Source organism: Streptomyces sp. NPDC047917, assembly GCF_043204345.1.
Classification (GTDB): Bacteria; Actinomycetota; Actinomycetes; order Streptomycetales; family Streptomycetaceae; genus Streptomyces; species Streptomyces sanglieri.
Genome location: NZ_JBIDCA010000015.1, coordinates 56535 through 114205 on the forward strand (window position 1 = coordinate 56535; position 57671 = coordinate 114205).

Here is a 57671-nt window from a genome sequence, read left to right on the forward strand (position 1 = left end):
GCTGGTGTACTCGTGCACGGAGGTGATGGGCATCCGCATCGCGCCGGGCAGGCGGTAGGCGCCGCTCTCGTAGAAGTCGAAGCCGATCAGATCGAGCCGGCTGCTGACGTCGAGGTGGTCCAGGAGCCAGAGCATGTTGAAGCCGGTGGTGGGGATGGCCGGCCAGACGTCGGCGCCGACGCGGCCGATGTCGCGCAGCGGCCAGCGCAGCGATTCGTCGCCCAGGTACTGCTGGGCGCCGGGGACGAGGCGGTTGCGCAGGGAGTGCTTCCAGTCGCCGGCGACCCCGCCGAAGACCAGCCGGGTGTGCACCTTCTGGTCCCAGTTGAACCCGTGCTTGTGGATGGTGGCGTGGATGTCGGTGCGCCGTCCGGTGGCCGCCGGGTCGATCCGGTACGAGTTGAACCGTACGACCAGGTCGTAGCCGTCGATCTCGGCACCCATCGAACTGGAGCCGACACGCTGGGAGTTGGCGATCAGGCAGATCGACTTTCCCGCGATCCGGTTGCGGAACTCGCCGACCGTGGTCCACTCGACCCCGCCGAAGGTGGGGTCCGCGACCGGGCCGCGCATCCGGCTCCGGCGCTGCTCGGCGTAGAGGCCGACGGTCCCGGTGAGACCGGCCACGGCGGCGGGGTCCGTCCCGGCCGCCTCCATGGCGAGGGCGAGGTACTGGGAGGTGGCCTCCTGGAGTTCGGTGACCGGGGCCCCGGTGCGCTCCTGGGCGAGCAGGGCGCCGACCAGCAGGGGCTCGGCGCGGACCCAGTCGCCGCGCGCCTGGAGGGCCAGGCCCTCGGCCCAGGACTCGGTGACGGGGCGGGCCGCGTGCTCGACGGCGGCCGGGCAGTCGTGCTCCAGCCTGCGCAGCAGCTCGTCCTGGTGCCGTGCGCCCGCGCGCAGCCCGACGACCTTGGCCGCGATGCCGAAGCCGTCGTCCTCGGTGAACGAGAGATAGCGTTCGTACGCCTCGATGGCCGCGGCCTCCGCGCCCATCGCCTCCAGCGTCCTGGCGCGCAGCCGCCAGCCGGCCCGGGAGCCCTTGCGCTGGGTGAGCACGGTGTCCCCGATGAGCACCGCGAGCTTCAGCTCGTCCTCGTACCCGCAGTCCAGCGCCTTGTTGCCGACCGCGAGCAGCGGGTCGAGCAGTTCGTCGGCGAGGGTTGCGGCGGGGTTCCCGCCCGCCTTGCCGGACCGCCGCATCAGCGGGAGCGAGGGTGCGGCGGCGGTGGACTGCGCGGGCCGCGTCGCGGCGTGCACGGCCAGCAGGTGCCGCAGCGCCTCCGCGAGTGCCGCACGCCGCCGGTCGAGCCCCGCCACCAGTTTGGTGCTGTGCGCGGCACAGGCCCGCAGGCACACGTCCACGTCGGTCGGGGTGACGGAGGCGAGCGGCGACGCGGCGCTCCCGGGCGGAGCCGAGTCGCGTTGCCGTGGCCAGCGGGTGCGGGCTTCTCTCATGGCGCTCCAAGCGTCTGTGCCCGTGGGGGAAGGGGGCGTGTCCGGGCGTGCGGTCACCGGGACGCGCCGGGGCCCCGCCCCCGTCGCGGGGCGGATGCCCGGCGCGTGCGTTCGGTTCCGCGACACGTTAAGAAACCTGAACGGCCGCCGGATGAACTCGCCCTTTCGGTACGGGAAACTGCGCACCGACCCCGCTGGTACGGGCCTTTCAGCGCACCCCGTACCGCGCCTCGATGCCCGCGACGATCAGCCGCAGCCCGTCCTCGAAGCGTTCGTCGTAGTTGGCGAAGATCTCGGCGCCGGCCGCGGCGGCGAGCGGGTACGCGGCCATGCGGGCGGCCCGCTCGTCGATGTCGAAGCCCTCGCGCCGTTCGTCCGGCATCGGCCGGACGCCCTGCTCCTCGGTGACGAAGCCCATGGTGTACGAGTAGGCGGTGGTGCCGGCCCGGACGGCCTGCCACAGCTCGAAACCGGCGTCGACCATCGTCCGCAGATGGATTTCGAGGCCGCCGGCGTGGTCGGTGCCGGTGAATTTGGCCCCGCTGTAGACCTTCGCCCCGTCGCGGTAGCGCAGCAGGGCGGTGCGCAGCGCGCTGTTGTACGCGACGAGCTGGTCCTGCCAGCGCTCCGGGCCCGGTTCCGGCAGGTCCTCGGCGAGCATCCGGCGGTACATCACCGTGGCCATCTCGTCGAGCAGCGCCTGCTTGTCCTTGAAGTGCCAGTAGAGCGCGGGCGCCTTGACGTCCAGCTCCCTGGCGATGGCGCGCAGGGTGAGGCCGTCGAGGCCCGCCTCGTTCAGCAGCCGCAGCCCGGTGTCGGCCACTCGTGCCCGGTCGATCTTCGTCGTACCCACCTTGACAATTTAACAGCGTTAAGCACACACTCCCAATCATGGAACTTAACAGCGTTAAGGAAATCGGCGCACCGGTCGCCGCACCGGCCGCCACTTCGGTCGATACACCGGTCACCGCACAGGTCGAGGTGCTGATCGTCGGCGCCGGTCCCTGCGGCCTGGCCCTCGCCTGCGATCTGGCCCGCCGCGGCGTGCGCGCCCTGGTCGTCGAGCAGGCGCCCGCGCTCTTTCCCGGCTCGCGCGGCAAGGGCATCCAGCCGCGCACCCGGGAGGTGCTGGACGACCTCGGGGTCGGCGACGCGGTGCGCGAGCACGGCGGCCCGGCCCCGGTCGGGATGGTCTGGCAGGACGGGAAGCGGCAGCGGGAGTACGACATGTTCCGCCGCGCCGCGCCCACGGACGCCGAGCCGTACGGGGAGCCGTGGCTGATGCCGCAGTGGCGCACCCAGGAGATCCTGCTGGCCCGGCTGCGCGAGCTGGGCGGCGACGTCGCCTTCTCCACCGCGCTGACCGGGCTCGGCCAGGACGCGGACGGCGTCACGGCCCTCCTGTCCGGCGGGCCGGTCCGGGCCTCCTTCCTGGTCGCGGCGGACGGCGGCCGCAGTACGGTCCGGCGCGAGCTGGGGATCGCCATGGCGGGCGAGACCGTGGACCCGGCGCCGATGCTGGTCGCCGACGTCCGGGTGGCCGAGAGCGCGCTGGACCGGCTCAACTGGCATGCGACACAAGGGGATCAGGGCTTCCTCACGCTCTGCCCGCTGCCCGGCACGGCGGACTTCCAGCTGGCCGCCCAGTTCAGGCAGGGCGAGCCCGACACGTCCCCGGAGGGGGTGCGGGCGCTGGTCGCCGCGCGTACGCATCTGGCGGCCGGGGACATCACCGAGGTCCGCTGGGCCTCCGACTTCCGGCCGCGCGCCGCGCTGGCCGACCGGTTCCGCGTCGGCCGGGTCTTCCTGGCCGGCGACGCCGCGCACGTCCACTCCCCCGCGGGCGGCCAGGGCCTGAACACCAGCGTCCAGGACGCGTACAACCTGGGCTGGAAGCTCGGCCAGGTGCTGCGGCACGGTGCGCCCGTCTCCCTGCTCGACAGCTACGAGCAGGAGCGCCGCCCGATCGCCGCCGAGATGCTCGGTCTGTCCACCCGGATCCACCGGGGCGAGCAGGAGCGCGGCGCGGCGACCCAGCAGCTCGGCCTCGGCTACCGCGAGGGCCCGCTGTCGGTGGGCAGAGCCGGAGCCCTGCACTCCGGCGACCGTGCCCCGGACGGCCCGGCGGACGGGGGCCGCCGCCTCTTCGACCTCTTCCGCGGCCCGCACTTCACTCTGCTGGCGGCGGGCACGGACACCGGTCTCCCGGCGTTCGACGGCGAACAGCTGCGGGTGCACCGCACGGACGCCTGCGAGGCGTACGGCAAGGGCCTGTTCCTGGTCCGCCCCGACGGCTACATCGGCTGGGCGGGCGAGGACGCGTCGGGCCTTGCGCGGTATCTGGCCCCGCTGGGGGTCCCCGAGGTCACACGCTGCTGAGCGAGAGCTTCGCCGCGAACCCCAGGAAGAGCAGACCGGCCGCCGAAGTGGCGCCCGCCGACAGCCGCTTGCGGCGGCGGAACGCGGCGGACAGCCGGGTGCCGCCGAATATCAGCATCGACAGATAGAGGAAGCTGGCGATCTGCAGCAGGGTGCCCAGCACCAGGAAGGACAGTGCCGGATAGGCGTAGTGCGGGTCGACGAACTGCACGAAGAACGAGATCAGGAAGAGGATCGCCTTCGGGTTGAAGAGGCTGACCACCAGCGCCCGCCGGTACGGCCGCTCCATCGCGGCCGCGGGCCCGGCGTCCTCCTCGGTCAGCTCGGCCAACCGCCGGTGCCGCTCGCGCCACATGGTCACCGCGGCCCGCAGCATGCCGATCGCCAGCCAGGTCAGATAGCCCGCACCGGCGAACTTGACGACGGTGAAGAGCACCGGCGTCGTCTGCAGCAGTGACGAGGCCCCGAGCGCGGACAGCGTCATCAGCACGGTGTCGCCGGTCCACACCCCGGCCGCCGCCACATACCCGGTCCGCACCCCGCGCCGGGCGGCGACGGAGAGCACGTACAGCGAATTCGGCCCCGGCAGCAGGACGATCAGCACCAGGCCGGCGAGATAGGTCGGAAGATCGGTGACACCCAGCATGAAACGGAGTGTCGCACGCGGGTACGACACTCCGTCCAGGGGGTTTCGGGAAGGCGCGGGATCAGTCCTCGTCGCCGTCGAGAAGGCGGTCGACGGAGAGCTTCATCTCGACGCCGACCACGTCCGGCACGGTGAACGAGGTCCCGCGCTTGTGGTGCGCCTTGTTCTTGTACTCGCCGCCCCGGGGGTCGGTGCAGAGCAGCACCTGGTCGTGCTTGCGGTCGGCCACCACGTAGACCGGAATGCCCGCCTGGGCGTAGTCCTCGACCTTGGGGCCGAGGTCGTCCGCCCAGTTGGTCGAGGTCACCTCCACGACCATGCGGAAGACGTGGGCGGCGTAGCAGTTCTTCATGGCGTGATGGTCCCGGAAGTCCGCCTCGACGACCGACAGGTCGGGAATCGCGTAGTCCTCGGGACCGGTGGGCAGCCACAGCCCGACGCCCTGGACGAGTCTGAGCCCCACGGTGCGCGCCCGCGCACCGAACTCCTCGCTCAGCCAGGACAGAGCCAGAGCATGCGTTCCGTCCGCCGGTGGTGTCACAGTGAGCCTCCCCTGGAGAATCTCCACGCGATGCCCAGGCAGCGAGCGTGCGAGCTGGTCGGCTGCCTCGCCGAGCGTCAGCTCCGGCTGTTCCTGCACGTGCACCTGCTCCTCGTGCTGTATTACGGCCACGGCATCCTCCTTTCGGGGACCACTTTTCATGAGCTTATCCAGGGTCTCGGACATTCAGCGAGAGATCACCCGCACGGGTACCCGCCCCCTCAGAACGCGTCCGAAGGCACGTACCGCCCCCACACCTCGCGCAGCGCGTCGCAGACCTCGCCCACCGTCGCCCGCGCCCCGAGCGCGTCCTTCATCGGGTACAGGACGTTCTCCGTGCCCTCGGCCGCCTTCCGCAGCCGGGCCAGGGCGGCGTCCACCGCGCCCTGGTCGCGGTCGGCGCGGAGCTTCGCCAGGCGGGCCGCCTGCTCGGCCTCGATCGCCGGGTCGACGCGGAGCGGCTCGTACGGCTCCTCCTCGTCGAGCCGGAAGCGGTTCACGCCGACCACTACGCGCTCCGCGCTGTCGGTCTCCAGGGCGACGCGGTACGCGGAGCGCTCGATCTCACTCTTCTGGAAGCCGCGCTCGATCGCGCTGACGGCGCCGCCCATGTCCTCGACCTTGGCCATCAGCTCCAGGGCCGCGGCCTCGACGGCGTCGGTCATCGACTCGACGACGTACGACCCGGCGAACGGGTCCACGGTGGCCGTGACGTCCGTCTCGTACGCCAGGACCTGCTGGGTGCGCAGGGCCAGGCGGGCCGACTTGTCGGTGGGGAGGGCGATCGCCTCGTCGAAGGAGTTGGTGTGCAGCGACTGCGTGCCGCCGAGGACCGCGGCCAGGCCCTGGACGGCGACGCGCACCAGATTGACCTCGGGCTGCTGGGCGGTGAGCTGGACGCCCGCGGTCTGGGTGTGGAAGCGCAGCATCAGCGACTTGGGGTTCTCGGCGCCGAACTCCTCCTTCATCACCCGCGCCCAGATCCGGCGGGCGGCGCGGAACTTGGCGACCTCTTCGAGGATCGTGGTGCGGGCGACGAAGAAGAAGGAGAGCCGGGGCGCGAAGTCGTCGACGTCCATGCCGGCCGCGACGGCGGTACGTACGTACTCGATGCCGTCGGCGAGGGTGAAGGCGATCTCCTGCGCGGGCGAGGCCCCGGCCTCGGCCATGTGGTAGCCGGAGATCGAGATGGTGTTCCACTTCGGGATCTCGGCCCGGCAGTACTTGAAGATGTCCGCGATCAGCCGCAGCGAGGGGCCGGGCGGGAAGATGTAGGTGCCGCGCGCGATGTACTCCTTGAGCACATCGTTCTGGATGGTGCCGGTGAGCTTCTGGGCCGGGACGCCCTGCTCCTCGCCGACCAGTTGGTACAGCAGCAGGAGCAGCGCGGCCGGGGCGTTGATCGTCATGGACGTGGAGACCCGGTCCAGCGGGATCCCGTCGAACAGGACGCGCATGTCGTCGATCGAGTCGATCGCGACCCCGACCTTGCCGACCTCGCCGGACGCGATCGGCGCGTCCGAGTCGTGGCCCATCTGGGTGGGCAGGTCGAAGGCGACGGACAGGCCCGTCGTCCCGTTGGCGATCAGCTGCTTGTAGCGGGCGTTGGATTCCGTGGCCGTACCGAAACCCGCGTACTGGCGCATCGTCCACGGACGGCCGGTATACATCGTGGGGTAGACACCGCGCGTGAAGGGGTAGGCACCCGGCTCTCCCAGCTTTTCGCCGGGGCTCCAGCCGTCGAGTGCGTCCGGTCCGTAGACCGGTTCGATGGGCAGTCCCGACTCCGACTCGCGCGTCATCTGCTGTGCCTCCCGCTGAAGCTGCCCAGTAAAGCTACTTACCGGTAACCGGATTCCCGCGACGGACTGTAGCGGTGGGCGCGAGACCGTTGGAGAGGGACGGGCTGGGACCTTGCTCACAGCCCCGCCCGGGGTCTCGTCGCCGCTCTCCCCATCATGCGCGGGCTTTGGCAACCGGGCAGAGCGGGAATCCGTCCAAGGGGACACCGGACACACCGGACACACAGGGGGCCGAGATGATGGGCAGCACCACCACAAGCACCGCACGGAACGCGAAACGGGCTCGGGCGGGGGCCGCGGTGCTCGCCGTTCTCACCGTCGCCGCCGCGACGGCCGGCTGCAAGGCGCAGGCCGCCGGCGGCGCGCCCGCGGCCCCTTCGGCGCCGCCGCCGGCCGCCACCGACGACAACAAGCCCACCGCACCGCCGTCCTCGCCCACCGCCTCGCCGTCACCGACGGCGCCGACGGCCACGGCGTCGCCCATGCCGAAGAAGCCCGACCCGCAGGGCACGACGCTGATGGCGAGCGGTTCCCAGGGCAAGCAGGTACGCGAACTCCAGGCCCGGCTGCGGCAGATCGGCCACTTCGACCGGAGCCCCACCGGCTACTACGGCAGCGTCACGGTCGCCGCGGTCCAGTCCTTCCAGGGCAAGCGGGGCCTGACCCGTACGGGCAAGGCGGACACCCTCACCTGGCAGAAGCTGCTCGGGATGACGCGTGAGCCGACCGCCACCGAGCTGGACCCGCCGACCACCCGGCCGGTCACCAAGCCGGACAAGCGCTGCATGACCGGCCGGGTGCTCTGCATCAGCAAGAACAGCCGGACGCTGTCCTGGATGATCGACGGCCGGGTCGTGTCGTCGATGGACGTCCGCTTCGGCTCCCAGTACACACCGACGCGCGAGGGCACCTTCTCGGTCTACTGGAAGTCCCGCCATCACGTGTCGTCGATCTACCACACGGCCATGCCGTACGCGATGTTCTTCAGCGGCGGCCAGGCGGTGCACTACTCGTCGGACTTCGCGGCCCGCGGCTACAACGGCGCCTCGCACGGCTGCGTCAACGTCCGGGACGAAGGGAAGATCGCCTCGCTCTTCGCCCAGGTGAAGAACGGTGACAAGGTCGTCGTCTACGGATAGGGCGAGCGTCCGGAGAGGGAGAAGCGGGGGGAGAAGCGAGGGGAGAAGCGAGGGAGAAGAGGCGCGGACGGGACCGGGGGAACGTGTCCCGCCCGCGCCATGTGCGCCGAGCCGTAGGTACGGGGGGAACCCCGGCTCTGTGCGCGGCCGATGACCAGTCGGCTCACTCTGTACTGCGCCGCGGCCTCGAAAAACGTCACACCTGGTGGCGGAGGGCCGAAAAAAGCCTGTCGCGGACGGCTTCGTTCAGCTCCGCGAACCGGCGCCGAGGCCGGAACCGAAGCCGGCGCCGAGGCCGGAACCGGTGCCGGAACCGGTGCCGGAGGTCCGGGCCGAGGGTGTCAGGGAGGCCGGGGCCGGCGGGATGCGCACGCCTTCGGCGAACCGGACCGAGGAGGGTGTGCCGGCGGCGGAGCCGCTGTTGTTCCCGGACGGGCCGTTCTCGCCCTGCTCGTCGTCGTCGCCCCGGTCGTTCCTGCCCTGCTCGGACCCCTCGATCACGCGGTCGCAGAACCGGTCCAGGTTCCGGGCACCGTTGGCCAGGGCTTCGAGCTTCTGCCTGCGCTTCTCGCTCAGTTTGCCGTCGCGGTAGTCGCGGCAGGCCTGCCGTGCCTTGGCGTACCAGTCGCCGGAGGCCTCGTTCCAGGGCTTCCCGGTCTGCTTGCCGCTGCGGGTGCCGCCCGGAGAACCGGTCGCGGCGCCACCGGGCTTCCGCTTGTCACCGCCGCCGGGCTCCGTCGTCCTGCCGGATCCGCCGTGGTCCCGGTCCCCCGCCGGGGCTGAAGGGCTGACCGGAGGCTTGGAGGCGTCCGCCTTCGGGGAGGCGGACGGCGGCGGCTGCGCGGTCTCGTCCGTGGTGAGCCCCGAGCCGAGCTCCTCGGGCGTCGCCTCGGCCGAGACGGAGGCCGCGGGCAGCGGAGTGCTTCCGCCGAACGGTCCGGGCAGCATTCCGGTTCCCGCCGCCACGGCCACCCCGCCGAGCGCGCAGCCCGCGAGGGAGGCGACCAGGCCGAAGCGGACGGGCCGGCTCCAGCGCACGGAGCGGCTGCGTCCGGTTGCCGCGGACGCGGTGGTGTACGGGACGGAGCCGCCCGCGGCGGCCCCGATACGGACCGGGCCGAGCACCTCGGCACCGGCGGACCGGCCCTCCGCGGCGCCCCTCGGCCGCGCGTTCGCCCGCGTCGCACGCGCGGAGCGGCGGGCCGTGCGGAAGGCGGTGAGCGCCGCGGCCTCGCCGGGCAGTTCGGCGGTGGCCGGACGGGTGGCGCGTGCGGCGGCGTCCAGCGCGGCCACGAGCCTCTCGGCGTCCGTACACGACCGGCCGCCGACGGGATCGACCGGCTCGCCGCGGAGCAATCTCTCCGCGGCGTCCTTGTCAAGCCATTCGTACCGCTCGTCGGCCATCACATGTCCTTCTGCGTCCACGGACGCGAATGCGTCACACCGGCCGGCGCCGCCAGACCGTTGCGGGCGGGGCGCTGGGCGGGCACCGCGTCGAGTTCCGACGTCCGGGGAGCCGTGCTCCGGTGCGGGGCGGACGGGTCCGCCGGATCTCCTTCGGGGGCGCCGTCCGCGCCGCCGTTCCCGTCGTCGTCGCCTTCGCCGTCGCCGTCGGTACGCAACAGCTCGGCCAGCCGTTTCAGGCCCCGGTGCGCCGCGGTGCGCACCGCTCCCGGACGCTTGCCCAGCGTCTGTGCGGCACCCTTCGCGTCCAGGCCCACGACCACCCGCAGCACCACGGCCTCGGCCTGGTCCTGCGGCAGCTGGGCGATGAGCGACATCGTGCGGCCGGTGGCCAGGGCCTCCATCGCCTCGTCCGCGGTGTCCGACTCGGCCGGCCGCTCGGACAGCTCCGACTCGTCGCCGCCGATCGCGGGGCGCCTGCCGCGCATCCGCAGATGGTCCAGCGCACGGTTGCGGGCTATGCGCGCCGCCCAGCCGCGGAAGCGGTCGGCGTCGCCGCTGAACCGGTCGAGGTCGCGCGCTATCTGCAACCAGGACTCGGACGCCACGTCCTCGGCGTCCGGCTCCCCCACCAGTGTCCTTATGTAGCCCAGCAGCCGCGGCTGCACAGCGCGGTACACAGTACGGAAGGCGTCCTCGTCCCCGTCCTGTGCCGCGAGTACCGCGGCAGTGAGCTCCGCGTCGTCCCCCAGCACTCCCTCAACCTGCCCTGCTGTCCCGAATCGCAGCTGGTCATCACTGCCGCGCCACCCTGCGCGACTCAGCACGCTACGTCCTCGGCGGGGCCCGCGTCCATGACTTGTACAACCCGCAACATTCCTCGGACACCGTGCGGTGTGACAGAAAACGCACCGACGGCGCTGAGAGGAGTACGGGGTCGTCCTACGGCCCCGCGGAAGACGACCGGGGCCTCTCCTGTGGGGGGTGGCGGCCCCGGTCGTCGCCCCGACGCCCGCCCCTCCGGCCAGGCGCTTCGCCGTGAACAGACCAACCGCGTGACCACTCGCGTGACCACTCGCGTGACCAATCCACGTGACCAACGCGACAACCGGTTCACCCGGATTTCGCCGACGGGACATCGCGCGCCCCGGAAAACGGCGCCGGACCTCGGCACCCACGCCCACCGCGTTCTCATCCACCTCCGCGCCCGCCACCGCGCCGCGATCACCCGCGCCCCCGCGGATCAAACGGGCGATCGTGGCCCGGAAATATCAGCGGCCTGGTGTGAAGCCCGTGACGGACGGGCAAGGCTTGACGGGATTGGCAGGTGCATGCGCAGCCACTGAACTCCGCGAGGGGAACGGGGCGTTGGGAGACCGACCCGGCGCATGAGGCTGAGGCGGCGGGCGATCGGGTGCCCACTCCCCCTCGTGGTTCCGAAAGGGTGCGCATGAAGCATTTCCGGCTGCTCGTTCTCGGCAACGGCGTTTCCGCGTACGGCAGTTATCTGAACATGGTCGCGCTGAACGTCTTCGTCTACGACGTCACCGGGAGCGCCCTGGCCGCGGGGCTCTTCATGGCGGTACGGCTGGGGACGAGTGTGGGGGCGGGGTTCGTCAGCGGGCGCCTCGTCTCGGCGTGCGACCGCAAGCGGCTGATCATCGGCGCCGACCTCGGCCAGGCACTGGCGCTGCTGGTGCTGCTCCTGGCGCCGGAGGCCGGCCGGGTCTCCCTGCTGTACTGCCTGGCCGTGGTCACCGGGGGCTGCTCGACGCTCTCGCAGGTCGCCCTGCGCAGCAGCATCCCGGAGATCGTGGGGGCCGAGCACCGGACCCGCGCCAACAGCCTGCTGGTCACCGGCCGCTCCCTCGCCATGATCGCGGGCTTCGCCTCGGCGGGTGTGGTGGTGGCGCAGCTGGGATACACGGCGGCGTTCGTCCTGGACGCGGGCACGTTCCTGGTCTCCGCGTCGGTTCTGCTGGTGCTGCCGATCCGCACGAGGGCCCGGTCCGAGGGGGCGGCGGGGTCCGACGGGGGCTCGCAGGGCGCCGGTCACCGTTCCGTCCGGCTGCTGTGGGCCGGGGCGCCGGTGCTGATGGCGATGATCGCCGTGCGGGCCGTCGACGGGCTGGGGTCCTCCTCGCACAATGTCGCGCTGCCCGTCTACTCCAGCCTGCTGGACCCCGACCATCCGGCCACCTTCATCAGCCAGTTCTGGGCCACCTGGGCGGTCGGCACCATCATCGCCCAGCAGGTGCTGGCCCGGCACAACCGCCGGACCGGACACACCCTGGGCGAGCGGGCCTTCGCGGTCGGCGCCTGTGTCATGTCGGGGGCGTTCATCATCGTGTTCAGCGGGCTGCCCACCGTACCGACGCTCGCCACCGCGCTCCTCGCCGGAGCGGCGGACGGAGTCACCGAAGTCGTCTACGTGTCACGGCTCCAGCTGGTCCCGGACGAGCAGCGCGGACGCCTCTTCGGGCTCTCCGCCTCGGCCGAGAACGCCGGGTTCGGGCTGGGGATGCTGATCAGCGGATCGCTGCTGGAGTCCTTCTCCCCGTTCCAGGTGGTCGCCTCCCTGCACGGCCTCGCCATCGTCCTGTGCCTCGCCCTGCTGACGCTGCTCGTGCTGCGCCGTTCCCCGGCCCGAGCCGGGCGATTACGTGAGACCGGCGACGCCCCCGTTCCTGAAGGGCGCGGCTGATGGGCGGGGGTGGGCAGGACCCGCGCATCGCCGTGGTCGGGATGGCCTTCCGGCTGCCGGGGGCCGACACCCCGGAGGACCTGTGGCGCATCATCCGTAACGGCGAGGACCGCTTCACCCGCTTCACGGCGGACGAACTGAAGGCCGCGGGAGTCCCCGGGGAGCTGTACCGGCGCGACGACTTCGTCGGGGCCTCGGCCGTCCTGGACGACATCGCCGGATTCGATGCCCGGCACTTCGGGATGAGCGCCCGCGAGGCCCGTCTGACCGACCCCCAGCACCGGCTGTTCCTGGAGTGCGCGCAGCACGCCCTGGAGAACGCCGGCTACCCCGACGAGCGGGACGGCGGGCGGATCGGGGTCTACGCCAGCACCGGCTACCACCTGTACAGCATGCAGTCCTATCTGCTCAACAACGTCCTGCCGAACGAGGACATCGCCGACTGGCTGGCCGGCATGCAGGTCCTGGTGGGCAACTACACCGACTTCAACGCGACCCGGGTCGCCCACCGGCTCGGTCTCACCGGCCCCGCCGTCAACGTGCAGACCGCCTGCTCCAGTTCGCTGGTGGGTGTCCACCTGGCCGCCCAGTCCCTGCTGCTGGACGAATGCGACATCGCGCTGGCCGGCGCCGGCGCCGTCCACGTCCCGCAGGTGCTCGGCTACCACTACGTCAAGGGCTCGATCCTCTCCAGGAGCGGCCGGCTGCGGGCGTTCGACGCGGCCGCGAACGGGACCGTCGGCGGCACCGGTGTCGTGGCCGTCGTACTGAAGCGGCTGGCCCGCGCGCTCGCGGACGGCGACACCGTGCACGGCGTCATCCGCGGCTGGGGCATCTGCAACGACGGCGCCGACAAGCAGGCGTTCGCGGCGCCCAGTGCGCGGGGCCAGCAGCGGGCCGTACGCCGGGCGCTGGACCACGCGGGCGTCGGGGCGGACACCATCGGGTATCTGGAGACCCACGGCACCGGCACCCTCAAGGGCGATCCCATCGAGCTGGAGGGGGCGGGCGCGGCGTACCGGCAGGACACGGACCGGACCGGATACTGCGCTCTCGGAGCCGTCAAGGCGAATATCGGGCATCTCGACGTGGCGTCCGGACTGGCCGGTCTCGTCAAGGCCCTGCTGGTGCTCAAGCACGGTGTGATCCCGCCGATCGCGGGCTTCGCCGACCCCAATCCGCTGCTCGGGCTGGACGACAGCCCGTTCTACGCGCCCCGCGCCCCGCACCCGTGGCCCGACAACGGCACCCCCCGGCGGGCGGGTGTCACCTCGCTCGGGGTCGGCGGCACCAACGTCCACCTGATCCTCGAAGAAGCCCCCGAGCCCGAGCCGCGTTCCGCCACCGCCGCCCCGCCGGACGTGCTTCTGGTCTCCGCGACGAGCCGGGAGGCCCTCGCCGACAACGTACGGTCCCTGCGCGACGTGCTCCGCAGGCGGACCGCCCTGCCCCTGGCGGATCTCGTCACGACCGCCGCGCTCGGGCGCTCGCACGGCCGGCACCGGATCGCGGTGCGGGCCGGCACACCGTCCGCGCTGGCCGATGCCCTGGACGCCTGGCTCCGCGCCCCCGCACCGCTCGCTGCCGCCGCGGGCCCCGTGCCGCCGGGGGACGCCTCCACCCGGGTGGTGTTCCAGTTCACCGGTCAGGGTTCGCTGCGCCCCGGGGCGGCGGCGGCCCTGTACGGACGGTTTCCCGTCGTGCGGGAGGTCCTCGACGCCTGCGAGGCGTGGCACCGCGGTCTCACCGGTGAACCGTTGCTGGCCGGACTCCTTACCGAGGGGGCGGGCACGCCCGGGGCCCTCTGGCCGACCGCGACCGCGCAGCCGGCCCTGTTCGCCCTCCAGTGCGCCCTGGTCCGGCTGTGGGACGAGGCGGGCATCGGGCCCCGGGCGGTGACCGGCCACAGCGTCGGTGAGTACGCGGCACTCTTCGCGGCCGGGGCACTGTCGCTCCAGGACGGCCTGGAACTCAGCACGCACCGGGGCCGGTTGATGCGGAATCACTGCGCGCCGGGTGCCATGGTGGCGGTGGCGCTGGAGCGCGAGTCCGCCGCGGAGCTCGCCGCCTCGCACCCGGGCCTGGAGCTCGCCGTGACCAACGGGGAACGCTCCCACGTGCTGGCAGGTCCCGTCGCGGTGGTGGACCGGATGTGCGCCGCGCTCGATGTCCGGGGCACCCCGTACGAGCGCCTCGCGGTGGACCGGGCCTTCCACACCGCTGCCACGGAGCCGATGCTCGACGCGTTCGCGGTGGTGCTGGCGAAGACTCCCTTCGCACCGGTACGGACCCGTTTCATCAGCTCTCTCGACGGCCGGACCCGGGAGCCCGGCTGGGTGCCGGACCCGGAGCACCTGGTCCGCCATGCCCGCGAGCCGGTGCGCTACGACGCCTCGCTGCGTGCCGTCGCCGGTGAACGGCCCGACGTACTCCTGGAGATCGGACCGCACACCACGCTCAGCAGCCTGGCCCGCCGCTCCCTGCCTGCGGTGCGGGCGGTTCCCTCCCTGCACCGGAGCACCGGACTCACGGCGCTCTTCGGCGCTGCGGCGGATCTGCACTGCGCGGGAGCGGAGGTCCGCTGGGAGACGTTCCTGGCCGGCACCGGAGGGCGGCGCGTCCCGCTGCCCGGCTACCGATTCCAGCACCGACACCACTGGGTCGGGGCCCCGCCCCCGTCCCGCGGACCCATTTCCCCGGCGAGAGAGGAACGCACCATGACGACAGAAGCGACGGAGACCGGACCGCTGCTGGACAGCATCCTCGGTTTCCTCTCCGGAGCCTTCGGAGAGGACCTCACCTCGGTCCCGGCCGACACCCCGTTCTTCGATCTCGGTGCGGACTCGCTCCTCATGATCAATGTGCTCCGGGAGATCGAACAGGAGCACCACGTCAAGATCACGATGCGAGAGCTGTTCGACGAGACGGGAACGCCCCGGCTGCTCGCCGAACTCGTCGCCGCGCGGCTGCCCGGGCAGCCCGGTCGGCCGAGCCGGTCCGGGCAGCCCGGCACCGTCCCCCGGCCGGCCGCCGCACCCGCGACCGCCCGGCCGGCGACGGGCGGCGCACCGCCGGTCCACGCCGCGTCGGCCGACGGCGCGCCGCCGGTCACCCACGCCGTCCCGCACGACGTCCCCCACCCCCATGCCGTCCCCCACCCCGTACCGCACGACGCCGTCGCGGACGCCGGGCTCGTCACCCGGCAGGAGCTGCAGGAGCTGGCCCTGCGGGTCCAGCAGCTGTCACAGATCCAGCTCCAGATGCTCACCCAGCTCTCCCAGTTGCTCACGCTCCAGAGCAACTCGACGGCGGCCATGCCGAACGACGAGGTGGTCCGGTGAACGAGCAGCAGAGCCTCACGGCCGCCCTGGACCGGGACCTGGCCGCCATGGACCGACTCGCGCGGCGCATCACCGAACAGATCGACGCCGCACCGGCCACGACCGGCAACGCGCAGCAGCCCCGGGCGCACGGGCCGCGCGTGGTGATCGCCCCCGACGCCGGCATGGTCCACTCCGCCTCGCCCCGCACGCAGCAGGAGCATCTCGACGACCTCGTACGCCGGTACACGGCACGTACGGCGGCCTCCAGACGGCTCGCCCAGCGCCACCGCCGCAGACTCGCCGACAGCAGAGCGGTCGTCGGGTTCCGCAGATCGACCAAGGAGATGCTCTATCCGGTGGCGGCCCGTCGCGCGCAGGGCGCGCGGATCGAGGACATCGACGGCAACAGCTACACCGACATCACCATGGGCTTCGGGGTGCTCCTCTTCGGCCACGAGCCGGACTTCGTCCGGGAGGCCGTGCGCGAACACCTCTCCCGGGGCATCCGGCTCGGCCCCCGCAGCGTCGAGACGGGCGCGGCCGCCGAGCTGCTGTGCGAGCTGACCGGGATGGAACGGGTGGCCTTCGCCAACTCCGGTACGGAGGCCAACGCGGCGGCGATCCGGCTCGCCCGTGCCGCCACCGGCCGCGACCGGATCGTCACCTTCCAGGGCTCCTACCACGGCCATGCCGACCAGGTGCTGGGCCGGCAGGCGGGCCACGGCGCCCAGGAGGGGACCGTGCCCGTCTCCCGGGGCATCCCGCAGAGTGCCGTCGCCGAACTGACCGTCCTCGAATACGGCAGCGAGAAGGCCCTTCGGGCGATCGAACGGGACGCGGAGCGGATCGCGGTGGTCATCGTCGAACCGGTGCAGAGCAGGCATCCCTCGCTCCAGCCGGCCGCGTTCGTCCGTGAGCTGCGCGAGCTGACCGCGCGTCACGGCATCGTGCTGATGTTCGACGAGATGCTGACCGGGTTCCGGCCCGCGCTCCGTGGCGCGCAGGAGCTCTACGGCGTCGCCCCGGATCTCGCCACCTACGGCAAGCTCCTCGGCGGCGGATTCCCCATCGGCGCGATCGCCGGGCGCTCCGACATCATGGACGGGGTCGACGGCGGTCACTGGACCTACGGGGACGACAGCGGTCCGACCGCCGACACCACCTTCTTCGGCGGCACCTACCTTCAGCATCCCGTGTCGATGACCGCGGCGCACGCCGTGCTCACTCATCTGAAGGAGCACGGTCCGCACCTTCAGGAACGGCTCAACGCCCGGACGAGCGAACTGGCCACCGGACTCAACGAGTTCTTCGACGCCGAGGAATTCCCCCTGCGGATGCGCTGGTTCGGCTCGCAGTTCCGCTTCGAGCACCGCGCCGACATGGAGCTCCTCTACTACCACCTGATGCTGCGCGGCGTGCACGTGTGGGAGTGGCGCAACTTCTTCCTCTCCACGGCCCACACCGACGGTGACATCGAGCATGTGGCCGATGCCGTGCGGGGGTCGCTGAGGGACCTGCGGAAGGCTGGTTTCTTCCGCACCGGCACGGCCCCGGCCCGGCGACCCGCTCCCGGCCGGGCAGCCGTCGAACCGGCGGCGGTCCTCCCCGTCCCGTCGGCCGAAGCCGTGACCGAAACCGTGCCCGAAGCCGCGGCCCACGAGGTCGCCGAACCGGTCGCCGGTTCCGTCGCCGAGCCGGTGGCCGAACCGGTCGCCGGTCAGGTGGCCGAAGCCGTGACCGACGCGCCGCCTCGTCCCGTGACCGATGCGCCGCCCGCTCCCGTGGCCGCCCCGGTTTCCGCGGCGCCCACTGCGCCGCGCCGCGCGGACTTCAGCCTCTACTTCTTCGGCGACTACCCGGACGACGGCCCCGGCCCGGAGGAGGGCCGCTACGAACTGCTCATGGAGGCGGCCCGGTTCGCCGACCGTCACGGGTTCGAGGCGCTGTGGATGCCCGAACGGCACTTCAACTCGTTCGGGGGCCTCTTCCCGAACCCCGCCGTCCTGGCCGCGGCGCTGTCCCGGGAGACCCGGCGCATCCGCATCAACGCCGGTTCGGTCGTGCTCCCGCTGCACGACCCGATCCGGGTGGCGGAGGAATGGTCCATGGCGGACAATCTCTCCGGCGGACGCGTCGGCCTCGGAGTCGCGAGCGGGTGGAACGCCAACGACTTCGTCTTCTTCCCCGAGCGCTTCGGGCCGCACAAGCAGGAGATGTACGACCGGCTGGAACAGGTACGGAGCCTCTGGCGGGGCGAGTCGCTGCGCCGCGCCACCGGGGACGGCGAACGGGATGTCCGGCTCTTCCCGCGCCCCGTCCAGACGATGCCACCGCTCTACACGGCGGTGGTCGCCAACCCGGAGTCGTACGAACGCGCCGCCGCGCACGACCTGGGCATCGTGACCAATCTGATGACCCAGGACGTCGACCAGCTCAGGGACAACATCGCCCGCTACCGCCGGACCCGGGCGCTGCACGGCCTCGACCCGGACGCCGGACGGGTCGCCGTCCTGATGCACACCTACCTCTCCGAGGACCACGACACCGCCCGCGCCGAGGCCTTCGCACCGATGGCCCGCTACATGCGGGCCTCCCTGTCCCTGTTCAGCGGCGTCACCAACAGCCTCGGTGTCACCACCGACCTGAGATCGCTCAGCGAGGACGATCTGGACGTGGTCTTCCGGCGCGCCTACGGCCGCTACTGCGACCAGCGGGCCCTGATAGGCGACGTGGACACCGTCCTGCCGGTGGCCGAGGCGGTGGCCGACGCGGGCGCGGACGAGATCGTCGCGCTGGTCGACTTCGGCGTCTCCGCGGACCAGCTGCGCGCCGGTCTCCCCCGGCTGGACGCCCTGCGCCGCCGGCACCGGGAGCGGCGGACACCCGCCCCGGGCGCGCCCCTGTCCCCGGGCCAGGAGCGGATCTGGTTCCTGGAACGCCTGCTCCCGGGACGCACCGCCTACAACGAGGTGAAGGCGATCCGCCTGCGCGGTGCGCTCGACACCGAGGCGCTGCACACCGCGCTGCGCCGGCTCGTCGCCCGCCACGAAGGGCTGCGCACCGTCTTCCGGCAGGCCGGCGATTCGGCGGTCCAGCTGGTGCGGGAGGCCGCCGGGCCCGACTTCGACGTGGTGGACGGCACGCTCCGGGCCGAGGCCGCCGCGCGGGAGGCGCTGGCGACGGAGAGCTCGCGCCGCTTCGACCTGGAGAACGGTCCGCTGTTCGTCAGCCGGCTCGTGCGTACCGCGGCCGACGAGCACGTACTGGTCCTGTCCTTCCACCACATCGTGGTGGACGCTGCCTCGGCGACCGTCCTGTGCCGGGACCTCGCCGCCTTCTACCGGGCGGCGCGCGACGGCACCGAGGCCGGTCTGCCGGCGCTGACCTGGAGCTACGCCCAGTACGCACGGGAACAGCGCGCGACGGCGGACGGCCCCGGCACCGCGCGGGACCTGGCCCACTGGCGGCGCGTGCTCGGCGGCGACCTCCCGGTCCTCGAACTGCCCACCGACCGCCCCCGGCCGGCCGAGATGACCTCCGAGGGCCGGGCCGTCTTCCACTCCCTGGGCCCCGGACTGTCCGAACAGGTCAGGCAGCTGAGCCGCGGCCACCGCGCCACCCTGTTCATGACCCTGGTGGCCGGCTGGGCGGCGATGCTGCGACGGGTCACGGGGCAGGAGGACCTCGTCATCGGCGTCCCGGTCTCGGACCGGCCGCAGCGGGCCGAGGAGCTGATCGGCTTCTTCGTCAACACCCTCGCCCTGCGGGTCGACCTCACCGGCGATCCCGGGTTCGCGACGCTGCTGGACCGGGTGCGTACCGTCGCGCTCGACGCCTACGACCACGCGGGGACACCGTTCGAGAAGGTGGTGCGCGTACTCGCGCCGCCCCGCAGGACGGACCGCACGCCGGTGTTCCAGGTGTGTGCCGAGTTCCAGTCGGCGGAGCCGTTCCGTCTCGACCTCCCCGGCGTCGAGGCGGTCGCGCTGGACGCGGGCCCCGACAAGGCGCTGACCGATCTGACGGTCTACTTCACCGACGGGCCGGAGGGTGTCCGCTGTCATCTGGAGTACAACGCGGAGCTGTTCGAGCCGGGCACCGTCGACATGTTCTTCACGGTCTTCCGCGACCTTCTGGCCGCCGCCGTCGACAAGCCCGGCACACCGCTGTCCCTGCTCGCGCGTCCGCCGGTCGAGGGTGACGAGGTGCCGGAGAGCTGGGAACACGGCCCGGTCCGGCCGGTCGCGGACACCACCGTGCACGACTGGGTCGCCCGGCAGGTGGCGGCGCACCCCGCGCGGACCGCGGTCGAGGGCGAGGACGCCGTACTGACCTACCGGGAGCTGGACGAGCGGGCCGGCCGACTCGCCGCCGTGCTCGCGGAACACCGGTCGGACGAGGACCGGGAACCCCTGGTGGCGGTGTGGCTGCCACGCTCCGCGGAGCTCGTCGTGGCGCTGCTCGCCGTGCTGCGGGCCGGTTGCGCGTATGTGCCGCTCGACCCGTCGCTCGGTGCCGTCCGCGCCGCGCAGGTGATCGCCGAGAGCGGCGCCCGCACGGTGATCGGCGACGCGGACGGAGCGGGAGACCTGCGGCTGCCCGGATCGGTGACCGTGCTCGCACCGGACGCCGCCCCGGCGGGAGACCCCGGGCCGGGCACCCGGTCGGCGACCCGCACCAGGGGTCCGTCCCCCTCCTCCGCGTGCTCCGTCATCTACACCTCGGGCAGCACCGGCACGCCCAAGGGTGTCGTGCTCACGCACCGCGGCCTGGTGGATCTCTGCCAGTGGCACCACGAACGCTTCGCGTTCACCGGCGACGACCGGAGCGCCGTCGTGTGCAGCCAGAGCTTCGACGCGTCCCTCCTGGAGATCTGGCCGGCGCTGACGGCGGGCGGCACGATCGTCGTGGCCGGTGAGCCGGTCCGCCGCGATCCGCTCGCCCTGGCCCGGTGGTACGCGGACCGGGGCATCGCCTTCAGCGTCCTGCCGACCGCTCTGGGCGAAGAGGTGCTGCGCCTGCCGGTGGCCGATCAGCCTCCGCTGCGCCATCTGCTGCTGGGCGGCGAGGCGCTCCGGAGCCGTCCCCGGCCCGAGGCCCCCTACGAGACGGTGAACATCTACGGCCCGACCGAGACGACCGTGCTGTGCGTCGCCGACACAGTGTCGCCCGGGGCCGACGGGCCCGTCCCGGACGATGACGAGGACGTGATCGCGATCGGGCGTCCGGCCGACAACGTGACGCTGCGCGTGGTGGATGCCTCGGACAAGCCGGTGCCCATCGGCGCGGTGGGGGAACTCCTCGTCGGTGGTCCGGGGGTGGCCGCGGGCTATCTGCACCGGCCGGACCTCACCGGGGAGAGGTTCACGGCCGAGCCGGAGGGCGGGACGGAGGCCGGGGCGGAGGGCCAGGCGGAGGCCGAGCCGAAGGGCCGGGCGGAGGCCGAGCCGAAGGGCCGGGCGGAGGCCGGGGCGGAGGGCCGGTCGGAGGGCCGCCACTACCGCACGGGTGATCTGGTCCGCTGGACGACGGACGGACGGCTCGTGTTCGTGGGCCGTGGCGACGACCAGGTGAAGATCCGTGGATTCCGGGTCGAGCCGGAGGAGGTGGCGCAGGTACTGGGCCGTCTCGACGGTGTCCGCCGGGCGGCCGTCGTCGGCCTGCGCCGTGCGAACGGCGAGGCCTTCCTGGCCGCCTACGTGGTACCAGCGGAGCCCGGCCCCGACGGTACGGCGGAGCAGCGGTCCCGCACCGACCGGTGGGCCGAGGAGCTGAACGGCCACCTGCCGGAGTACATGGTGCCGCGCGCCTGGCGGATCCTCGCCGAACTGCCGCTGACCGGTAACGGCAAGCTGGACCGGACGCGGCTCCCGGCGGCCGGCCCCTTCCTCTCCTCGGCCGGTCCGTCCCTGTCGTCGGCCGATCCTTTCCTCCCCTCAGCCGGTCCCACCCCCCTGGCTGACGGCTCCTTCCTCCCCTCGGCCGGTCCGTCCCTCCCCTCGGCCGGTCCCTCCCTCCCGGTGGACGGGGAGGGGACACACCGGGCGGCCGGCCCGGCGCCGGAGGCCGGACCCCGCACCGCGATGGAGAACGGACTTCGCGAACTCTGGGCGGCCGAGTTCGGCCTCACCGCGCCGGGCGTCGATCCGGATGTCTCCTTCTTCGACCTGGGCGGGCATTCGCTCACCGCGATGAGGCTGGTCAACCGGATCAGGGAGGCGTGGGGCGTCGAGTACCCGCTCTCGCGCCTCTACCAGGAGCCCACCCTGCGCGCCATGACGGAGTTCGTGCGCGGCGCCGGATCGAGAAGGGTCGTCCGCCGGGGTCCGGCCAGTCGGCAGCAGTCCCGTTTCGCCACCCTGCACGCCCGCCACGCCAAGCCGCAGGTCTTCAACGTCGCCCTGCGGATCGCCTTCTCCGGCCGACTGGACCCCGGATCGCTGCGCACCGCACTCCAGCAGCTGACGGAACGTCATGAGGCGCTGCGTACCCGCCTCGTACCGGCGGACCCCGGCTCCTGGCGGCAGGAGGTGCTCGAACCCCGCCCCCTCGACCTGCCCGTCGACGACCTCGCCTCACGGCCGGAGCCCGATCGGCGGGCCGAGGTGGAACGGCTCGCCGAGCGGGCGGCGGAGACACCGCTCGACCTCTTCGAGGGGGACGTGCTCTCCGCCCGTCTGCTGCGCACCGGCGCCGAGGAGTGGGTGCTGCTGCTCGTGATGCACCACTGCACCTGCGACGGGTGGGCCCTGACCACGCTGCTGAAGGAGCTCGCCGCGCTCTACCGTACGGCCGCCACCGGAAGCGGCCCCGGCCTGTCGGTCTCGGTGCCGCAGCAAGTGGAGTACGCGCACTGGCAGATAGCCCACGAGGCTGCGACCGGTGGGCGCCGCACGGACTACTGGCTGGAGGAACTCGCCGACGCCCCCTTCACCGCGGATCTGCCACTGGACCGGCCGCGGCCCGGCACTCTCAGCGGGCGGGGCGGAGTCGTCGAGTTCACCGTGCCCGCCGAGGTCCGGGCCGATGTGGAACGGCTGGCCGCCCGCCGGGCGACCACGCCCTTCGTGGTGACCGCGGCGGCGCTCGGCCGGCTGCTGGCGGCCAAGGCCGGGCAGGAGGACGTGGTGATGAACATCTCCTACGCGGGCCGGGAGAGCCGCGAGTTCGAGTCCCTGGTGGGCTGCACGGCCACCGGGTTCGCCCTGCGGGTCCGTGACGCGCGCGCCGGTTCCTTCTCGGCGCTGACGGACCGGGTCACCCGTACGACGGTCCTGGGCATGGAGCACGCCATGCCGCCGCGCCAGGTGGCGCCGGTGATGCGGGAGCGCAGGGGCGTCGAGATACCGGACAGCCTGGCCATCGGCCTGGCCTACGAGAGTTCGCTGGACACCGGCATCGAACTGCCGGGGCTCACCACCACGGTGGCGGAGATCGCCCCGGCCGCGTCGCGGTCGGAGTTCATCATGGTGCTGACCCCGGCCGGGGACGTCCTGGAAGGCGCCGTGGAGTACTCGGCCGACCTGTGGGACCGGGAAACGGTCGAGACCTGGACCCGGGAGTACGTGCGGCTGCTGCGGGACGAGGCCGGGGAGGCGCTCGCCGACGACGACCGCCTCCACCGCGACAGCCCGAGGTAGCCGGCCCCGGGGGGGGGGGGGGCCCGGGGGGGGGGGGGGGGGGGCGCCCCCCCCCCCCCCCCCCCCCGGCGGGCCCCCGGGGGCCCCCCCCCCCCCCCCGCACGCCCCCACCGCGAGCCCCCCCCCCCCCCGCCCCCCCCCCCCCCCCCCCGCCCCGGGGGGGGGGGCCCGCGGCGGGCGCCGGCCCCCCGCCCCCCCCCCCCCCCCCCCCCCCCCCCCCCCCGCGGCCGGAAGCGGCCGGACGCACCTGGAGGGGCCGGTACGGGCACCGCGCCGCCCCGGCACAGGCGGTGTGCCGCCCCGGTACACCGCGGCGGAAGCACTCGGCCGCATCGGTCAGGTCCCGGGCCGCTCGTCCGGATCGCGGCGCGCCCGCCGCGAGACCGCGGCGCGCAGTACCCGCTGTCCCTCGGCCGAGACCTCCAGCACCTGGCGCAGTCCGGCGCCCGCCGGCGCGGCGCCCGCGGTCGCGGCCAGCAACTCCAGGATCCGGATCTGCCGGCGCAGCTCCCCGGCGGGCAACGGGCCCGCCCCGGCCGGATCGCCCGCGCGCCGGCGTCGTGCCGTCTCCGTACCGGCGCCCGGCGCCGTGTCCGGGTCGAGGTGGACCTCCAGGGCCAGCAGCGAGCAGGCGTCGGCCCACTCCCGCAGCTCCGGCGCCGCCCGGTCCGCGGGCGCCTCGCCCAGCAGCTTCCGGATCCGCGGCGCGGCGCCCTCCTCGTCGGCCGCGGCGTCGAGCGCCGCGCGGACCTCCGCGATCCGCTCCGGCCAGACCGCCGCGTCCGCGCACCCCGCCCAGAGCGGACGGAGCGGATCCGGGTCCGCTCCGTCCACGGGCTGCGGCAGGCAGCGGTCGAGGCAGGCGACCGCGCTCGCGGCGAGCCCGCGCTCGTCGGCGGCGGCGATCAGTTCCAGCAGGCTCATCGGCGTCTCCCGTCGGCACGTCCCCGCGCGCACGGCATGGGGACGAGGCGCTTCCTGTTTTACCGCTTTCAGCGCCGAATGGCTTGAAACCGTCACTACGGAGGGCCGAATAGCTTCGCTCAGTGGGCGCGGCCCCAGTCCTCGCGCCCCGGTACGCCCGGGAAACCCAGCGGATACGTGCCGAGGGCCGCCCGCTCCCCCTGCATCCGGGTCAGTCTGCGGACGAACAGGACGGCGAACACCGCGGCCACGATGTCGAGGACGTCGCTCCCCATCACCAGGGCCGTCGTGTCGAGGATCTCCTGCGGCTGCTCGGCCTTCCAGGACTGCCGGGTCGCGTACTGGGAGGCGACCAGCGAGACGACCCAGAACCCCCACCACAGGTTCATCACAGTGGCCGGAACCGTGCGCCAGCTGCCGTCGGTGTTCGTCTGTGCGCTCGCGGTCCAGATGCCGCCCGCGATCCGGCGCGGCAGCACCAGGTTGGCGATCGGGACGAACCAGGAACCGATGGACCAGCCGGGCCTCATCGGCTGCATGCTCGGGTCGAACACCTCGGCGTTGAGCCGTACCCGCCGGAACCAGATGATGAAGACGATCCCGGTGGCCAGGCCCACGAGGGTCTGCAGCACTCCGGCGGTCGCGTACAGATTGTCCGCGAGGCCCGCCTCCGCCTCGTCGTACGTGGCGAAGTCGTTCTCCAGCCCGGCCGCGATGACGCGGCGGGTGTTCTGGCCCGCCGCCACGGCGAGCACATCCGCCGCGGCTACGACCGTCAGCAGTACGACGACGGCCTTCGCGAGCCCCTCGGGCGAACGCAGGTACTGCTGCGGAGCGATGAAGGCCGGGGGCATCGGGACGGCCGGCCCGGCCGGGCCGGCGCAGAGCAGACAGCGTCCGTCGTCGGTGACCGGCGGTCTGAGACGGCAGGTGGAGCAGAGCATGAAGCGGAACCCCCCAAGGTTCTGAGCGCGAACGCGAGAACGCGCGGCCCTCCCCGGACCGCGCGGCATCCGGAACGTAGCCCGCCACCCCCCGGCTGTCCACGGGGAATCCGGCCCGGCACCACCCGGCGCCCCGCCGCTCCACCCTGCCCGACGCCCCGCCGCTCCACCCTGCCCGGCCAAGAGTCGCCGCTCCACCCTGCCCGGCCCGAGCCGCCGCTCCGCCCTGCTCAGCCCGTCCCGTCGATCGGCCCCGCCCGGCCCGACCCCCGCTCCGCCCCGCTCAGCCCGTCCCGTCGATCCGCGCGGCCAGTGCCCGGAATTCGTCCCAGCTCAGCGCCGGCCTGCCCGGGGCCCACAGCTTCTGGGCGGTCGCGCGCAGTGGCATCCGGATGCCCTGCGCCACCTGTGCCGGGGTCTGCGCCTGCGGGAGGTCGCCCCAGACCGCGAACCGGCCGCCGAGGATCTGGCCGGAGTAGCGCGCCGGGACCGGCTCGGTGCCGCGCAGCACGAGCGGGGTCCACTGCTCGTAGATCCGCTTGCCCGTGGGGTAGACGAACTGGTTGGGCTGGCCGAGCACGTAATAGAGGAACTCGTCGTTGAGGTTCACCACGCGCCGCCCCTCGCGCAGGTACTCCTCCGGCTCCCGGGCGCCGTACTCCTTGCCCGTCCAGTACTCCACCTCGATGTCCTTGTCGGCGTGCACGGTCCCGTCGCGGAAGAAGCCGTCGTTCCACGCCTTGGGCCGCTTGCCGTGCGGGCGCACCACCGCCGCGCGGTCGTTCAGCCAGCCGGTCGTCAGGTCCTTGATGCTCGCCCCCGCCCCGTACTTCTGCTGGGCGGCGCGTTGCAGCTGGGGGTACGAGGCGGCCGGGTTCCGCGCCATCAGCGCGAGGTACTCGTCGGCGCCCAGGTGCCAGTACGCCCCGGCGAACAGTTCGGTGAACTCGCCGAGGAGCTCGTCGACGAGCTTGGCCGAGCCCGGGTCGGAGATGTCGAGCGACCCGGGCGAGCGGGTGCCCGACACATTGCGCAGCTGGAGGTCGGGGTGGGCCCGCAGCACCGCGCCGAGGTGCCCCGGGGAGTCGATCTCCGGGACGACCTCGATGTGCAGCCGGTTCGCGAGGCCGACGATCGACCGCACCTCGGCCTGGGTGAGGTGCTGCGGCGACACCACCTCGGGGTGGGTGCGGGACTCGATGCGGAAGGCCTGGTCGTCGGAGAAGTGCAGGCCGAGCTGGTTGAGCTTGAGGTCGGCCATCTCGCGCAGCCGGTCCTTGATCCAGGCGGCGGTGTAGTGCTTGCGCGCGATGTCGAGGTTGAGGCCGCGCTGCGGCCGGTCGGGCCGGTCGCGCACCTCGCCCTCCGGCATCGCGCCGTCGGCGCGCACCGACTGCTTCAGGGTGCGGGTCCCGTGGAAGACCCCGGCCTGGTCCGGCCCGCTGATGGTGACCCGTCCGTCGTGGACGCCGAGGGTGTACGACTCGGGGGTGCCCTTGCCCGGGGAGAGGGCCAGCTCCACGTCGCCCGCGCGGGCGGGCACCTCGCCCCGGTAGTGGATCTTCAGCTCCTGGGCCAGCAGTTGCCCCTCGTCGGCGAGCGTCCCGCTGCCGCGGGCCACGACGACCCCGCTGTCCGGGCCGGGGCGCCAGCCGGGGCCTCGGGCCGCGATGTGCTCGCGTACCGCGGGGATGGTGCGCGGGGCGGTGGAGAGCGGGTAGCTCCGGGTCGGCGAGGGGGCGGCCGAGGAGGGCACGGGGGTACGGGCGTTCGACGACTGTCCGGCGAGCCCGCTGTCGGAGCCTTCCGGCCAGACGACGACGGCGATCGTCGCGGCGGCCGCCGCGGTGAGCACCGCACCGGCCACGAGAGCGCCTCGTGAGGGCGACATCGTTCAGAAACCTCCGTCGTTTACGGAAAACAAGGCAGAATCAGGGAGACAGCCGGGCATTCTCCTTGGAATACGGTTCGTCAGGCGATCCGAAACTCTCCCGTCCGGGTGAAGTTCGCGCATCTGTCGGACGCCCGTTGCCCCGCCTGGCTAGCTTTGAGGCACATTCGTCTCTCCCTTCACCCTGCATCTGCCTGGTCTCTTCCACCGCTTCCCTCTCCAGGGTCACAGATGCCGTTGATCCGAGGAGCCCACGCTGACCAGGTCCAGCGAGTCCCGCGCCGGCCTCCCGGAGCAACTGTGCCAACCGGCCACCCGGACGGCCGTACCCGTCCAGAACTCCGCCGCCGAGCAGGCCCAGATCCGCGTCCCGGGCCTGGACCGTTTCAACGCCGCACCGGCGACCGAGGCCGAGGCCGCCCTGCTGGAGTGCTGCGGCAGCCACCGCTGGGCACAGCGGCTGGCCGCCCACCGCCCCTTCCCCGATGTGGACTCGCTGCTGGCCGCGGCCGACGAGGCGGGCTACGACCTGACCCCGGCGGACCTCTCCGAGGCGCTCACCGCCGAGGTCTCCCCCGGTCTGCACCACGCCGCGCCGCACTCCGCCCATCTGGCGCTGCAGGCCGCGCACGCCGCGTACGAGTCGCGCTTCGGCCATGTCTTCGTGATCTGCCTGGACGGCTTCGGCCCGGCCGAGCAGCCGGACCAGGTGCTCGCCGGGATCCGGGCCAGGCTGGCCCACGAACCGGACCAGGAGCGGGTGGTGACCGCGGAGGAGATGCGCCGACTCGCCCGGGGCCGCATCATCGAGCTGGTATCGGGTTCATAACGGAACGGCCTCGGTGGGGGCGGTCGACAGCCCTTTCTAGCCCGTCCGTGCCTGTTTGATTGCCACTTTGATCACACCGCGGGCCCCCGCGCGAACGAACCGACAAACCGTCGCTACGATGGCCGGGGCCGGTGGACCGTACCCGGCCGGGTCAGACCGACAGTCAAGCCGGCCGGCCCCAATCCCCGCTCCCGGAGGGTTCTTCCGTGCCGGCTGGAACGCTGTACCGCGGCCGGGAAGGCATGTGGTCCTGGGTGGCTCATCGAGTCACCGGTGTCCTCATTTTCTTCTTCCTGTTCGTACACGTCCTGGACACCGCTCTCGTCCGCGTCTCCCCCGAGGCCTACGACGACGTCGTGGCCACGTACAAGACGCCGATCGTCGCGCTCCTCGAATACGGCCTGGTGGCCGCGATTCTCTTCCACGCGCTGAACGGTCTCCGTATCGTCGCCGTGGACTTCTGGGCCAAGGGCCCGCGCTACCAGAAGCAGATGCTCTGGTCGGTCGTGGGCATCTGGGTCGTGCTGATGGTCGGGGCGCTGTACCCGGTCCTCGGCCACGCCGTACGCGAAGTATTCGGGAGCTGAGGCCAATGTCCACCGAGTCCTCCGCCGCGATCGGCTCAGTAGAGGGCGTCAGCCTCTACGACACAGACAACCCGGCCCCGGTCATCGAGCCGCCGCGCAAGCGGACCGGCAAGACCCCCAAGGGATCGCGCACCAACTTCGAGATGTACGCCTGGCTCTTCATGCGCCTGTCGGGCATCGTGCTGGTCGTCCTGGTCCTGGGCCACCTGCTGATCCAGCTGGTGCTGGACGGCGGCGTCTCCAAGATCGGCTTCGCCTTCGTGGCCGGCCGCTGGGCCTCGCCGTTCTGGCAGCTCTGGGACCTGGCGATGCTGTGGCTGGCCATGCTGCACGGCGCCAATGGTCTCCGTACGGTCATCAACGACTACGCCGAACGGGAGAACACCCGTTTCTGGCTGAAGATGCTGCTGTACACCGCCACGGTGTTCACCGTCCTGCTGGGCACGCTGGTGATCTTCACCTTCGACCCGAACATCCGCTAGGCGCCGGGCCCGAAGGACCAGAGGTAAACCATGCAGATCCACACGTACGACACCGTCATCGTCGGCGCCGGCGGCGCCGGCATGCGCGCGGCCATCGAGTCGACCAAGCGCAGCCGCACCGCCGTGCTGACCAAGCTCTACCCCACCCGCTCCCACACGGGCGCCGCGCAGGGCGGCATGGCCGCCGCGCTGGCCAACGTGGAGGAGGACAACTGGGAGTGGCACACCTTCGACACGATCAAGGGCGGCGACTACCTGGTCGACCAGGACGCCGCCGAGATCCTGGCGAAGGAGGCCATCGACGCCGTTCTCGACCTGGAGAAGATGGGCCTGCCGTTCGGCCGTACGCCCGAGGGCAAGATCGACCAGCGTCGCTTCGGCGGTCACTCCCGCAACCACGGTGAGGCCCCGGTCCGTCGCGCCTGCTACTCGGGCGACCGCACCGGCCACATGATCCTCCAGACGCTCTACCAGAACTGCGTCAAGGAGGGCGTGGAATTCTTCAACGAGTTCTACGTCCTGGACCAGCTGGTCGTCGAGGAGGACGGCGTCAAGAAGTCCGCCGGCGTCGTCGCCTACGAGCTGGCCACCGGCGAGATCCACGTCTTCCGGGCGAAGTCGGTCATCTATGCCTCCGGCGGCACCGGCAAGTTCTTCAAGGTGACGTCGAACGCGCACACCCTGACCGGTGACGGCCAGGCCGCCTGCTACCGCCGGGGTCTGCCGCTGGAGGACATGGAGTTCTTCCAGTTCCACCCGACGGGCATCTGGCGCATGGGCATCCTGCTGACGGAGGGCGCCCGCGGTGAGGGCGGCATCCTCCGCAACAAGGACGGCGAGCGCTTCATGGAGAAGTACGCGCCCGTCATGAAGGACCTCGCCTCGCGCGACGTCGTCTCGCGCTCCATCTACACGGAGATCCGCGAGGGCCGCGGCTGCGGTCCGGCCGGCGACCACGTCTACCTCGACCTGACGCACCTGCCGCCGGAGCAGCTGGACGCCAAGCTCCCGGACATCACCGAGTTCGCGCGTACGTACCTCGGCATCGAGCCCTACACGGACCCGATCCCGATCCAGCCGACCGCGCACTACGCCATGGGCGGCATCCCGACCAACGTCGAGGGCGAGGTGCTGGCCGACAACACCACCGTCGTCCCGGGCCTGTACGCCGCCGGCGAGGTCGCCTGTGTCTCCGTGCACGGCGCCAACCGGCTGGGCACCAACTCGCTGCTCGACATCAACGTCTTCGGGCGCCGTTCGGGCATCGCCGCCGCCGAGTACTCCGCGAAGCACGACCTCGTCGAACTTCCCGAGAACCCGGCGCAGCAGGTCATCGACCAGGTCGAGCGGCTGCGCAACTCCACGGGCACCGAGCGCGTCTCGGCGATCCGCCTGGAGCTGCAGGAGTGCATGGACGCCAACGTGATGGTGTTCCGCACCGAGCAGACCATCAAGACGGCCGTCGACAAGATCGCGGAGCTGCGCGAGCGCTACCTCGACGTCTCCATCCAGGACAAGGGCAAGCGGTTCAACACGGACCTGCTGGAGGCCATCGAGCTGGGCAACCTGCTCGACCTGGCCGAGGTCATGGCGACCTCCGCGCTGGCCCGCAAGGAGTCCCGCGGCGGTCACTACCGCGAGGACTACCCGAACCGCGACGACGTCAACTTCATGCGCCACACCATGGCGTACCGCGAGGTCGCCGACGACGGCACCGAGTCGATCCGGCTGGACTACAAGCCGGTCGTCCAGACCCGCTACCAGCCGATGGAGCGTAAGTACTGATGGCTACCCCCACCCTGGACAAGGCCGACAAGGCTCCCGAGCCCGAGGCCGGTTTCGCCGACTCGCCGTACATCACGGCGACCTTCCGGATCCGGCGGTTCAACCCTGAGGTCTCCGACGAGGCCCAGTGGCAGGACTTCCAGATCGAGATCGACCCGAAGGAGCGTGTGCTCGACGCCCTTCACAAGATCAAGTGGGAGACCGACGGCACGCTGACGTTCCGCCGCTCCTGCGCGCACGGCATCTGCGGTTCGGACGCCATGCGGATCAACGGCAAGAACAGGCTCGCCTGCAAGACGCTGATCAAGGACCTGAGCCCGGAGAAGCCGATCACGATCGAGGCCATCAAGGGCCTCACGGTCCTCAAGGACCTCGTGGTCGACATGGACCCGTTCTTCCAGGCCTACCGCGACGTCATGCCCTTCCTCATCACCACGGGGAACGAGCCGACCCGCGAGCGTCTGCAGTCCCCCGAGGACCGCGAGCGCTTCGACGACACCACCAAGTGCATCCTGTGCGCCGCGTGCACGTCCTCGTGCCCGGTGTTCTGGAACGACGGCCAGTACTTCGGCCCGGCGGCGATCGTCAACGCGCACCGCTTCATCTTCGACTCGCGCGACGAGGGCGGCGAGCAGCGCCTGGAGATCCTCAACGACCGTGACGGCGTGTGGCGTTGCCGCACCACCTTCAACTGCACGGACGCCTGCCCCCGTGGCATCGAGGTCACCAAGGCGATCCAGGAGGTCAAGCGGGCGCTGATCACGCGCCGCTTCTGACCGCCCGGCAGTCGCATCCGGCCCCGTTCTCCGCAGCGACCCTGCGGGAGCGGGGCCCCTTGCTGCGCCGTGCGGGTCTTGGCGGTACGGTCGTGCGGAACCGGGCTGCGGTTCGCCGCCGCCGGCCCCAACGGGGTCCGGGGCGCACAGGTCTGATCGAGAGCGGGGAACGTTGAGCGATCCGAATCCGTACGCGGACGACTCATACAAGTGGGGGCCGGCTCCCCAGCAGCCGGGCAACCCGCCCACCGTCGCGGACGGCGCCGGACAGCCCGGTCCGGGCGCCCCGGCGTACGGCTACCCGCAGCCGCTGCCCGAGTCCGCGACCCAGCCCGGCCCCGGCTACGGCTACCCGCAGGGCGCCGCGGCCCAGCCGACCATGCCCGGTCAGGGCTTCCCGCAGCCGCCGGGCGCCCAGCCCGGCACCGGCATGCCGGTTCTGACACTCGGTGACATCGCCGTCATGCAGGACCAGATCGTGACCCCGTCCGGTCCGATGCCGCTCAAGGGCGCGGTGTGGACGGCGACGGACCTGACCCGTACCGAGGAGAAGATCCCGACGGTCGCGATCGTGCTGGCGATCGTGTTCGCGCTGTTCTGCCTGATCGGTCTGCTGTTCCTCCTGATGAAGGAGAAGCAGACGACCGGCTTCGTCCAGGTCACGGTGACCAGCGGCGGCCGGCACCACTCGGCGATGATCCCGGCGGTCGGCCAGGACACCTTCCCCATGGTGATGGCCCAGCTCAACACCGCCCGCGCGATGAGCGTCTGACGGTCTCCCCGCCCCGGCCGCACGAACCGTACCCCGCGATGTCCCGTGTCGGGCGGCCGGTCAGTCCCAGGCGGCGCCGCCCCGGTCCTCGGCGACCACCATGACGCGCCGCAGCATGTCGTTGAGCAGTGTGCGCTCGTCGGGGCCGAGTACGCCGAGCAGCCGGTACTCCTCGTGGCCGAGGACGTCCATCGCGCCGAGCCAGGTGGAGCGGCCCGAGCGGGTGAGCTCCACGTCGACCCGTCGGCGGTCGGTGGTGGAGGGGGTACGGCGGACGAAGCCGCGCCGTTCGAGCGCGTCGAGCCGGCCGGTGACGGAGGCGGGCGCGAGGTCGAGGTCGGCGGCGAGTTCGGAGGGGGCGGCCTTCCCCCCGCGTCCGGCCAGTTTGTGGAGCGTGTCGAACTCCTGGCGGTCCAGGTCGAAGTCGACCAGGGACTGTTCGCGCACCCGGCGCAGATGGACGGAGAGCTTCTTCATGCGGGTCACCGCACCCTCGACGTCGGGATCCAGGCCGGGCAGGACGGGCTTCCAGCGCTCCACATGTCCGTCGGTCCAGTCGCGTCGCTCCATGGGGAAATCGTACGCCGGTCCACCAAACTTTCTTCGGTACCGAATATTTCGTTGACGAATAGTTCGGTACCAAAATAAATTCTCGCGCATGCCGCACCCCTTGCGCACGCGCGCCTTCCGCCTGCTCTTCATCGGCCGCACCCTCTCGCTCACCGGCGACGCCGTCATCCCCACCGCCCTCTCCCTGGCCGTCTATCTGGCCACCGGCTCCACCGGGGCGCTCGCCCTGGTCCTGGGCTGCGCGATGGTCCCCAAGCTGCTCCTGCTGCCACTGGGCGGCGTCGTGGGCGACCGCTTCAACGCCCGCACCGTCGCGCTCACCACGGATCTCGTGCGGTGCGCGACCCAGCTCTTCGTCGGCGCGGAGCTGCTCGGCGGCTCCCCCGCGCTCTGGCAGATCGCGCTCGCCGAGGCGGTCGGCGGCGCCGCCGGGGCGTTCGCGATGCCCACCGCCTCACCGCTGATCCGCGGCACCGTGGCGGAGTCCGGGCTGCTGCGCGCCAACTCCCTGATGGCGGTGGTCAACAGCGCCACCCGGCTCGGCGGACCGGCCCTCGCCGGGCTGCTGATCCTCACCGCGGGACCGGGCTGGGCCTTCGTGCTGGACGGCGCCACCTTCGCGGTGAGCGCCGCGCTGCTGTCGGCCGTCGAGGTCCGGCACGTACCCATCCCCCGGCGTTCGCTGCTCACCGACCTCAAGGAGGGCTGGGGCGAGGTCCGCAGCCGCGACTGGTACTGGACGAGCCTGATCGGGCACGCCACCTGGAACGGCGCGGCGGCCGTCCTGATGACCGTCGGCCCGGCGCTCTTCCTCCGGGAGCTGGGCGGCAAGGGCGTCTGGGTCGCCCTCCTGCAGACCGGTGCGGTCGGCCTGCTCCTCGGCTCGCTGCTGGCCGGCCGGGCCCGCCCCCGCCGCCCGGTCCTGGTGGCCAACCTGGGCCTCGCCACGTACGCCCTGCCGCTCGGCCTGCTGGCCGCCCACGCGCCCGTCGCGCTCACCATCGCCGCGTACGGCGTCGCCCAGGCGGGCCTCGGCTTCCTCGGCCCGGTCTGGGACAGCTCGGTCCAGTCCGCCGTACCGGCACACGCGCTGGCCCGGGTCACCTCGTACGACTGGCTGCTCTCGCTCGGCGCGATGCCGCTCGGCTACGCCCTGGCACCGCTCGCGGCCTCGGCCTGGGGTGCCGAAGTGCCCCTGGCCATCGCGGCGGTGGCCGTCGGCGCGGCCTGCCTGGGGACGGCGGCGGTGCCGGGCGTCCGGCGCTTCGGGGCACCGGACAAGCAGCCGGAGCAGGCCACCGGACTCCCTGCTTGAGCATGTTCAATTACAGGTCTACAGTCCATGACAACAGCTTTTGAACGCGTTCAAGGGAGGGTGGGGCATGGACCTCACTGTTGTCGCGTACGTCATCTACCTGCTGATCAGCGTGGCGCTGACCGTCTGGGTCGCGCGCACGCTCAGCCGCAACGGCAAGGTGTTCCTCGCCGATGTACTGCACGGGAACGAGAAGCTCGCCGATGCCGTCAACCACCTGCTGGTGGTCGGCTTCTACCTGGTCAACCTGGGCTTCGTCACCCTCTACCTGAGGAACTCCGACGCCGTCACCGACGCCCGCGGGCTCTTCGAGGCGCTGTCGGTGAAGCTCGGTGTCGTGCTGCTCGTCCTCGGCGTCATGCACCTCGGCAACGTCTATGTGCTCAACAAGATCCGCCGCCGCGGCCTGATGGAGCGTGAGCAGACCCCGCCGGTGCCCCCGCAGGGCTGGACGGGACCGGCCACCGGTCCGTGGGCGGCGCCCGCCCCGAGGGCCTGAGCCCCATGACGGGCGGACCGGGCGGGCAGCGGCTCCCCGTGGAGCGCCTGACGGTGCTGTACGACGCGCGGTGCCCACTCTGCCTGCATCTGCGGCAGTGGCTGATGAGGCAGCGTCAGCTCGTCCCGCTCGACCTCGTCCCGGCGGCCTCCGAGGAGGCGCACCGCCGCTTCCCCGGGCTCGACCACGCCGGGACGCTGGACGAGATCACGGTGATCGGCGACCGGGGGCAGATCTACCGCGGGACCTCCGCGTGGATCGTCTGCCTCTGGGCGCTGGCCGAGCACCGTCCCCGGGCCCACTGGCTGACCACGCCGGCGGGCCGCCCGTTCGCCCGGGCCACCGTGCTCGCCGCCGCGAAGTACCGGTCCCTGACCGCACCGCCGTGCGGCCGGGACGGGGACGGTGCCTGTACGGTCCCCGGACCCGCGGGCTGACCACGCCGGATACCCTCGGGTCTGTGGTGAAGGAAGTGAAGGACGTGAAGGAAGCCAAGGCTCCCAAGAGCGAGCAGACCCGCACACTCATCCTCGAAACGGCGCTCCGGCTCTTCCAGGAACGCGGTTACGACAAGACGACGATGCGGGCCATCGCCCAGGAGGCCGGCGTCTCCGTGGGGAACGCCTACTACTACTTCACGAACAAGGAACACCTCGTCCAGGGCTTCTACGACCGGCTCGCGGCCGAGCACGCGGCAGCCGTGCAGCCGGTCCTGGACGGCGACAGGGACCTCGCGGTGCGCATGCGCGGGGTCCTGCTCACCTGGCTGGACGTGGCGGAGCCGTACCACCGCTTCGCCGCGCAGTTCTTCAAGAACGCCGCCGACCCGGAGAGCCCGCTCAGCCCGTTCTCGGCGGAATCGGTCGCGGCCCGCGAGGCGGCGATCTCCATCCACCGGCAGTGCCTGGCCGGGTCCGACGCCAAGACCGATCCCGAACTTGCTGAGCTGCTGCCGCAGTTGATGTGGCTGATGCAGATGGGCCTGGTGCTGTACTGGGTGTACGACCGCACCGAGCACACCGCGCGCAGCCGCCGCCTGGTCGAGCGCTCCGCCCCGATCGGCGCCCGCGCCATCGCGCTCTCCCGGTTCCGGGCGCTGCGGCCGCTGGTGCGGCAGGTGCACGAGGTGCTGGAGGAGTTCCTGCCCGGTGCCGTGAAGCCGAAGGGCGGGGAACGGCCGGAGGAGTCCGGCTGAGCGCCGTCCCGCAGCCCCTGCGGGCGTGCGGCGGAACGACGACGGGGGCGGCCGTCCGGCAGATGCCGGTACGACCGCCCCCGCTGTGCTGTGCGGCGGAGCGTCAGATCCGCTTCAGCTCCCAGAGCCGCCAGATGCCGGTGCCGTCCGAGAGGTACTGCGAGCCGGAGACGTCCGTCGTGCTGACGACGTAGTCCTTCTTCTGCCACAGCGGGACCAGCGGCACGTCCTCGCCGACCTGCGCCTGGAGCTCCTTGAAGTCGGCCGCGGTGCGTCCGCGGTCGCTGTACTGGAGCGTGGAGCCGATCAGGCTGTCCACCTTCTTGCTGGAGTAGCCGTTGTGGAGGCTGTTGTCGCGGCCGACGAGCGGCTGGCTGAAGGTGTCGGGGTCCGGGTAGTCGGGGAGCCAGCCGATCGTGTACGCGTCGTACTTGCCGGCCGCGTACTCCTTCTGGAACTTCGTCCACTCGACGGCGTGGAGCTCGATCTTGAACAGCCCGTCCGCCTCCAGCTGGCGACGGATCTCTTCGGCCTCCTTCGCCTGCGTCTCGTCGCCGCCGCGGTATCCGAAGTCGATCTTGACCGGCGTCTGCACGCCGACGTCCTTCAGCAGTTCCTTGGCGCGCGCCGGGTCGGGCGCCGGGTAGGCGTCGAAGAACGGCGTGCTGTGCCCGATGTAGCCCTGCGGGATCAGCGAGTAGAGCGGTTCGACCGTGCTCTTGTAGATGTTGCTCACCAGCGGCCCGCGGTCGATGATCGAGGCGATGGCCTGCCGGACCTTCTTGTCGGCCAGCGGTGTGCCGGGCCGGACGTTGAAGACGAGGTTGCGGATCTCGGCGCTGTCCGCCTCGGTGACACGCAGGTCGGGGTCGCCGGGGTTCAGCTCGGCGAGCGTGGCCGGCGGCAGTTCGCGGTGGGTGACGTCGAGCTGCTTGGCGTTCCAGGCGGCCAGCAGGTCACTGGACTTCGGGTAGTAGTGCACGGTGACCGGGACGCCCTCCTTCTTCACCGCGCCCTTGTACCGGGTGTTGGGGACCAGCTCCGCGATCTCGCCCGACCGGTACGACTTCAGGACGTACGGCCCCGAACCCTCGACCGTGTTCCCCTTGCGGAGCTTGTCCGCCGGGTACGACTCGCGGTCGACGATCGAACCGGCTCCGGTGGCGAGCTTCTGCGGGAAGGTCGCGTCGCGCGAGGAGAGGTTGAAGGTGATCGTGCGGCCGTCGGCCACCACGTTCTTCAGGCTCGGGAACAGCACCCACGGACCGACGTCCGTCTTGATCCTGATCATGCGCTCGATGGAGTACTTGACGTCCTCGGCGGTGATCTTCCGGCCGTTGGAGAAGGTCAGGTCGTCGCGCAGCTTGCACTGGTACGTCTGGAGCTTCTGGCCGATGAACCCGCAGCTCTCGGCCGCGTCGGGCTCGGGGACGACCGCCCCGGACTTGAACGTCATGAGCGACTGGTAGATGTTGCTGTACATCGCCCAGGAACCCGCGTCGTACGCGCCTGCCGGATCGAGCGAGGTGACCACGTCCGTCGTGCCGACGGCTACCGGGTCCTGTTTCACCTCGTCCGAGGGAAGCAACTGCCAGGCGACCACGCCTGCGATGACCAAAACCGCGAGAATCGCGAGAATCCGTAGCCGGATCGACCGCATTGCCGTGCTCTCCCTTACCAGCCCCACCTCGGCGTTGCGCTCAGATACGCACATCACCGCATGCTCGCGATCAGCCAATCACACGAATTTCACATCTGGAAGAGCAAAACTGTGACTCATAGCCTTTTGTTCGGCAGTTGAAACCTTGGGTGCACCTGTACGTCTGAAACCAGTTGTCGACGGAGAGTCACGCCCGTAGTGAGGCGAGCTCCACGACGGTGATGTCGGACGGTGCGCCGACCCGTACCGGCGGGCCCCAGGCGCCCGCGCCCCGCGAGACGTACAGCTGGGTGTCGCCGTAGCGGTCGAGCCCGGCGCCGGTGGGATTGGCCAGATCGGCGATGAAGTTGCCGGGCCAGAGCTGGCCGCCGTGGGTGTGACCGGAGAGCTGGAGGTCCACGCCGTGGGCGACCGCGTCGTGGATGACGACGGGCTGATGGGCCAGCAGGACGGCGGCGCGGGTACGGTCCCGGTCGCCCAGCGCGCGGTCGAAATCGGGGCCCTGCCCTTCGCTCTCCCCGGCGATGTCATTGACGCCCGCAAGATCGAATCCACCGATCTCCACCCGGTCGTTCTCCAACGGATGAAGACCCAACTCCCTTACCTGATCGACCCATTGCGCGGCGCCGGAGTAGTACTCATGATTTCCGGTGACGAAGTAATTGCCGTGCCGGGACTTCAGCAGGGCGAGCGGCTCCGCGGCCGGTCCGAGGTCGGCGACGGTTCCGTCGACGAGGTCGCCCACGACGGCGACCAGATCGGGCTGGGTCCGGTTGATCGTGTCGACGATCCGCCGGGTGTGGGCGCGGCCGAGGATCGGGCCGAGGTGGATGTCGCTGACGACGGCGATCCGGAAGCCGTGCGCTGAGCGGGGCAGCTTGGCCAGCGGGACGGTGATCCGCTTGACCCGCGGTCCGCGCAGCACCCCGTAGGTGCCGAAGCCGACCGTGCCGAGCCCCGCGACGGCGGCGGCCCCGCCGACGGCCCGCGCCACGAACTGCCGCCGGCCGGGGGCGTCGGGGCGGGGCCGGGCGGGAACTTCGGCGACGAGGGTCGCCGGGGCGGCGGAGGTCCCCGCGCCCGGCGCGCCCACGGAGAGGTTCGAGTGGCCTGCGCCGCTCGCACCGCCCATGTGACGTGCGTCGCTCGCGCCGTCCACGTCACCGGCGGCGCCTGCCGGATCCGCGCCGCTCGCGCCGTCCGCCGGCGTCGTGCCCGCGTCGTCCGGCCGCCCCGCCCGGCGCGCCAGTACCCGGCGCAGAACCGGCCGTACCGCCTCGCCCGCCAGCAGAGCCAGCGTCAGGTACAGCACGGCGGCCAGCCACAGATAGCCCGGCCAGGCCAGCACCTGCTGGAGCCGGAAGGGCGCGCCCGCGCGGCCGGCGACCAGCGCGCCGACGCTCAGCAGCGGCAGTACGTACGCGGCCACCGTGCCGGCCCTGCGCATCGCGCTGCCCTCGGCCGTCGTGTCACCGACGAGACGGCGCCACAGATAGCGGTGCACGCCGGCCAGCAGTGCGAGCACGACGATCACCATCACCACGAGACCGGCCACTGCCACTCGCTCTCCTCAGCCCGTCGTACGGCCTGTTATGCGCGTTCGCGGCGCAGAGCCTTGACGCCACGGAACCCGATCACCCCAACGGCCGTCCCCAGGAGAAAGGACGTGATGGCGAGCAGCAGATGCACCCAGAAGTACGCAGTCGGGTCACCCGCGTCGTCGAAGGCGAGTCCGCTGCCGTCCTTCCACAGGTTCTTGACGAAAGTGATCCAGATGAACCAGCTCCACACCCCGAAAGCGAGCAGGAACCAGGAGACGGGGCGGCTGAGCTTCATGGACCCAGTATCTCCGCCGCGCTCCGGCAGAGCCGCCCGGGGTGGGCTGTCCCGGCGGTACGCCCGGCGGGTCAAGCCGTCCGCACCCATTTTCATATCTTCTCCCTGTACGTTTCCGACCGTGCCTGCTCTCAAAAAGACCGCTCTGACGGTCATCTCTGCCGCCTTGTTGTCCACTTTTGTTGTCAGCCCGGCGTCGGCGGTCGGCAAGGATGCCTCCGACGAACAGCCGAAGCCGCCCGCGGGCATGTCCAAGGTCGGCGGCGAACTGCTGGGCCGGGCCGGTACGCAGGTCAAGCTGGGACCGGACGCCCCGGTGCTGCCGAAGGGCCTCTCCGGCAGGTCCTGGATCGTCGCGGACGCGGAGAGCGGCCAGGTCCTCGCCTCGCACAACCCGCACTGGCGGCTGCCTCCCGCTTCCACCCTGAAGATGCTCTTCGCGGACACCGTGATGCCCGCGCTCCAGCCGAAGACCCAGGAGTACACGGTCAAGGACGAGGACCTCGCCAACCTCGGCGAGGGCAGCAGCCTGGTCGGCATCAAGGAGAAGCTCACCTACACGGTCCACGATCTGTGGCTCGGGGTGTTCCTGCGGTCGGGCAACGACGCGGTGCACGTGCTGTCCTCGATGTACGGCGGCGTCCCCAAGACCGTGGACGCGATGCAGTCGCACGCCGAGGAACTGCAGGCGCTCGACACGAAGGTGGTGTCGCCCGACGGGTACGACGCGCCCGACCAGGTCTCCAGCGCCTACGACCTGACGCTGTTCGCGCGCAGCGGGCTGCAGAAGGCGGACTTCCGGGAGTACTGCTCGACGGCCGACGCGCAGTTCCCCGGCGCGGAGAAGAAGGGCAAGCGCGAGAGCTTCGGCATCCAGAACACCAACAAGCTGCTCACCGGCGCCGACGGCGTCGAGCCGTACAAGGGCATCGCGGGCGTCAAGAACGGCTACACCACGCACGCCGGCAACACCTTCACCGGCGTTGCCGAACGCGACGGCAGGGTGCTGCTCGTCACCGTCATGAACCCGTCGTCCGAGAAGCCCCACGCCGTCTACGACGAAGCCGCCGACCTGCTCGACTGGGGCTTCGACGCGAGCGGCAAGGTGACCCCGGTCGGCGAGCTGGTGCCGCCGGCGTCGGCCGCCACCGGCACCGGGTCCGGCAAGGGATCGACGGCCACGCCCGGGAAGGACCAGGGACAGAACGGCCCCGCGCAGGGGGCGAAGGCCGCCGCGTCCGAGGGCGGTGGCCAGGGCGCCGGGATCGCGCTGGGCATCGCCGCGGGCGTCGTGGTGCTGCTGGCCGGCGCGGCGTTCCTGATCAACCGGCGCTGGCCGCTCCGCCTCCCGCGCCGCTGACCGGCCCGGACGGTTCTCCGGCGGCCTCGCCCCCGGCGTCACCGGCCTCCTCGCTGTTCTGCGTCGCCGTCCAGGCGGCGCAGAACAGCAGCAGCTTCGCCGAGAGGTTGATCCACAGCAGCAGCGCGACCGGCACCCCGAAGGCGCCGTACATGCTCTTCGACGCCACGCTCTTCATGTAGCTGCCGAGCAGCAGCTTGAGCAGTTCGAAGCCGATCGCGCCGAGTGCTCCGGCGACCAGCAGCCGGTGCCGCGGCGGCTCGACGCCGGGCAGCAGGGTCAGCAGGTAGAGCAGCAGCAGGAATCCGGCGAGCGCCGCCACCAGCAGGGTGGCCACCTGGAGCACCACACCGCCGGCACCGCGGTCCGAGATGCCGAGCAGATTCGCCGTCCAGCCGACGGCGACGGAGCCGGCCGACGACACGGCCATCGTCGCGAGCGCCGCCCCGCCGAGCCCCAGCAGCAGCCCGGCGTCCTTGAGCTTGCGCACGACCGGGTTGCCCAGGCTCACGTCGTCCAGGTCCCAGACGGCGCGCAGGCAGTCCCGCATCGAGCCGATCCAGCCGATGCCGGTGAAGAGCAGCACCGCGCCGGCCACCACACCCACCGTGCCCGCGTGGGCCACCAGGCTCTCGATGCCGAGCTGGTCGGAGATGCCCGGCACCTGCTCGGCGAGCTTGTCCTCGATCTTGTGGAGCTGCTCGGTGGAGAGCAGTGAGGCGCCGATCGCCGCACCGACCGCGATCAGCGGGAAGAGCGCCAGGAAGCTGATGAAGGTGATCGCGGCGGAGAGCCTGGCCCAATGGACCCGCTCCAGCGTCTCGTAGGAGCGCCAGGCGTGCGTCGCCATCAGCCGGGAGACGATCGGCCCGATGACGGGGAGGTTCTTGAGCCAGTCCATGACGTACGACTACCCTCCCCGGCCCGGAAAACCGAACCGGCCCTGTCGCTGTACGGACTGACACTTCTTCAATCACCCATATCGGTGAGTGTTGTAACAAATACCTCGAAAGGGTTTTCCCGGGCGATACGGTCACCGTCATGTCTGTCGACACCGTGTCCCTGACCGGCTGGGGCCGCACCGCCCCGACGGCCGCCGTGCGTTTTTGCCCCCGTTCGTACGAGGAGGCGGCGGCGACGGTACGCGGCTGCGGACCCCGCGGCTCCATCGCCCGGGGCCTCGGCCGGGCGCACGGCGACGCGGCCCAGAACGCGGGCGGCTCCGTCCTCGACATGACCGCGCTCGACCGGATCCGCTCCGTGGACGCCGCCGCCGGGATCGTGGTCTGCGACGCCGGGGTCGGCCTGCACCGGCTGGCGGAGGTCCTGCTGCCGCTCGGCTGGTTCGTCCCGGTCATGCCCACGACCCGGTACGTCACCGTGGGCGGTGCGGTCGGCGCCGACATCCACGGTCACGACCAGCACGTCTCGGGCTCCTTCTCCCGGCACGTCCGGGAGCTGGAACTGCTGGGTGCCGAGGGCGAGATCCGCACCGTCCGCCCCGGCACCGCGCTCTTCGACGCGACCGCGGGCGGCCTCGGCCTGACGGGGGTGATCCTCTCGGTCACGCTCCGGTGCCACCGCGTCACCAGCTCATGGATGTCGGTCGACACCGAACGCACCGTCGACCTGGACGACCTGCTGGAACGGCTAGTCGCCGGGGATCACCGCTACCGCTACTCGGCCGCCTGGATCGATCTGCGCGCCCGCGGCCGGGCGACGGGGCGCTCCGTACTCACCCGGGGGGAGCATGTGCCCCGGTACGCACTACCGGCGCACGCCCGGCGCGCACCGCTCTCGTTCCGCCCGGGGCCGCTGGCGGCCGCCCCCGCCCTCGTGCCGGAGGCGCTGCTCGCCGGCGCACCGGCCGCCCTGCTCAACGAGGTGCGGTACCGCGGCGCGCCCAGGTACCGGATCGGTGAACTCCGGCGACTCGCCGCGTACTTCCGCCCCCTGGACGGCCTGCCGCACCGCGACCGGATCCCCGGGCGGGCCGGGTCCGTGCGGTACCAGTTCGCCGTCGGCCACGGCCGGGAGGAGACGCTGCGCCGGATCGTGCACCGGATCTCCCGGTGGCGCCGGCCGTCGGCGAACGCCGTGCTCAAACGGTTCGGCGCCGGGGATCCGGGCTGGCTGTCGTTCCCGATGCCCGGCTGGACGCTCGCCCTCGACCTGCCCGCCGCCCTGCCCGGGCTGGCCGGATTCCTGGACTCGCTGGACGAGGAGGTGGCGGCGGCCGGTGGCCGGGTCTGTCTGGCGAAGGACGCCCGGCTCCGGCCGGAGCTGCTGGCCGCGATGTATCCGAGGCTGGCCGAATTCCGTTCGCTCCGTGCCGAACTGGACCCGGCCGGGGCCTTCCGCTCGGACCTTTCGCGCCGTCTGTCGCTCTGACCACCACGCCCGCCCCGCCCTGCCTCCCACCCCACAAGGAGTGTTCCCGTGAAGGACGCCTTCGGAGCCCCGCAGTCCCTGCTCGTCCTCGGCGGCACGTCGGAGATCGCGCTGGCGACCGCCCGGCGGCTGATCGCCCTGCGGACCCGCACGGTCCGGCTGGCCGGGCGCCCCGGGCCCGCCCTCGACGCGGCCGCCGCCGAACTGCGCGCCCGCGGCGCCGACGTCCGCACGGTCGACTTCGACGCCCTGGACGCCGAGTCGCACCCGACCGTGCTCGGCAAGGTCTTCACCGAGGGCGACGTCGACATGGTGCTGCTGGCCTTCGGTATCACCGGCGACCAGGGCCGCGACGAGGAGGAACCGCTCGCCGCGGTCCGGGTCGCCCAGACCAACTACACCGGGGCCGTCTCCGCCGGGCTGGTGTGCGCCGGCGCACTCCAGGCGCAGGGGCACGGCTCGCTGGTGGTGCTCTCCTCGGTGGCGGGTGAACGCGTCCGCCGCGCCGACTTCATCTACGGGTCCAGCAAGGCGGGCCTGGACGCGTTCACGCAGGGGCTGGGGGACGCACTGCACGGGACCGGGGTGCATGTGATGGTCGTGCGCCCCGGCGTCGTACGCCCGGAGCCGGCTCCGGCAACGGCCCCGGAACCCGTCCCGGAAACGGTGCCTGCCGCGCGGGCCGCGTCGCCGTCGCCCGCGCCCGCCCGGGGCGGGGTTGCGCTGCTCGCGTCGGCCCGGTTCGCCTCGGCGCGGTCGGCCTCGGCCCGGTTCGCCTCGGCGCCGCTGGAGGCACCGTCCCTGACCACGACGCCGGACGCGGTCGCGGAGGCCATCGTGACGGGTCTGCGGCGGCGTTCGGAGACGGTGTGGGTGCCCGGGCCGCTGCGTGCGGTGATGTCGGCGTTGCGGCACGTGCCGCGCCCGCTGTTCCGGCGCCTGCCGCTCTGAGCCGTCGGCGACGGGGCGGTACGGGGGCCGCTCAGGGGTGCAGGGAGGGCTCGTCCACGGAGGAGCCGCCCTGCGCGGGCACGGCGGAGGCGCTGCCCCCGGCGCCGAACGGGAACTCGTTGATCTTGCGCCAGACGCTGTCCGGGCCCTGCTCGTACAGCGCGAAGGAACCGCAGGTCCAGGCCGCCTCGTAGTCGGCGAGCTCGGCGTACGCCCGGTCCATCGCCTCCTCGGCGATGTCGTGCGCCACGGTCACATGCGGGTGGTACGGGAACTGGAGCTCGCGGACCAGGGGCCCGGAGGCGTCCCGGACCCGCTTCTGCAGCCAGGTGCAGGCCGAGGCGCCCTCGACGACCTGGACGAAGACGACCGGCGAGAGGGGGCGGAAGGTCCCCGTGCCCGACAGCCGCATCGGGAAGGGGCGGCCGCCCGTCGCGATCTGGGCGAGGTGCGCCTCGATCGCGGGCAGGTCGGCCGCCTCGGCCTCGGTCGGCGGGAGAAGGGTGACGTGGGTGGGAATGCCGTACGCGGCAGGGTCCCCGAAGCTCGCGCGCCGCTCCTGGAGCAGGCTGCCGTAGGGCTCCGGGACCGCGATCGAAACGCCGAGCGTTACGGTCCCCACGTCGTCCTCCTCAATGCTCGATGGCCGATGGCCTGTTTTCGGCCATCCACCGGGTTCAGCTTCCCGTCGCCAGTGTGACGCCTGCGGCGGCAGAACCGCCAGGGTCCTTGGACTCAGTGCTTCGCGGGCAGAAGGCCCATCCGGTCGTAGGTCCGGGCCAGGGTCTCGGCCGCGACGGCACGGGCCTTCTCCGCGCCCTTGGCCAGGATCGAGTCCAGCGTCTCCGGGTCGCCCAGATATTCCTGCGTACGGGTCCGGAACGGTGTGACGAACTCGACCATGACCTCGGCGAGGTCGGTCTTGAGCGCACCGTAGCCCTTGCCCTCGTACTTCTGCTCCAGATCCGCGATACCGGTGCCCGTGAGTGTCGAGTAGATGCTCAGCAGATTGCTGACGCCGGGCTTCTCGGCCCGGTCGAAGCGGATCACCGTGTCGGTGTCGGTGACCGCGCTCTTCACCTTCTTGGCGGTGGTCTTCGGCTCGTCCAGAAGGTTGATCAGGCCCTTCGGGTTGGCCGCCGACTTGCTCATCTTCGCCGACGGGTCCTGGAGGTCGTAGATCTTCGCCGTCTCCTTGAGGATGTACGGGTCCGGCACGGTGAACGTGTCGCCGTAGCCGGCGTTGAACCGCTCGGCCAGATTGCGGGTCAGTTCGAGGTGCTGGCGCTGGTCCTCGCCGACCGGGACCTGGTCGGCCTGGTACAGCAGGATGTCGGCCACCATCAGCATCGGGTAGGTGAAGAGACCGACCGTGGTGCGGTCGGCGCCCTGCTTGGCGGACTTGTCCTTGAACTGCGTCATGCGCGAGGCCTCGCCGAAGCCGGTGAGGCAGTTCATGACCCAGCCGAGCTGCGCGTGCTCGGGGACGTGGCTCTGGACGAAGAGCGTGCAGCGCTCCGGGTCGAGACCTGCGGCGAGCAGCTGGGCGGCGGCGAGCCTGGTGTTGGCGCGCAGCTGCGCGGGGTCCTGCGGGACGGTGATCGCATGCAGGTCCACGACCATGTAGAAGGCGTCGTGGGAGTCCTGCAGCGCCACCCACTGGCGGACCGCGCCGAGGTAGTTGCCGAGGTGGAACGAGCCTGCGGTGGGCTGGATTCCGGAGAGCACACGGGGGCGTTCAGAGGCCATGGAACTCATTGTCTCAGGTACGGAGGGGAACTCCGGCAGCCGGTGGGGAACGTGCGCGGACCGCAGCGCGCGCCGTCGCGGACGAGACGTGGAACACGCTCCGGCCCGCTCGGAGTCACGGCGTGCGCCGGTGCCCGCCCGGCGGGCGCGCCGGGATTCGGAGGTTTCCTCGCCGCGGATCCGACCGACGATACAAAGTGGGCACCACCCCCGCCCGCCCCACGACGAACGGAGATCCCGTGTCGACCACGGAAACCGCCATCGCCTCCGCCGAGGCGCACAGCGCGCACAATTACCATCCGCTGCCCGTCGTGGTCGCCACGGCGGACGGGGCCTGGATGACCGACGTCGAGGGCCGCCGCTACCTCGACATGCTCGCCGGCTACTCGGCGCTCAACTTCGGACACGGCAACCGGCGCCTGATCGACGCGGCCAAGGCGCAGCTGGAGCGGGTGACGCTCACCTCACGCGCTTTCCACCACGACCGGTTCGCCGACTTCTGTACGCAGCTCGCCGAGCTGTGCGGCATGGAGTCGGTGCTGCCGATGAACACCGGGGCGGAGGCCGTGGAGACCGCGGTGAAGACGGCCCGCAAGTGGGGGTACCGGGTGAAGGGCGTCCCGGACGGCATGGCGAAGATCATCGTCGCCGCGAACAACTTCCACGGCCGGACGACCACGATCATCAGTTTCTCCACGGACCCGGAGGCGCGGGAGGACTTCGGCCCGTACACGCCGGGCTTCGAGATCGTGCCGTACGGGGATCTCACCGCGCTCCGGGAGGCGATGACCGAGAACACCGTGGCGGTGCTGATGGAGCCGATCCAGGGCGAGGCCGGGGTGCTGGTGCCGCCGCCCGGCTACCTCCCCGGGGTGCGCGCGCTCACCCGCGAGCGGAACGTGCTGTTCATCGCGGACGAGATCCAGTCGGGTCTGGGCCGGACCGGCCGGACCTTCGCCTGTGAGCACGAGGGCGTGGTGCCGGACATGTATGTGCTCGGCAAGGCGCTGGGCGGCGGTGTGGTGCCGGTGTCGGCGGTGGTCTCGTCGCAGGACGTGCTCGGGGTGTTCCGGCCCGGTGAGCACGGTTCGACGTTCGGCGGCAATCCGCTCGCCTGCGCGGTGGCGCTGGAGGTCGTCACGATGCTGCGCACCGGCGAGTACCAGCAGCGGGCGGCCGAGCTGGGCGAGCACCTGCACCAGGAGCTCGGGCTGCTGGTGGGCGGTGCGGTGCAGGAGGTGCGCGGCCGCGGACTGTGGGCGGGGGTGGACATCGCCCCGGACCGCGGCACCGGCCGGCAGATCTCCGAGAAGCTGATGGACCGCGGGGTGCTGGTCAAGGACACCCATGGCTCGACGATCCGGATCGCGCCGCCCCTGGTGATCAGCAAGGAGGACCTGGACTGGGGCCTCGAACAGCTCCGGGCGGTGCTGCGCGGCTGAGCCCGGGCGATGCTGCGCAGCTGAGCTCCGGGCGATGCTGCGCGGCCGAGCTCCGGGCGGCCGGGGCGGGCCGGATCCCGTCCGGCCGGCCCGCCCTGGCAGACTCCGCACCGTGAGACCCGACCTGACACAGCTGCGTGACCTGATCGAGGAGTCACCGGGGTTCGGCCTCGGCCCCGGGGGCGGCGTGCCGCAGGCCCTGATCCACGAGGCCGAGGCGCGCGTCGGGCCGCTGCCGCCGTCGTACCGGTGGTGGCTGGCGGAGTACGGCCACGGACGGGCCGGGGGCGCGGACATCGCCACGGTGGCGCCCGGCGGGTCCGGTGAGTCGGGCCGGCCCGTCGAGCCAGGCCGGTCCGGTGGATCCGGAGAGTCCGGCGACGACCCGGCCGACGGTCCGGCCGACGAGATGTACGAGGCAGTCACCGCGGGCTGGCGGCTCGACGGCGAGCGGCTCTGCTTCGCCGTCGAGCCGGACTGCGGCGACCAGTTCCGCTTCGCCCTGGACCGGGCGGCCGAGGACGGGGAGTACCCGGTGCTCGGGCGGGACGGCACGGACGGGTGCGAGTACCCGGTCGCGGAGTCCTTCGCCGGGTTCCTGACCGTCCGGGCGGCGCTGTCGCGCGGTCTGCGGGACGGCCCCAATCCGGCGGTCGCCCGGCTGTGGCGGTCGACGCCCGGTGTGCTGCTCGACAACGGCGTGCACGTCTACGGCCCGCACCTGATCCAGGAACGCAACGAGACCTTCGAGGTACCCCGGTACGCGCCCGCCTGGGTGCTGGTCGGGGACGACAGCGGCGGCGACGGGCTCTTCATGCGCCGCCACGGCCGCGACCGCACCACCCTGTACCGGCTGGGCCTGGGCGCGGCGGGCGAGGACATCGGGACGGCGGGCGAGCCGGTCACGGACGATCTGCTCGGCTGGCTGCGCACGGGCGGGCCGCTGCCCGGCTGAGGACAGCCCTCAGAGGATGACGTGCGGCAGGAAACGGGCGCATCAGAGGATGACGTGCGGCAGGAAACGGGCGCATCAGAGGATGACGTGCGGCAGGAAGCGGGCGTACTCGTCCGTGACCGGGCCGGCCGATTCGCGGATGCCGAGCCCGGCCGCCCGGTCCTCGACGACCCAGGCGCCCAGCACCACGCGGTTGCCGTCGAAGTCCGGCAGCGGTGCCAGCTCCTGGTAGCAGCACGGCTCGTCCCGCAGCACCACGGGGCTCCCCGGCTCGTGGATCGTGACGCCGTCGCCCTCGCGGCCGAGCAGCGGTTTGGCCACATGGCCGCGGCCGCCGTCGCGCGGATCCGCCGCGAGTTCGCGGGGGCCGTCGAGGTAGGAGGGCAGCAGGTTCGGGTGGCCCGGGTAGAGCTCCCAGAGGATCGCCAGCAGCGCCTTGTTGGACAGCAGCATCTTCCAGGCGGGCTCGATCCAGCAGGTGGTGCCGGTACCGCCGCCGTTGTCGAGGGTGTCGAGCACATGCGGTCCGAACCGGTCGGTCGCCAGCCACTCCCACGGATACAGCTTGAAGCAGCTCCGGATGAACCGGAGCCGGTCGTCGACGAACCGCCCGCTCAGCCGGTCCCAGCCGATCTGCTCGACGGAGAGCGCCTCCGTCCCGATGCCGGCCTGTTCCGCGGTCTCGCGCAGATACGCGACCGTCATCAGGTCCTCGCCCAGCTCGTCTCCGTCGGAGTGCGCGAAGTGCAGCGGCCCCGGCGGCAGCAGGGGTGCCTGGCGCCTCCAGGCCGCGACGAGCCGTTCGTGCAGCGAGTTCCACTGGTCGGCGCCCGGGAAGCGGTCCTCCATCCAGAACCACTGGGCGCTCGCGGCCTCCACCAGGGAGGTGGGCGTGTCCGCGTTGTACTCCAGCATCTTCGCCGGGCCTGTGCCGTCGTAACACAGGTCGAACCGGCCGTACAGGGAGGGCAGTTCGGCCCGCCGCTGCCAGGACTGGGCGATCAGGCCGGTCAGCCTCCGGTCGGTGATGCCGAGTTCGGCGAAGCGGTCCCGCTCCACGATGTGCGCGGCCGCGGCCAGACACATGGTGTGCAGTTCCTCGACGACGTCCTCCAGCGCCTCGACCTCGGGCAGCGAGAAGACGTAGTGGGCGCTCTCGTCCCAGTACGGGCGCAGCGATCCGTCCGGGTAGCGGGTGAGCGGGAAGACGATGCCCTGTTCCTCCACCGTCCGCTGCCAGTCGGGGCGGGGTTCCATGGTGCGGCGTTCCATGCCGGTTCAGCCGCCGCCGGTGCCCGAGCAGCCGAAACCGCCGCGATCGACCGCGGACTTGTCGAAACTGCCGCCCTCCACCTTGCCGTTCTTGCTGCTGCCGCCGTAGTAGTACGAGCCCTTGCCGCTCCTGCACTCGTAACTCGGCAGCTTGTCGCGGGTCAGCGGGTCGGCACACCGCTTGTCCGGCTCCGAACCGCAGGACGTGATCATCGCCGCGAGCACCCCCATGCCGCCGAGCACGACCGTGCTCGACCTCAGCCTGCGCGCCATGTTTCCGACTCCCCCGTGCGTACGAATCAAGCCAATGCGACCATCCGTCAGGTTAGATGCCCGCCGACGACGGCGGGAAGCGGGTGCACCGGGCGTCCACAAGTAGAGTCGCTTCGTGGTCTTCGGGATGATCTGCGCGCTCGGCGCCGCCGTCTGTTTCGGCACCGCCTCGGTCCTCCAGGCCGTCGCCGCACGGGCCGCCGCCGAGCCGGGGTCGGACGCGGGGGTCGATCCGGCGCTGCTGCTGCGCGCCCTGCGCCAGTGGCGGTACGTCGCCGGGCTCGCCCTGGACGGCTGCGGTTTCGTCCTCCAGATCGTCGCCCTGCGTTCCCTGCCGATCTACGCGGTCGGCGCCGCGCTGGCCGCGAGCCTCGCGGTGACGGCGGTGGTCGCCGCGCGGCTGCTCGGGGTGCGGCTGAGCGGCGTCGAGTGGGGCGCGGTCGGCGTCGTCTGCGCGGGCCTCGGCATGCTGGGACTGGCCTCCGGCGGCGAGGGCCACGGGACCGGTTCGGCCGCCCTGGCCTGGTCGATGCTGGGGATCGCGCTGGGCGTCCTGCTGATCGGCGCGGTGGCCGGCCGCCTCCCGGAGCGGCCGCGGGCGCTCGTGCTGGGGCTCGGTGCGGGCTGCGGCTTCGGGGTGGTGGAGGTCACCGTCCGGCTGATCGACGACGTGTCCCCGGCCGCGCTGCTCGCCGACCCGGCCGCGTACGCGCTGCTGCTGGGCGGCGGTTCGGCGTTCCTGCTGCTCACCTCGGCGCTGCAACGCGGTTCGGTGACGACGGCGACGGCCGGCATGGTGCTCGGCGAGACGATCGGCCCGGCGCTGGTGGGCGTGGTCTGGCTCGGCGACCGGACCCGCGAGGGCCTGGAGTGGGTGGCGGTCGCCGGCTTCGTGGTCGCGGTGGCGGGCGCCCTGGCCCTGGCCCGCTTCGGCGAGGCCCCGGCGGACACCCGGGGGCCGGCGGACGACGCGGCCGAGCGGGACCACTGCGAGAAGTGACCCGCACGGGGCGCCCGGAGGTCCGGCCCGCGCCGGATGCCCGGCGTCGGAGGGGGGACCTCCGGCGGCCCGGGGTTCTCAGGGCAGCACCCGGCAGAGCGCGTCCAGCGCGCCCGACCAGGCGCTGTCGGTGGGGGTCCCGTAGCCGATGACCAGCGCGTCGCGGCCCGGGGCGGCGTCCGGGTGCCGGAAGCGGGAGATCCCCTCCAGGGCCAGGCCCTGCCAGGCCGCCGCCCGGAGCACCGACGGCTCGGTGCCCTCGGGCAGTTCGAGCACGGCGTGCAGCCCGGCCGCGATGCCGCTGACCCGGACGCCCGGGGCCCGTTCCGCCAGGGCCGCGACGAGCTGGTCGCGGCGGTGCCGGTAGCGCAGCCGCATCGAGCGAACATGCCGGTCGTACGCGCCCGACTCGATGAACTCCGCGAGCGTCAGCTGGTCCAGCGCGCTCGACGACCAGTCGCTCATCCCCTTGGCCTCGGACACCTCGCCCACCAGTGAATCCGGCAGCACCATCCACCCCAGGCGCAGCCCGGGTGCCAGCGATTTGCTCGTCGTGCCCAGGTGCACCACGCGTTCGGGGTCCAGGCCCTGGAGCGCGCCGACCGGCTGCCGGTCGTAGCGGAACTCTCCGTCGTAGTCGTCCTCCAGGATCAGCCCGCCCGTGCCGCGCGCCCAGTCCACGGCCGCGGCCCGCCGGTCGGGGTGGAGCGGCACACCCGTCGGGAACTGGTGCGCGGGCGTCATCAGGACCGCGCCCACGCCCCGCAGGGCGGCCAGCTCGCCGGTCCGCGCGCCGAGTCCGTCGACCGGCAGACAGGGCAGCCGCAGCCCGGCGTCCGCGAGCAGGTTCCGGTGGATGTCCAGCCCGTACGACTCGACGGCCACCTCCCGCACCCGCCGCTTGCGCAGCACCGGCCCCATCAGTTTCAGCGCGTGCACGAAACCGGCGCAGATCATGATCCGCTCCGGGTCCGCGTACACGCCGCGGGCCCGTGCCAGATAGCCGGCGAGCACGGTGCGCAGCTCGATGCGCCCGCGCGGATCGCCGTACCCGAAGGCGTCGTTGGGTGCGGTGGACAGGGCGCGACGGGACGCCTTGAGCCAGTCGGCCCGCGGGAACGTCGAGAGGTCGGGCGACCCGCCCAGCAGATTGTGGGCCGGCCGGGACGGTGCCGCGCGGGCCCGTACGGTCCGGCCGGCCGGCGGGCGCGGCTCGGCCCGCTGCGCCACCCTGGTACCCGAGCCCTGCCGGGCGGTGAGCCACCCCTCGGCGACCAGTTCGGCGTAGGCGTCGGCGACGGTGTTCCGGGCGATGCCCAGGTCGGCGGCGAGGCCGCGGGAGGACGGCAGCCGGGTGCCGGGCGCCAGCCGCCCCGTCCGTACGGCCTCGCGCAGCGCGTCCATGAGTCCGGCCCGCAGTCCTGCCGCACCGGTCGTCTCAAGATGCAGGTCGGCACCGAAAGTGGCCCATGAATCCGTCATGGAAATGGACCATACCGGGGTGCCATCCGCCGCGTACTGTCGTACCCATGACGACGAACGAGCACAGCCACCCGACCTCCGAGCTCAACTCCGAGCACACCCCCCGCCTGCAGAACTGGGCCGGGCTCGCCCCCGATGTCTACAAGGCGATGGTCCGGCTGGACGCGGCCTCCCGTAAGGGCCTCGACCCGGTCATCGGGGAGCTGGTGAAGATCCGCGCCTCGCAGCTGAACCACTGCGCGTTCTGCCTCGACATGCACACCAAGGACGCGCTCGCCGCCGGTGAGTCCGTCCAGCGGATCGTCCAGCTCAGCGCCTGGGAGGAGTCGCAGCACTTCTACACGCCCAAGGAGATCGCGGCCATCGAGCTGACCGAGGCCGTGACGGTGCTGACCGACGGTTTCGTGCCGGACGAGGTGTGGGAGAAGGCAGCGAAGCACTTCGACGAGACGGAGCTCGCCCATCTCGTCGCCGCGATCACGACGATCAACGCCTGGAACCGCTTCGCCGTGACCACCCGCATGGTCCCCGGCCACTACCAGCCGGGCCAGATCAAGCACTGACCCGCCCGCAGGCCCGCACCACGCACCGCCACTCCCCGACACCCGCACAGGAGCCCCGCGTGACCGCATCCGTCCTCCGCGCCCTGCACCACGACCGCACCCCCGGCGACCCGCTGGTGGTCCCCGGACCGTGGGACGCGGGGAGCGCACGGGTCTTCGTCGAGGCGGGTTTCCCGGCGCTCGCCACACCGAGCGCCGGGGTCGCGGCCTCCCTCGGCTACGAGGACGGGGCGACGCCCGCCGACGAGATGTTCGCCGCCGTGGCCAGGATCGCGCGGGCCGTCCCGGCCTCCGTGCCCGTATCGGCGGACATCGAGGCGGGTTACGGAATGGCCCCGGCGGAGCTGGTGGAGCGGCTCCTCGAAACCGGGGCCGTCGGCTGCAACCTGGAGGACTCGGTGGACGGCGTCCTCATGGACGCCGAGTGGCAGGCGGACCGGCTCGCCCGGGTGCGGGCGGCCGCGGGCGACGCGCTCTTCGTCAACGCCCGCGTCGACACCTACGTCCGGGGCGTGCCCGAGGGCACGGACCTGGAGACGGAGACCGTCCGGCGCGCGCTGCTGTACGTGGCGGCGGGCGCGGACTGCGTCTACCCGATCATGGCGCCGCCCGAGGCGCTGCCAGCGCTGGCAGCCGCCGTCCCGGCCCCGCTCAACACCTTCGCCCGCCCGGACGGGCCGTCCCCGCGCCGGCTGGGCGAGCTGGGCGCGACCCGGATCACCTTCGGTCCCGGGCTCCAGCGCCGGGCGATGGCGGCGGTACGGGAGATCGCGGACGGGCTGCGGAAAGGCTGAGCGACAAGGGCCGGGTGGGAGGGCCCGAGCGACAGGCCGGGCGACGGGGCCCGGGTGACCAAGGCCGGGCGATGGGGCCCGAGCACTCAGGCGCTCCGGCCGCCGAAGGCCGCCAGGGTCCGTTCCAGCATCGGCATCGCCCGCACCACCCGGCGGGAGCGGATCAGGACGTCCCAGGCGGGTTCGAACTTCTTCCAGCCGCCCGAGTACGCCAGGTGCCTGAGCCGTTCGTGGGTGCCGGGCTGGGCGCCGGCGCCGCGCCAGATGTTGGACCAGCGGTAGAAGTCGCGGTACGCGCGCCAGTACCCGTCCTCCAGCTGGCGCGGCGTCATGCCCTTCGGACGGTGGACGACATGACGGGTGTCGTAGAGGTCCCAGTCCCGGTGGACGATCCGGTCCTCGGCCTCCATCTGCTTCCACAGCCCGGTGGACGGATACGGCGTCATGATGTGGAAGGTGGCCGTCTCGATGCCCTGCTCGACGGCCCATTCCACCGTACGGTCGAAGACGTCCGGGCCGTCGTGGTCGAGCCCGAAGACGAAGCTGGCGTTGACCATGACGCCGGCGTCGTGGAGCCGGCGGACGGCGGCCGCGTAGTCCTTGCCGATGTTCTGGTCCTTGCGGCGTTCGGCGAGGTTCGCGCTGTTGACGGTCTCGAAGCCGACGAACAGGCTGCGCAGCCCCGCCGCCACGGCACGCTCCAGCAGATCCGGCTGGAGCACGGACTTCACCGTGCCGGCGGCCTGCCAGAGCCGCCCCATGCCGGCCATCCCGTCGAAGAGCGCCTCGGCGAAGCGCCGGTTGCCGAGCAGATGGTCGTCCAGGAAGTACAGGTGCCTGCCGGGCAGCCGCTCGATCTCGGCGAGCGCGTCGTCCACCGCCTGGGTGTAGAAGGACTTCCCGCCCTCGAAGAAGGCGTCCTTATAGCAGAAGTCGCAGTGGTGCGGACAGCCGCGCGAGACCACGATCGAGTTCGGTACGAGATACAGCTGCCGCTTGATCAGGTCGCGCCGCACCGGCGGCAGCCCGGCCAGGGTGCGCAGCTTCGAGTCGTACCGGCGGCCCGGCGCCCCGGCGCGGAACTCCTTGAGGAACAGCGGCCAGGTGTCCTCGCCCGGCCCGGTGAAGACCGTGTCGGCGTGGGCGGCGGCCTCGTCCGGGAGCGAGGTCACATGGAGGCCGCCCATGGCGACGTGGACGCCCCGGGCCCGGAAGTGGTCGGCGATCTCGTAACCGCGCCGGGCGGAGGTGATGTAGGGCTGGACGACCAGGAGATCGGGGCTGTCGAGCGCCTCGATGTCCACCCGCTCGACGTGTTCGTCCAGGAGCGTCACCTCGTCGTCCGGGTCGAGGTATCCGGCGAGGGTCGCCAGGCCGAGCGGCGGGAAGAGCGAGTACTTGATGGGGCGGAACAGCGGGCTGGTCGCCTCGGTCAGTGCCGGAAGAATCATCGTCACGCGCATGACAGCGCAGACTCGGGAACGGGTGCGGTCAGTTCCCGGCCGCCGCCGCCGCGACATGCCGCAGCCGTCCGGACATGCCGCCGCCCCCGGCAGCGGTGCGGCCGGGGGCGGCGGTGTACGCCTCGGAGGGCGTACGGATCAGATCAGGCCGAGCTCGCGAACCGCGTCGCGCTCCTCGGTGAGCTCCTTCACCGACGCGTCGATGCGCGCACGGGAGAACTCGTTGATGTCCAGGCCCTGGACGATCTCGTACTTGCCGTCCTTCGTGGTGACCGGGAAGGACGAGATGATGCCCTCGGGCACGCCGTAGGAACCGTCCGACGGGATGCCCATGGAGGTCCAGTCGCCCGCGGCGGTGCCGTTGACCCAGGTGTGCACGTGGTCGATGGCGGCGTTGGCGGCCGAGGCGGCGGAGGACGCGCCACGGGCCTCGATGATCGCGGCGCCGCGCTTGGCGACGGTCGGGATGAAGGTGTCGGCCAGCCACGCCTCGTCGTTGACGAGCTCGGCGGCGTTCTTGCCGGCGATCTCCGCGTGGAAGATGTCGGGGTACTGGGTCGCCGAGTGGTTGCCCCAGATCGTCAGCTTCTTGATGTCGGAGACGGCGGCACCGGTCTTGGCGGCCAGCTGCGAGATCGCGCGGTTGTGGTCGAGGCGGGTCATCGCGGTGAAGCGCTCGGCCGGAACGTCCGGGGCGGCGGCCTGCGCGATGAGCGCGTTGGTGTTGGCCGGGTTGCCGACGACGAGGACCTTGATGTCGTCCGCGGCGTTGTCGTTGATGGCCTTGCCCTGCGGCTTGAAGATGCCACCGTTGGCGGAGAGCAGGTCGCCGCGCTCCATGCCCTTCGTACGCGGGCGGGCGCCGACCAGCAGCGCGACGTTGGCACCGTCGAACGCCTTGTTGGCGTCGTCGGTGATCTCGATGCCGCGCAGCAGCGGGAAGGCGCAGTCGTCGAGCTCCATCGCGGTGCCCTCGGCGGCCTTCAGACCCTGCGGGATCTCCAGGAGACGCAGGTTGACCGGCACGTCCGGGCCGAGCAGGTGGCCGGAGGCGATGCGGAAGAGCAGCGCGTAGCCGATCTGGCCGGCTGCGCCGGTCACGGTGACATTCACGGGAGTGCGGGTCATGGCGATCTCCGTTAGACAGCTGGCGGTGGGGGTCCCTGCCCCTGGTGCTGGACATCCCTGATCTGAATCTTGATGTGAAGAGATATCCAGCGATCAGGCTATCCGACCCGGAACCCCCCGGCGGCCCTGCCCCCTGTGGCACCGCACACAACCCGTCACACAGCGCTCACCCGGCCGAATCCCGGGTCACCCGGGAGACGGCCTTCCGGTGGCGGCCCGACGGTGCCCCGGCGGCGCCCCGGCCGTGCCCCGGTGAGGGCTCCCGTACCGACCCACCGTCAGTGCCCCGGTCCGGTCAGCAGCACCACCGCGGCCAGCACCAGCAGTGCGCCGACCACGGCCGCCAGGAGCACGGCCTGCCGTCTCCGACGGCCGGTGGAACGGAGGGAGACAGCCGGGTCACCGGCCGGTATCCCCTCGCCGCCGGTACCGCCTGTGCCACCCGCACCGCCCGTGCCACCCGCACCGCCTGTGCCACCCGCACCGCCCGTGCCACCCGCACCGTCCGTGCCACCCGCACTGCCTGTGCCACTCGCGCCGTCGGTGCGAACCGCGGCAGCCGCGTCACTCGCGCCCGGGATCCTGACGCTCAGCACCGTCATGTCCTGACGCGGCTCGGAACGGCTCCACGCCCGCTCCGCCAGCTCCCACATGGTCGTCAGGTGCGCCTGGCTGGTGCCCGTCGCTTCGGCGAGCGCGACGACCGCTCCCTTCGGCGCGAGCAGCCGCCCGCTGAGATACCGCTCCCACGAGGTCCTGCTGTAGCCCGTGCGGTCGGCCACCGCGGCGATGCTCAGCCCCCTGCGGTCGACGAGTCTGCGCAACTGGCCGGCGAACTCCCTGACCTGCGGATCGAGTTCGTCCGACAGCGCCTTCCAACGAGGCATCGCTCCCCCTAGCCCGGGTCCGGTGATTCTTCCGTTCCGGACTACCCAGGAGCGGGCGCGAACGCGGGGCGACAGGTCATTGGTACGGGGCGCACAGGGGTGTTCGGAGCCCTGCGCTCCGCTGCCTCGCGCCCCCGCTCCCCGCCCCTGCTCCTGTCCGGGCCCCGGCACTCCGTTGCCGGACGATCACACGGTGGCGGAATGGTCACTTCCGTGCCACAGGCGACAGGCATCCCTTGAACGGCCTCACCCCGTCGACCAGGCTGAAGTCCGGACGGGGCAAGGCCGCTCAAGTCACCGCATTCCGGGGCGCTCTGCGTTCCGGCGGGCCCCGTCGCCGGTGTCCGTCCCTCCTCGGGGGAGGGGACGGGCACCGTTTTCCTTCGTGAGGCGCCTTCCTTCGTGAGGCGCCTTCCTGCGCGAGGCGCCGCCGCCCCAGCGAGCCGACCCAGCAGGCCGGCTCAGCGAGCGGGCTCAGCAGCGCCGGCTCAGCGGATGGTGAAGTGGACCGCCTGTTCCAGGAACGGAATGTCCAGCCACGGCTTGGGCTGCGCCACCAGCGCGAGCATCACGATGAGGAAGCCGAGCAGCCCGTAGGTCACCAGGTCGGTGAAGCGGGAACGTACCGCCAGCATGCCCACCGAGGGCACCACCAGCCGCAGCACGGCGCCACCGATGAGGGCCGCACCGATCAGCATCGTGCCCACCCGGAACGCCTCGGCGAACGGGTCGACGGCCACGATCAGCAGCCCGATCCCGGCCGTGCAGAGCACGGCGAGCAGCGGCCACTGGCGGGCCGGGGCAGGCGCGTCCCCGGACGCGGCCCTGCCCCCGCCCTCGGGGCGCGCGGTGTCCCGGGTGAG

The 57671-nt window shown here is 72.1% G+C and carries 47 protein-coding genes (2 of these 47 cut by a window edge); 23 read left to right on the forward strand and 24 right to left on the reverse strand.

Annotated elements, in window-relative coordinates; genetic code table 11:
• Both ACGF8B_RS32865 and ACGF8B_RS32870 read right to left on the reverse strand, forming a co-directional pair.
• Positions 1-1455, reverse strand: the 5' portion of a protein-coding gene (locus ACGF8B_RS32865) for a hypothetical protein (RefSeq protein ID WP_392745747.1). It extends 63 nt beyond the left edge of the window; 1455 of the gene's 1518 nt are visible here — the first part of the coding sequence; it begins with the start codon at positions 1453-1455; its stop codon lies beyond the left edge, outside the window.
• 208 nt (positions 1456-1663) lie between these two features.
• A complete protein-coding gene (locus ACGF8B_RS32870; RefSeq protein WP_392745748.1) occupies positions 1664-2308 on the reverse strand; it encodes a TetR/AcrR family transcriptional regulator C-terminal domain-containing protein in 645 nt (214 codons plus the stop codon).
• 38 nt (positions 2309-2346) lie between these two features.
• Here ACGF8B_RS32870 and ACGF8B_RS32875 point away from each other — a divergent pair, with 38 nt between their 5' ends.
• Positions 2347-3834: an FAD-dependent monooxygenase gene (locus ACGF8B_RS32875; protein ID WP_392745749.1), complete on the forward strand. Its 1488-nt coding sequence runs from the start codon at positions 2347-2349 to the stop codon at positions 3832-3834.
• Here ACGF8B_RS32875 and leuE read toward each other — a convergent pair.
• The 3 genes from leuE to ACGF8B_RS32890 form a co-directional block, all read right to left on the reverse strand.
• On the reverse strand, positions 3821-4480 hold the full coding sequence (gene leuE / locus ACGF8B_RS32880) for a leucine efflux protein LeuE (protein WP_392745750.1): 660 nt from the start codon (positions 4478-4480) through the stop codon (positions 3821-3823). The genes ACGF8B_RS32875 and leuE overlap by 14 nt on opposite strands.
• Positions 4481-4541: 61 nt before the next feature.
• Positions 4542-5153 (reverse strand): Uma2 family endonuclease, encoded by a 612-nt coding sequence (locus ACGF8B_RS32885; protein WP_360539045.1) that lies wholly within the window; start codon positions 5151-5153, stop codon positions 4542-4544.
• An 89-nt stretch (positions 5154-5242) separates the two neighbouring features.
• Complete coding sequence (locus tag ACGF8B_RS32890) at positions 5243-6823, reverse strand: methylmalonyl-CoA mutase (RefSeq protein WP_392745751.1); 1581 nt, start codon at positions 6821-6823, stop codon at positions 5243-5245.
• A gap of 239 nt (positions 6824-7062) precedes the next feature.
• Between ACGF8B_RS32890 and ACGF8B_RS32895 the strand changes: the two genes are divergently transcribed.
• A complete protein-coding gene (locus ACGF8B_RS32895; protein ID WP_392745936.1) occupies positions 7063-7962 on the forward strand; it encodes a peptidoglycan-binding protein in 900 nt (299 codons plus the stop codon).
• Between the two features lie 246 nt (positions 7963-8208).
• Here ACGF8B_RS32895 and ACGF8B_RS32900 read toward each other — a convergent pair whose 3' ends face one another.
• Together ACGF8B_RS32900 and ACGF8B_RS32905 are read right to left on the reverse strand one after the other, a co-directional pair.
• Positions 8209-9366 carry a hypothetical protein gene (locus ACGF8B_RS32900; RefSeq protein ID WP_392745752.1) on the reverse strand — a complete coding sequence of 386 codons (1158 nt, stop codon included), beginning with the start codon at positions 9364-9366 and terminating at the stop codon, positions 8209-8211.
• On the reverse strand, positions 9366-10121 hold the full coding sequence (locus tag ACGF8B_RS32905; RefSeq protein WP_392745753.1) for an RNA polymerase sigma factor: 756 nt from the start codon (positions 10119-10121) through the stop codon (positions 9366-9368). The genes ACGF8B_RS32900 and ACGF8B_RS32905 overlap by 1 nt, the downstream gene beginning before the upstream one ends.
• A 695-nt stretch (positions 10122-10816) precedes the next feature.
• On the opposite strand from ACGF8B_RS32905, the gene ACGF8B_RS32910 reads away from it, so the two are divergent.
• The 3 genes from ACGF8B_RS32910 to ACGF8B_RS32920 are packed head-to-tail and all read left to right on the forward strand — an operon-like array spanning position 10817 to position 23033.
• On the forward strand, positions 10817-12070 hold the full coding sequence (locus ACGF8B_RS32910; protein ID WP_392745754.1) for an MFS transporter: 1254 nt from the start codon (positions 10817-10819) through the stop codon (positions 12068-12070).
• A complete protein-coding gene (locus tag ACGF8B_RS32915; protein WP_392745755.1) occupies positions 12070-15411 on the forward strand; it encodes a type I polyketide synthase in 3342 nt (1113 codons plus the stop codon). The genes ACGF8B_RS32910 and ACGF8B_RS32915 overlap by 1 nt, the downstream gene beginning before the upstream one ends.
• Positions 15408-23033, forward strand: coding sequence for a MupA/Atu3671 family FMN-dependent luciferase-like monooxygenase (locus ACGF8B_RS32920; protein ID WP_392745756.1), 7626 nt, complete (start codon positions 15408-15410; stop codon positions 23031-23033). The genes ACGF8B_RS32915 and ACGF8B_RS32920 overlap by 4 nt, the downstream gene beginning before the upstream one ends.
• Positions 23034-23369: 336 nt before the next feature.
• On the opposite strand, the gene ACGF8B_RS32925 is transcribed toward ACGF8B_RS32920, so the two are convergent.
• From ACGF8B_RS32925 to ACGF8B_RS32935, 3 genes are all read right to left on the reverse strand, one after another.
• Positions 23370-23957, reverse strand: a complete 588-nt coding sequence (locus ACGF8B_RS32925) for a hypothetical protein (protein ID WP_392745758.1) — start codon at positions 23955-23957, stop codon at positions 23370-23372.
• Positions 23958-24076: 119 nt separating this feature from the next.
• Positions 24077-24901 carry a DUF4328 domain-containing protein gene (locus ACGF8B_RS32930; RefSeq protein WP_392745759.1) on the reverse strand — a complete coding sequence of 275 codons (825 nt, stop codon included), beginning with the start codon at positions 24899-24901 and terminating at the stop codon, positions 24077-24079.
• Positions 24902-25184: 283 nt separating this feature from the next.
• Positions 25185-26792: a glycoside hydrolase family 20 protein gene (locus ACGF8B_RS32935; protein WP_392745760.1), complete on the reverse strand. Its 1608-nt coding sequence runs from the start codon at positions 26790-26792 to the stop codon at positions 25185-25187.
• 361 nt (positions 26793-27153) lie between these two features.
• Between ACGF8B_RS32935 and ACGF8B_RS32940 the strand changes: the two genes are divergently transcribed.
• The 6 genes from ACGF8B_RS32940 (at position 27154) to ACGF8B_RS32965 (ending at position 32023) form a co-directional block, all read left to right on the forward strand.
• Positions 27154-27621 carry a 2-oxo-4-hydroxy-4-carboxy-5-ureidoimidazoline decarboxylase gene (locus ACGF8B_RS32940; protein WP_392745937.1) on the forward strand — a complete coding sequence of 156 codons (468 nt, stop codon included), beginning with the start codon at positions 27154-27156 and terminating at the stop codon, positions 27619-27621.
• 206 nt (positions 27622-27827) lie between these two features.
• Positions 27828-28208, forward strand: coding sequence for a succinate dehydrogenase, cytochrome b556 subunit (sdhC, locus tag ACGF8B_RS32945; protein ID WP_072486591.1), 381 nt, complete (start codon positions 27828-27830; stop codon positions 28206-28208).
• A gap of 5 nt (positions 28209-28213) precedes the next feature.
• Complete coding sequence (locus tag ACGF8B_RS32950) at positions 28214-28690, forward strand: succinate dehydrogenase hydrophobic membrane anchor subunit (RefSeq protein ID WP_392745762.1); 477 nt, start codon at positions 28214-28216, stop codon at positions 28688-28690.
• 30 nt (positions 28691-28720) lie between these two features.
• The gene (gene sdhA, locus ACGF8B_RS32955) at positions 28721-30475 is read left to right on the forward strand and encodes a succinate dehydrogenase flavoprotein subunit (RefSeq protein WP_392745764.1); all 1755 of its coding nucleotides are present in this window, start codon (positions 28721-28723) and stop codon (positions 30473-30475) included.
• Entirely contained in the window at positions 30475-31251 is a 777-nt protein-coding gene (locus ACGF8B_RS32960) for a succinate dehydrogenase iron-sulfur subunit (RefSeq protein WP_266913138.1), read from the forward strand. The genes sdhA and ACGF8B_RS32960 overlap by 1 nt, the downstream gene beginning before the upstream one ends.
• A 172-nt stretch (positions 31252-31423) precedes the next feature.
• On the forward strand, positions 31424-32023 hold the full coding sequence (locus ACGF8B_RS32965) for a hypothetical protein (RefSeq protein ID WP_342282008.1): 600 nt from the start codon (positions 31424-31426) through the stop codon (positions 32021-32023).
• A 60-nt stretch (positions 32024-32083) separates the two neighbouring features.
• Here ACGF8B_RS32965 and ACGF8B_RS32970 read toward each other — a convergent pair whose 3' ends face one another.
• Positions 32084-32593 (reverse strand): MarR family winged helix-turn-helix transcriptional regulator, encoded by a 510-nt coding sequence (locus ACGF8B_RS32970; protein ID WP_392745765.1) that lies wholly within the window; start codon positions 32591-32593, stop codon positions 32084-32086.
• A gap of 88 nt (positions 32594-32681) precedes the next feature.
• On the opposite strand from ACGF8B_RS32970, the gene ACGF8B_RS32975 reads away from it, so the two are divergent.
• The 4 genes from ACGF8B_RS32975 (at position 32682) to ACGF8B_RS32990 (ending at position 35602) form a co-directional block, all read left to right on the forward strand.
• Positions 32682-33908, forward strand: coding sequence for an MFS transporter (locus ACGF8B_RS32975; RefSeq protein ID WP_392745767.1), 1227 nt, complete (start codon positions 32682-32684; stop codon positions 33906-33908).
• Positions 33909-33975: 67 nt separating this feature from the next.
• Positions 33976-34407, forward strand: coding sequence for a hypothetical protein (locus ACGF8B_RS32980; protein WP_342282004.1), 432 nt, complete (start codon positions 33976-33978; stop codon positions 34405-34407).
• 5 nt (positions 34408-34412) lie between these two features.
• Positions 34413-34844: a thiol-disulfide oxidoreductase DCC family protein gene (locus ACGF8B_RS32985; protein WP_392745769.1), complete on the forward strand. Its 432-nt coding sequence runs from the start codon at positions 34413-34415 to the stop codon at positions 34842-34844.
• Positions 34845-34867: 23 nt separating this feature from the next.
• Complete coding sequence (locus ACGF8B_RS32990; RefSeq protein ID WP_392745771.1) at positions 34868-35602, forward strand: TetR family transcriptional regulator; 735 nt, start codon at positions 34868-34870, stop codon at positions 35600-35602.
• 103 nt (positions 35603-35705) lie between these two features.
• Here ACGF8B_RS32990 and ACGF8B_RS32995 read toward each other — a convergent pair whose 3' ends face one another.
• The 3 genes from ACGF8B_RS32995 to ACGF8B_RS33005 form a co-directional block, all read right to left on the reverse strand.
• The gene (locus tag ACGF8B_RS32995; protein WP_392745938.1) at positions 35706-37262 is read right to left on the reverse strand and encodes an ABC transporter substrate-binding protein; all 1557 of its coding nucleotides are present in this window, start codon (positions 37260-37262) and stop codon (positions 35706-35708) included.
• A 187-nt stretch (positions 37263-37449) separates the two neighbouring features.
• On the reverse strand, positions 37450-38823 hold the full coding sequence (locus ACGF8B_RS33000; RefSeq protein WP_392745772.1) for a metallophosphoesterase: 1374 nt from the start codon (positions 38821-38823) through the stop codon (positions 37450-37452).
• Between the two features lie 29 nt (positions 38824-38852).
• Entirely contained in the window at positions 38853-39098 is a 246-nt protein-coding gene (locus ACGF8B_RS33005; RefSeq protein ID WP_079179553.1) for an SCO4848 family membrane protein, read from the reverse strand.
• A 121-nt stretch (positions 39099-39219) separates the two neighbouring features.
• Here ACGF8B_RS33005 and ACGF8B_RS33010 point away from each other — a divergent pair, with 121 nt between their 5' ends.
• Positions 39220-40458 carry a D-alanyl-D-alanine carboxypeptidase family protein gene (locus ACGF8B_RS33010; protein ID WP_392745774.1) on the forward strand — a complete coding sequence of 413 codons (1239 nt, stop codon included), beginning with the start codon at positions 39220-39222 and terminating at the stop codon, positions 40456-40458.
• On the opposite strand, the gene ACGF8B_RS33015 is transcribed toward ACGF8B_RS33010, so the two are convergent.
• A complete protein-coding gene (locus tag ACGF8B_RS33015; RefSeq protein WP_392745775.1) occupies positions 40421-41359 on the reverse strand; it encodes a YihY/virulence factor BrkB family protein in 939 nt (312 codons plus the stop codon). The genes ACGF8B_RS33010 and ACGF8B_RS33015 overlap by 38 nt on opposite strands.
• A gap of 140 nt (positions 41360-41499) precedes the next feature.
• Between ACGF8B_RS33015 and ACGF8B_RS33020 the strand changes: the two genes are divergently transcribed.
• Positions 41500-42849 (forward strand): FAD-binding protein, encoded by a 1350-nt coding sequence (locus ACGF8B_RS33020; protein ID WP_392745776.1) that lies wholly within the window; start codon positions 41500-41502, stop codon positions 42847-42849.
• A 48-nt stretch (positions 42850-42897) separates the two neighbouring features.
• Positions 42898-43800, forward strand: coding sequence for an SDR family NAD(P)-dependent oxidoreductase (locus ACGF8B_RS33025; RefSeq protein WP_392745777.1), 903 nt, complete (start codon positions 42898-42900; stop codon positions 43798-43800).
• A 31-nt stretch (positions 43801-43831) separates the two neighbouring features.
• On the opposite strand, the gene ACGF8B_RS33030 is transcribed toward ACGF8B_RS33025, so the two are convergent.
• Positions 43832-44422, reverse strand: coding sequence for a 2'-5' RNA ligase family protein (locus ACGF8B_RS33030; RefSeq protein WP_392745778.1), 591 nt, complete (start codon positions 44420-44422; stop codon positions 43832-43834).
• A 113-nt stretch (positions 44423-44535) separates the two neighbouring features.
• The gene (gene trpS / locus ACGF8B_RS33035; protein ID WP_392745779.1) at positions 44536-45549 is read right to left on the reverse strand and encodes a tryptophan--tRNA ligase; all 1014 of its coding nucleotides are present in this window, start codon (positions 45547-45549) and stop codon (positions 44536-44538) included.
• A gap of 239 nt (positions 45550-45788) precedes the next feature.
• On the opposite strand from trpS, the gene rocD reads away from it, so the two are divergent.
• Both rocD and ACGF8B_RS33045 read left to right on the forward strand, forming a co-directional pair.
• Positions 45789-46991: an ornithine--oxo-acid transaminase gene (gene rocD / locus ACGF8B_RS33040; RefSeq protein ID WP_392745780.1), complete on the forward strand. Its 1203-nt coding sequence runs from the start codon at positions 45789-45791 to the stop codon at positions 46989-46991.
• Between the two features lie 112 nt (positions 46992-47103).
• Positions 47104-47946: an SMI1/KNR4 family protein gene (locus ACGF8B_RS33045; protein ID WP_392745781.1), complete on the forward strand. Its 843-nt coding sequence runs from the start codon at positions 47104-47106 to the stop codon at positions 47944-47946.
• A 75-nt stretch (positions 47947-48021) separates the two neighbouring features.
• On the opposite strand, the gene ACGF8B_RS33050 is transcribed toward ACGF8B_RS33045, so the two are convergent.
• Both ACGF8B_RS33050 and ACGF8B_RS33055 read right to left on the reverse strand, forming a co-directional pair.
• On the reverse strand, positions 48022-49218 hold the full coding sequence (locus ACGF8B_RS33050; RefSeq protein ID WP_392745783.1) for a glutathionylspermidine synthase family protein: 1197 nt from the start codon (positions 49216-49218) through the stop codon (positions 48022-48024).
• 6 nt (positions 49219-49224) lie between these two features.
• A complete protein-coding gene (locus ACGF8B_RS33055; RefSeq protein ID WP_392745785.1) occupies positions 49225-49491 on the reverse strand; it encodes a hypothetical protein in 267 nt (88 codons plus the stop codon).
• 127 nt (positions 49492-49618) lie between these two features.
• On the opposite strand from ACGF8B_RS33055, the gene ACGF8B_RS33060 reads away from it, so the two are divergent.
• A complete protein-coding gene (locus ACGF8B_RS33060; protein ID WP_392745939.1) occupies positions 49619-50491 on the forward strand; it encodes a hypothetical protein in 873 nt (290 codons plus the stop codon).
• Between the two features lie 78 nt (positions 50492-50569).
• Here ACGF8B_RS33060 and ACGF8B_RS33065 read toward each other — a convergent pair whose 3' ends face one another.
• On the reverse strand, positions 50570-51973 hold the full coding sequence (locus tag ACGF8B_RS33065; RefSeq protein ID WP_392745786.1) for a PLP-dependent aminotransferase family protein: 1404 nt from the start codon (positions 51971-51973) through the stop codon (positions 50570-50572).
• A 47-nt stretch (positions 51974-52020) separates the two neighbouring features.
• Here ACGF8B_RS33065 and ACGF8B_RS33070 point away from each other — a divergent pair, with 47 nt between their 5' ends.
• Positions 52021-52536 carry a carboxymuconolactone decarboxylase family protein gene (locus ACGF8B_RS33070; protein ID WP_259928130.1) on the forward strand — a complete coding sequence of 172 codons (516 nt, stop codon included), beginning with the start codon at positions 52021-52023 and terminating at the stop codon, positions 52534-52536.
• A 59-nt stretch (positions 52537-52595) separates the two neighbouring features.
• Entirely contained in the window at positions 52596-53330 is a 735-nt protein-coding gene (locus ACGF8B_RS33075) for an isocitrate lyase/phosphoenolpyruvate mutase family protein (RefSeq protein ID WP_392745788.1), read from the forward strand.
• An 86-nt stretch (positions 53331-53416) separates the two neighbouring features.
• Here the strand turns inward: ACGF8B_RS33075 and ACGF8B_RS33080 are convergent, their stop codons facing one another.
• The 4 genes from ACGF8B_RS33080 to ACGF8B_RS33095 all read right to left on the reverse strand — a co-directional run.
• The gene (locus ACGF8B_RS33080) at positions 53417-54793 is read right to left on the reverse strand and encodes a B12-binding domain-containing radical SAM protein (RefSeq protein WP_392745789.1); all 1377 of its coding nucleotides are present in this window, start codon (positions 54791-54793) and stop codon (positions 53417-53419) included.
• Positions 54794-54931: 138 nt separating this feature from the next.
• The gene (locus ACGF8B_RS33085; protein ID WP_342281989.1) at positions 54932-55921 is read right to left on the reverse strand and encodes a malate dehydrogenase; all 990 of its coding nucleotides are present in this window, start codon (positions 55919-55921) and stop codon (positions 54932-54934) included.
• A gap of 278 nt (positions 55922-56199) precedes the next feature.
• Positions 56200-56808 (reverse strand): helix-turn-helix domain-containing protein, encoded by a 609-nt coding sequence (locus ACGF8B_RS33090; protein WP_392745791.1) that lies wholly within the window; start codon positions 56806-56808, stop codon positions 56200-56202.
• 488 nt (positions 56809-57296) lie between these two features.
• Positions 57297-57671, reverse strand: the 3' portion of a protein-coding gene (locus ACGF8B_RS33095) for a DUF3017 domain-containing protein (protein ID WP_392745792.1). The gene runs 336 nt beyond the window's last position; 375 of the gene's 711 nt are visible here — the last part of the coding sequence; its start codon lies beyond the right edge, outside the window; its stop codon occupies positions 57297-57299.

Coding starts and splice junctions, on each gene's coding strand:
- ACGF8B_RS32875 (WP_392745749.1), top strand. CDS start 2,347: ATGGAACTTAACAGCGTTAAGGAAATCGGCGCACCGGTCGCCGCACCG.
- leuE (WP_392745750.1), bottom strand. CDS start 4,480: ATGCTGGGTGTCACCGATCTTCCGACCTATCTCGCCGGCCTGGTGCTG.
- ACGF8B_RS32890 (WP_392745751.1), bottom strand. CDS start 6,823: ATGACGCGCGAGTCGGAGTCGGGACTGCCCATCGAACCGGTCTACGGA.
- ACGF8B_RS32895 (WP_392745936.1), top strand. CDS start 7,063: ATGGGCAGCACCACCACAAGCACCGCACGGAACGCGAAACGGGCTCGG.
- ACGF8B_RS32900 (WP_392745752.1), bottom strand. CDS start 9,366: ATGGCCGACGAGCGGTACGAATGGCTTGACAAGGACGCCGCGGAGAGA.
- ACGF8B_RS32910 (WP_392745754.1), top strand. CDS start 10,817: ATGAAGCATTTCCGGCTGCTCGTTCTCGGCAACGGCGTTTCCGCGTAC.
- ACGF8B_RS32915 (WP_392745755.1), top strand. CDS start 12,070: ATGGGCGGGGGTGGGCAGGACCCGCGCATCGCCGTGGTCGGGATGGCC.
- ACGF8B_RS32925 (WP_392745758.1), bottom strand. CDS start 23,957: ATGAGCCTGCTGGAACTGATCGCCGCCGCCGACGAGCGCGGGCTCGCC.
- ACGF8B_RS32930 (WP_392745759.1), bottom strand. CDS start 24,901: ATGCTCTGCTCCACCTGCCGTCTCAGACCGCCGGTCACCGACGACGGA.
- ACGF8B_RS32935 (WP_392745760.1), bottom strand. CDS start 26,792: ATGTCGCCCTCACGAGGCGCTCTCGTGGCCGGTGCGGTGCTCACCGCG.
- ACGF8B_RS32950 (WP_392745762.1), top strand. CDS start 28,214: ATGTCCACCGAGTCCTCCGCCGCGATCGGCTCAGTAGAGGGCGTCAGC.
- sdhA (WP_392745764.1), top strand. CDS start 28,721: ATGCAGATCCACACGTACGACACCGTCATCGTCGGCGCCGGCGGCGCC.
- ACGF8B_RS32960 (WP_266913138.1), top strand. CDS start 30,475: ATGGCTACCCCCACCCTGGACAAGGCCGACAAGGCTCCCGAGCCCGAG.
- ACGF8B_RS32970 (WP_392745765.1), bottom strand. CDS start 32,593: ATGGAGCGACGCGACTGGACCGACGGACATGTGGAGCGCTGGAAGCCC.
- ACGF8B_RS32975 (WP_392745767.1), top strand. CDS start 32,682: ATGCCGCACCCCTTGCGCACGCGCGCCTTCCGCCTGCTCTTCATCGGC.
- ACGF8B_RS32980 (WP_342282004.1), top strand. CDS start 33,976: ATGGACCTCACTGTTGTCGCGTACGTCATCTACCTGCTGATCAGCGTG.
- ACGF8B_RS32985 (WP_392745769.1), top strand. CDS start 34,413: ATGACGGGCGGACCGGGCGGGCAGCGGCTCCCCGTGGAGCGCCTGACG.
- ACGF8B_RS32995 (WP_392745938.1), bottom strand. CDS start 37,262: ATGCGGTCGATCCGGCTACGGATTCTCGCGATTCTCGCGGTTTTGGTC.
- ACGF8B_RS33005 (WP_079179553.1), bottom strand. CDS start 39,098: ATGAAGCTCAGCCGCCCCGTCTCCTGGTTCCTGCTCGCTTTCGGGGTG.
- ACGF8B_RS33015 (WP_392745775.1), bottom strand. CDS start 41,359: ATGGACTGGCTCAAGAACCTCCCCGTCATCGGGCCGATCGTCTCCCGG.
- ACGF8B_RS33020 (WP_392745776.1), top strand. CDS start 41,500: ATGTCTGTCGACACCGTGTCCCTGACCGGCTGGGGCCGCACCGCCCCG.
- trpS (WP_392745779.1), bottom strand. CDS start 45,549: ATGGCCTCTGAACGCCCCCGTGTGCTCTCCGGAATCCAGCCCACCGCA.
- ACGF8B_RS33050 (WP_392745783.1), bottom strand. CDS start 49,218: ATGGAACGCCGCACCATGGAACCCCGCCCCGACTGGCAGCGGACGGTG.
- ACGF8B_RS33055 (WP_392745785.1), bottom strand. CDS start 49,491: ATGGCGCGCAGGCTGAGGTCGAGCACGGTCGTGCTCGGCGGCATGGGG.
- ACGF8B_RS33060 (WP_392745939.1), top strand. CDS start 49,619: ATGATCTGCGCGCTCGGCGCCGCCGTCTGTTTCGGCACCGCCTCGGTC.
- ACGF8B_RS33065 (WP_392745786.1), bottom strand. CDS start 51,973: ATGACGGATTCATGGGCCACTTTCGGTGCCGACCTGCATCTTGAGACG.
- ACGF8B_RS33070 (WP_259928130.1), top strand. CDS start 52,021: ATGACGACGAACGAGCACAGCCACCCGACCTCCGAGCTCAACTCCGAG.
- ACGF8B_RS33080 (WP_392745789.1), bottom strand. CDS start 54,793: ATGCGCGTGACGATGATTCTTCCGGCACTGACCGAGGCGACCAGCCCG.
- ACGF8B_RS33085 (WP_342281989.1), bottom strand. CDS start 55,921: ATGACCCGCACTCCCGTGAATGTCACCGTGACCGGCGCAGCCGGCCAG.
- ACGF8B_RS33090 (WP_392745791.1), bottom strand. CDS start 56,808: ATGCCTCGTTGGAAGGCGCTGTCGGACGAACTCGATCCGCAGGTCAGG.